A 57,671-nucleotide genomic window follows, 5' to 3' on the forward strand; every position below is an offset into this window, starting at 1 on the left:
AGTCAACGGGGAAGCCCTCGGAATTGAGGATTCAACATCGCTCGAAACTTTCGAAAAACCGAGGACAGGCCCCGTACGCTGGGGGGCGTACGGGGCCGCGGTACGGGTGCTACAGGCCGTACCGGCTCTTCAGATGGCGCCAGAAATCGCGGTACATCCACTTGTCGAACTCGGTGATGCGGTCGGCCGTCCCCGCCTGCATCAGGAAGCCGCCGACACCGGTCGGGGTCCAGTCGTAGAAGTCGTCCAGACCGTAGGTGTGGCCGATCTCGTGGAGCAGGATGTGGATGTTGTCCTGGTTCACCGCACCGACCATGTACTCACTGCCGATGCGCTGGCCCCAGTCGCCGCCCGCGCCGCCGCCGAAGCCCTTGGTGAGCCACAGCGACTGGTCGTAGTGGCGCGCCGCGCCGCCGGGGCACTTGGAGTAGTTGCCGTCCTGGTGGAAGAAGCGGCCGCAGTCGGGGGAACATTGCGGCGCGCCTTCGCTCTCCAGCCCGGTGTAGATGTCGACCGAGTTGTCGGTCCACTGGAGGGTCGAGCGGTTCTTGACGGCCCAGCCGACGATCTTGACCGGGACGTCGTTGTACGGGAAGCCCTCGAAGCCCGCGACGGAGTCGATCCACTTCTTGGACTGCCGCTTGAGGGCGGTGTGGATCTGGTCGCGCAGCGCGGCACTGACGGGCTGGTCGGATTCCCAGCGGACGCAGTAGTTCAGGCTGCCCTTGTTGGCCATCACCTGGTCCCAGCCGTAGTTCTTGAAGCCGTACAGGTTCGGGTAGGTGGACTCGACGTGCTTCCAGACCTCGTTCAGCGGCTGGACGAGGTTGCTCGGCGGGTTCCAGGTGTCGGCCGTCGCCGAGGGGGCGGCCACCGCGGGGGCGGAGAAGCCGATGACGGACAGCGCCCCGGCCGCCACGGCGACCAGGAGCATTCGGAGTTTTCTCAAGAGCGGCATGGCGGCTCGCTTCCGGGTCGGGAAGTGGACGCGGGCGGCACGCCCCCGTGGAGGGGCGGTACGGGTACGTGCCGGCCCGCGACGGTTGGTCGCCGCCGCTCATCGAAACGTTGCTGCCCTGCCCGCCGAAAATCGCCGCCCCTGTTGCCACCGCCGGCGCGATCGCCACCGCCGCTGCTAGCGCCGCCGTCGCCGCTTGCGGCGCTTGCTCCAGAACCAGCCCGCCGGGGGCTCGTCGGCGCGCCACGGCTGAGGCTCGGGCGCGCGGCGCCGCCAGCGGGCGGTCAGCATCCGGGTGCGCGCGGCGGGCTCGGACACCTCCGCGCCCCGTATGAACTCCTCGTCCAGCACGACATCGTCCCAGTCGCCTGGGTCGCCGGGGTCCGCTCCCCGGTCTGTGGAGCCGGTGCTCAAGGCGCACCTCCCGTTCGCCGGTGCCCTCGGGCACAAGACCGTGTTCCTCGGCCGGACAACGTCCGGGCCGTACGGTGAGTTCCACGGCTCGTACGAGGGCCCGTCGAGCGGGTCGTCCGCACAAGCCCTTACACCGGGATCCACACCCGCATCGCGCCGGCCTCGCGGTTGGCCCACGCGTAGTAGGGGATCGCGGTCACCCGGACCGGCTCGGCCGCGGGGGAGCCCGGTCCGCCGGCCGAGCCGGCCGCGCCGGGCGCCTTGGCGTCGGCGTACGGCCACCAGCCCTCGGGCCGGATCCGGGGGCGCAGCGCTCCGGCGGTGATCGCGGTGACCCCGCCGAGCAGCTCCGGCCGATGCCTGGCGGTCGGCGTCGCCGCGGGGTCGAGCCGGACGCGGTCGAGCCGCAGCCCGTCCGGCTGGTCCGGCTCCTCCAGGCAGTACACGAGCGGCCCGCGCTCGATCGCGACGCAGCCGCGCACCGCGTCCACCCGGGGGTCGGGACGGGTGAGCCGGGGGCGCAGCGGCAGGTCGAGCACCACCGTCTCGCCCGGCCGCCAGCGACGCCGCAGCCGCAGCCAGCCGTTCTCGGCGCGCGGGGCCACCGGCTCGCCGTTCACCGTCACGCCGTACTTGTCCGCCCAGTGCGGGACGCGCAGCGACAGGGTCCACTCGCCGTCTCCGGGGACCTCGTCCACCACGACCGCGATCCGGCCCTCCCAGGGGTAGCCGGTGCCCACCCGCACCGCTCCGCCGCCCGCCGCGTACGAGCCCGAGGCGTACTGGTGCAGCTGAAGGCCGTCCGCGTCGCCGCTGGCCACGTAGTGCGGCAGCGAGGCCAGCAGCCGCATCACGTTCGGCGGGCAGCAGGCGCAGCGGAACCACTCCGTGCGGCGCGCCCCCTGGTCGCCGTGCGGGCCGGTGTAGTCCTCGCGGACCTGGAGCGGATTGACGTACAGCCAGCGGTCCCCGTCCAGCGAGACGCCCGACAGGAATCCGTTGTACAGGGTGCGCTCGATCAGATCGCTGTAGCGGGCCTCGCCCGTCAGCAGCGCCATGCGCCAGCCGAACTGGATCGAGGCGATGGCCGCGCAGGTCTCGGCGTACGCCCGGTCCGGCGGCAGTTCGTACGCGTCGCCGAACGCCTCCAGGTCGTGCCGGGAGCCGACGCCGCCGGTCAGATAGGCCTTCGTGGCGGCCATGTCCTCCCACAGCCGCACCAGCGCCTCCCGTAGCCGCGCGTCGCCGGTCTCGGCCGCCAGATCCGCGGCCCCGGCGAGCAGATACAACTGGCGCACGGCGTGCCCGGTGACCTCGGTCGCGTCCCGCACCGGGGCGTGGTCCTGCCAATAGGGGGCGCCGGGGCGGCGGTCGGCCTCCCGGTCCTCGGCGCCGTCGCCGAGGGTGCCCTGTCCCCGCCGGTCCATGAAGTAGGCGGCGAGGTCGAGATGGCGCCGCTCGCCCGTCTCCCGGTACAGCTCGACCAGCGCGGTCTCGATCTCCGGGTGTCCGCACACCGCGTCCACCGGCTTGCCGGGGCCGAAGGTGGCGTCGATGTGATCGGCGAACCGCACCGCCACATCGAGCAGTTCGGCGCCTCCGGTGGCCCGGTGGTGGGCGACCGCGGCCTGGATGAGATGGCCCGCGCAGTACAGCTCATGTCCCCAGTGCAGTTCGGACCAGCGCTGGGCGCCCGGTCTGACCTGGTAGTACGTCTGGAGGTAGCCGTCGGTGTCCTGCGCGGCCGCCACCAGCTCGATCAACCGGCCGACCTCCCGGGCCAGTTCCCCGCCGACCGTCCCTGCCGTCCCGGCCGCGCCCGCCGCCCCGTCGGCCAGCTGCCAGGACGCAGCCTCCAGCCACTTGTGCACATCGGAGTCCTGGAACTGGAAGTCGCCGGTGAACCCCGGTGACTTCGCCCTGGCGGCCGCGCGCAGATTGTCCAGGTTGCCCGCCTCCTCGAGCCTGCGCGGCCCCTGCGCGATGCTCACCTCGGCGTTGACGCGGCGCCTGGCCGCCCAGAAGCCGCCGGTGATACGGGCCGCGGTGGCCGGGCGCAGCGCGGTGTGCGCCCCCTCGGAGAGCCGGATCGGTCCTGCGGTCATCTGCCCACCACTTCTTCCTGGTCACAGCTCTGGAAACCGGTTGTTGCGGCGAGCCTAGGTAAGCCTGGTCTCCGCAACAAGCCTTCAGTCTCGACGAGTGAACTGAGGCCGATCCACAGTGTTTTCGAAAGTTTCGCACCTCCCACAGGGCCTGTCAGAACTCATCAGAAGCCTTAATCTCCGAACAAAATCGATCACGGGGGTCCGTCATCGGGAGACAGACATGAGCCGCAGTGAACAGCAACCCGGCCGCCGGCTGGTCCTCAAAGGCGCCCTCGCCGTGGGCGCCGTCGTGGGCGCGCCCGGCCTGGCCCATGCCGCGGACCGGGACGCCGCGCCGGGCGGGCGCCGGGCGGAGCCGTACCGCAATCCCCTCGTCCTCCAGCGGGCCGACCCGCACATCGTCAGGCACACCGACGGCTACTACTACTTCACCGCCACCGCACCCGAGTACGACCGCATCGTCCTGCGCCGTTCCAGAACCCTGAACGGCCTGGCCACCGCCGCCGAGTCGGTGATCTGGAGGAAGCACGCGAGCGGCGACATGGGCGCCCACATCTGGGCGCCGGAGATCCACTTCATCGACGGCAAGTGGTACGTCTACTTCGCCGCCGCGCCCGCCAACGACGTCTGGAAGATCCGGATGTGGGTGCTGGAGAACGCGAGCGCCAACCCGGTGACCGGCACCTGGACCGAGAAGGGCCGGATCGCCACCCCGCTGGACACCTTCTCCCTCGACGCCTCCACCTTCGTCCACCAGGGCACCCGCCATCTGGTCTGGGCCCAGTCCAACCCGGACGTCGGCAACAACTCCAGCCTCTACATCGCCCGGATGGCGAACCCGTGGACCATCACCGGCCCGCAGGTGGAGATCTCACGCCCGACCTACGACTGGGAGACCCGCGGCTACAAGGTCAACGAAGGCCCTTCGGTCCTCCAGCGGAACGGCCGGGTGTTTCTGACGTACTCCGCGAGCGCCACCGACAGCAACTACTGCATGGGGCTGCTGACCGCCTCCGCGGGCAGTGACCTGCTGGCCCCCGCGTCCTGGGCCAAGAGCCCGACACCGGTCTTCACCAGCAATGACACCACCAAGCAGTACGGCCCTGGACACAACTCCTTCACGGTCGCCGAGGACGGCCGTACCGATGTCCTCGTCTACCACGCGCGCCAGTACAAGGACATCGCCGGCGATCCGCTGCACGACCCCAACCGGCACACCCGCATCCAGACCCTGCCCTGGAAGGCCGACGGCACCCCGGACTTCGGCATACCGGTGGCCGACGCGCCCGCGCGCGGGCAGGGGACGGCGATCCACCCGAAGGAGACTGCGTGATGCCCGCCCCGCGGATGAGGCGCCCCCGCCTCTGGGCGCTCGTGGCCGCCGTGTGCGCGGCCCTGCTGGCCCCGCTGATGGGCGCCTCCCGCGCCCAGGCCGCCCCGGTGACCGTCCTCAACGGAACGCAGTTCGCCACCACCTCGGGCGATCCGGTGCACGCCCACGGCGGCGGAGCCATCAAGGTCGGCGCCTACTACTACTGGTTCGGCGAGAACCGGAACACCGACAACACCTTCCGCTATGTGTCCGCCTACCGCTCGAAGGACCTCAAGAGCTGGGAGTTCCGCCGGCACGTCCTGACGCAGGCGACCGACCCCGAGCTGGCGAAGGCCAATATCGAGCGCCCCAAGGTCCTCTACAACCAGCGGACCAAGCAGTTCGTCATGTGGATGCACAAGGAGAACGGCACCGACTACGGCGAGGCGCGCGCCGCGGTCGCCACCTCCCCGACCGTCGACGGCGACTACACCTGGCGGGGCAGCTTCCGCCCGCTCGACCAGCACATGTCGCGGGATATCACACTGTTCCAGGACAACGACGGCACCGGATACATGGTCTCGGCGGCCCGGGAGAACTACGACCTCCAGATCTACCGGCTGACCGACGACTACACGGGCGTGGCGAGCCTGGTGGCCAACCCGTGGCCCGGCGGCCACCGCGAGGCGCCCGCGCTCTTCAAGCGCGGCAACGTCTACTTCATGCTGACCTCCGGCGCCACCGGCTGGAATCCCAACCAGCAGAAGTACGCCACCGCGACCGACCTGGCCGGGCCGTGGACCGAGATGGCGAACATCGGCGACGCCACCGCCTACGGCTCCCAGACCGCGTACGTCCTGCCGGTACAGGGCGACGGGGCGACGTCCTATCTGTATCTGGGCGACCGCTGGGGCAACTCCTTCGGCGGCAAGGTCAACGACTCCCGCTATGTGTGGCTGCCGCTGTCCTTCCCGACCTCCCGCACCATGACGATGGACTGGTTTCCGCAGCTGGCCGTCGACACCGAGGCGGGCACCGTGACCGGCTCCGGCGGGCCGTACCGCACCCTCGTCGCGCGGCACAGCGGCAAATGCGCCGACATCACCTCCGCCTCGCAGACGGACGGCACCGCGGCTGTGCAGTACACCTGCAACGGCGGCGGCAACCAGCTGTTCTGGTCCAAGGACGCCGGAGGCGGCTATGTCCAGCTGATCGCCCGGCACAGCTCCCAGTGCCTGACCGCCAGCGGCGGCTCCGCCGACGACGGCGCCAAGGTCGTCCAGTCGTCCTGCGGCACGGCGGCCGGCCAGCAATGGCAGGCCACGGACACCGGCGACGGGTATGTCCGGCTGACCTCCCGGAGCAGCGGCAAGTGTCTGGACGTCGCGGACGAGTCCACCGCGGACAAGGCCGCCATCGTGCAGTGGACCTGCACCGGCGGGACCAACCAGCAGTGGAAGCGCGGCTGACCGGTCCGGTGCCCTGGTGCGGCTGGGACTGTTGACTTCCAGGGAGGGGCCGGTAGCGTCACCGTGCGCAACATGTCGGACATTGTTCGTAATTTCGAACCTCTGTGAGGGAAGAACATGAACGAACCAGTCGACAGACGGCACTTCCTCGCCACCACGGCGTCCGGCGCCGCGGCCGTCGCGCTCACGGCAGCGGCCGGTGGCACGGCCCTGGCGGCCGCCCCGGCCGCCCCGGCCGCCTCGGCCGCACCCCGCGGCCGGGCGCGGGCGGTCACCGCCGTCCGGCCCTTCCCGCTCGGCTCCGTCACCCTGCTGCCGGGCCCCTTCAAGGACAACCAGTCCCGCAACACGGCCTATCTGCGGTTCGTCGACATCGACCGGCTGCTCCACACTTTCCGGCTCAACGTCGGCCTGCCCAGCAGCGCCCAGGCCTGCGGCGGCTGGGAGAGCCCGACCACCGAGCTGCGCGGCCACAGCACCGGCCATCTGCTGTCCGGTCTTGCCCTCACCTACGCCAACACGGGCGACACCGCGCTGCTGGACAAGAGCCGCAAGCTGGTGTCCGCGCTCGCCGCCTGCCAGGCGAAATCCCCGGCAGCGGGCTATGGCCAGGGCTATCTCTCGGCCTTCCCGGAGGACTTCTTCGACCGACTGGAGTCCGGCTCCGGGGTGTGGGCGCCGTACTACACCATCCACAAGATCATGGCCGGGCTGGTCGACCAGCACCGGCTGGCGGGCAACGCCGAGGCCCTGGACGTCGTGCTGCGCCAGGCCGCCTGGGTGGACACGCGCACCGGCAGGCTCGGCTACGACCAGATGCAGCGGGTGCTACAGACCGAGTTCGGCGGCATGAACGAGGTGCTGGCCGATCTGCACGCGATCACCGGCGACACCCGGTGGCTGAGGGTCGCCGAGCGCTTCACCCACGCCCGTGTCTTCGACCCGCTCGCCCGCAACGAGGACCAGCTCGCCGGGTTGCACGCCAACACCCAGATCCCCAAGATGGTCGGCGCCCTGCGGCTGTGGGAACAGGGCCTGGCCGGCTGCTACCGCACCATCGGCGAGAACTTCTGGAAGATCGTCACCGACCACCACACCTATGTCATCGGTGGCAACAGCAACGGCGAGGCGTTCCACGAGCCCGACGCCATCGCCGCCCAGCTGTCCAACAACTGCTGCGAGAACTGCAACAGCTACAACATGCTCAAGCTCACCCGGCTGATCCACTTCCACGCGCCCGACCGCACCGACCTGCTCGACTACTACGAGCGCACCCTCCTCAACCAGATGCTGGGCGAGCAGGACCCGGACTCGGCCCACGGCTTCAACATCTACTACACCGGCCTGGCACCCGGCGCCTTCAAACAGCAGCCGTCCTTCATGGGCACCGACCCGAACCAGTACTCCACGGACTACAACAACTTCTCCTGCGACCACGGCAGCGGCATGGAGACCCAGGCCAAGTGCGCCGACACCATCTACACCTACGCGGACCGCAGCCTGCTGGTGAACCTCTTCATCCCCTCCGAGCTGCGCTGGCAGGAGAAGGGCATCATCTGGCGCCAGACCACCGGCTTCCCCGACCAGCAGACCACCACCCTCACCGTGGCCTCCGGCACGGCCTCCCTCGAACTGCGGGTGCGCATCCCCTCCTGGGCCACCGGCGCCCGCGCGGCGCTCAACGGCACCACCCTCCCCGACCAGCCCAAACCCGGCAGCTGGCTGGTCATCGACCGCACCTGGAAGGCCGGCGACCGCGTCGAGGTGACCCTGCCGATGGCGCTGAAGCTCGACCCCACGCCCGATGACCCGGACGTCCAGGCCGTGCTGTACGGGCCGGTCGTGCTCGCCGGGGCGTACGGCAACCGCCCCAATATGACCATGCCGCGGCTGGTGAAGGACTCGGTGCGGCAGCAGTCCGGCGCCACGCTGAAGTTCACCGCCACCGCGAGTGGCGAGACCGTCACCCTGCTCCCGGTCGCCCGTGTCCACCACCAGAACTACAACGTGTACTGGCTGACCGGCGAGCCGCCCACCCCGCCGCCCGCCTTCGCCGCCTGGCATCGCTTCGACGAGACCGGCGGGACCAGCGCCGCCGACGCCACCGGCAACGGCAAGACCGCCACGCTCACCGGCGGCGCCTCCTGGACGGCCGGGCGGACCGGAGGCGCCGTCGCGCTGGGCGGCACCGACGGATACGTCGCCCTCGCCGACGACCTCCTGGCCGGGGCCACCGCGTACAGCGTGGCGCTCTGGGCGCGGCTGGACAGCCAGGACACGGCGTGGACCCGGATCTTCGACATCGGGACGGGCGTGACCGCCAACATGTTCCTCACCCCGCGCGCCGACTCCGGCAAGCTGCGCTTCGCCATCACCGCGGGCGGAGGTGGTGCAGAACAGCGCATCGAGGCCGACCCGCTGCCGACCGGCCAGTGGACCCATGTCGCCGTGACCTACGGAGCGGGCACCGCCGTGCTGTATGTGAACGGACGCGAGGTGGGCCGCAACGCGCAGATCACCGTGGAGCCCCGCCACTTCGGCAACCACATCCGCGCCGCCTACCTCGGCAAGTCCCAGTACCCCGACCCGTACCTCAAGGGCGCGCTCGACGACTGCCGCGTCTACGGCAAGACGCTGACCGCGGCGGAGGTCACGGCCCTGGCACAATGACCACGATTGACACCAAGGTCGAAAACGAGACAAGAACAGAACGGGAACGAGGACGACGCACATGGTCTATCTCGCCGCCGAGAACCGCTACGGAACCATGCAGTACCAGCGCTGTGGGCGCAGCGGGGTGCTGCTGCCGAAGGTTTCCCTCGGTCTGTGGCACAACTTCGGCGACACCCATCCGCTCGAGACCCAGCGCGCGGTCCTGCGCCGCGCCTTCGACCTCGGCGTCACCCACATCGATCTGGCCAACAACTACGGCCCGCCGCCCGGCAGCGCCGAGTCCAACTTCGGCACGATCTTCGCCCAGGACTTCCGCCCGTACCGCGACGAGCTGTTCATCGCGAGCAAGGCCGGCTACCTGATGTGGCCGGGCCCGTACGGCGAATTCGGCTCGCGCAAGTACGTCCTGGCCAGCCTCGACCAGTCCCTGACCCGGATGGGCCTGGACTACGTCGACGTCTTCTACTCCCACCGCTTCGACCCGGACACGCCCCTCGAGGAGACGATGGGCGCGCTGGACACCGCGGTGCGGCAGGGCAAGGCGCTCTACGCGGGCCTGTCCAACTATCCGCCCGAGGCCATCGAGCGGGCCACCGCCATCCTGAAGGAGCTGCGCACCCCGTACCTGATCAACCAGCACCCGTACTCCCTCCTCCACCGCGACGTGGAGGGCGGGGTACTGGAGGCCTCCGAGCGGGCGGGGGTCGGCGTGATCGCCTTCTCGCCGCTCGCCCAGGGACAGCTCACCGACCGCTATCTCAACGGGGTGCCCGCCGACTCCCGCATGGCGGTCGGCCACTTCCTCAAGCGCGAGGTGCTCACCCAGCAGCGGCTCGCCCTGCTGCACGCCCTCAACAAGCTCGCCGAGGGCCGTGGCCAGACCCTCGCCCAGCTGGCGCTGGCCTGGGTGCTGCGCGATCCGCGGGTGGTGTCCGTGCTGATCGGCGCGAGCAGCGTCGCCCAGCTGGAGCAGAACGTGGCGGTGCTCGACTCGCCGGCGTTCACCGACGCCGAACTGGCCGAGATCGACCGGCTCTCGGCCGAGAACGGCGTCGCGATCCCCTGACCGCCCCGCCCCGTCCGGCCGGCGCCCCTCAGCCGCCCGGACGGGGCGCCGGCCGGACCCGCCCGGACAGGGGCTACGCGGCCCCGGGCCCGCCGAGCCCGGCGGTCCACTCCTCGACCAGCTCGATCAACGCCTCCGGTCGGTCCTCGTGCAGATAGTGGCCGCACTCCGGCCATGCCTCGACGCGGGAGTACGGGTGGGCGAGCGCGGCGCGCTCCCAGTCGGCCGCCGCCTCGCTCGAGTACACGCCCAGCACCGGGCAGCGGCGGCGCGCCAGATACGCCCGCGCCGCCGCCCGCGCCCCGAAGGCGTCCGGCGCCAGATACATCCCGTCGCGGCAGCGGGCGAGCACCTCCGGGTCCATGGCCGCCATCAGCCGCTCATGCCGGGCCCGCACCCCGGGCGGGGTGTGCGGCCCGAAAGCCCCGCGGACGAACTTCAGCGCCCACCCGGCCCCCTCGGCGCGCAGCGCCTCCTGCTCGGCGGGCACCCGGGCCAGCTCCGCCTCGTCCGCGCCGTACGCCGGGTCCAGCACCACCACGGCCCGTACCAGCGCGGGGTGCTCGACGGCCAGGGCGGTGACGATCTGCCCGCCCATCGAGTGGCCGACGGCGACGACCGGACCGGTGTCCAGGCGGTGCAGCAGGGCCGCGAGATCGGCGGCGAAGTCCCGCGGCCCGTAGCCCTCGCGGGGCGCGGGGGAGCGACCGTGGCCGCGCAGGTCCGGGGCGAGCACACGGTGCCGGCGCGACCACGCGGCCAGGTGCGGTGCCCACTCCCCGGCGTCGCCGCCCCAGCCGTGCACCAGCAGCAGCGGGGGAGCGCCCGTACCGCCCTGGTCGCAGTGGAGCGGCACGGCGGACGGGCGCGTGGTCATGCTGGCTTCCTTCTGGTCGGGGACGGCTGCGGCAGATCCTGCCAGAAAGCGCTTTCGCCCGCGCTGCCGGCTCAGTGGCCGGTGAAGCGCGGGGCCCGCTTGTCGAGAAACGCCCGCATGCCCTCGGACTGGTCCTCGGTGGCGAACAGGGCGTGGAACGTCCGCCGTTCGAACAGCAGCCCCTCGCGCAGCCCCACCTCCAGGGCCCGCTCCACCGCCTCGCGGGCGGCCCTGACCGCGGTCCTGCCGTACGACGCGATGGCCGCGGCCGCCTCCGCCACCTCCTGCGCGAGGCGTTCGTCCGGCACCACGCGGGAGACCAGTCCGCAGCGCTCGGCCTCCCGGGCGTCCATCGTCCGGCCGGTGAGGATCAGATCCATCGCCTTGGCCTTGCCCACCAGACCGGTCAGCCGCTGAGTGCCGCCGATGCCCGGGATCACGCCCAGCTTGATCTCCGGCTGGCCGAACACCGCGGACTCGCCCGCCAGGATCAGATCGCACATCATGGCCAGCTCGCAGCCGCCGCCCAGGGCATAGCCGCGGACGGCGGCGATCTTCGGGGTGCGCAGCGCGGCGAACCCCTCCCAGCCCGCGAAGAAGTCCTCCTCGGCCATCTCGGCGAAGGACTTGGCCGCCATCTCCTTGATGTCGGCCCCCGCGGCGAAGGCCCGCTCGGACCCGGTGATCACGAAGCAGCCGACGTCCGGGTCGAGGTCCAGCGGTGACAGCGCCGCGACCAGCTCCGTCATCACCTCGCTGTTCAGCGCGTTGAGCACGGTGGGGCGGTGCAGCCGCGCGGTGACCACACGCCCATGCTGTTCGATCTTGATGACATCCATGGTGTCTCCCTACGAGTCCCAGATGGCGCCGTACGCGGGGATCCCACGGCGCTCCATGCCGTGGACGACCTGCCAGGTCAGCTTCTTGTTGGAGATGCAGATCACCGCCTCCGCCCCGAACTCGGCGTACGCGGCGTAGGCCAGCTCGACCATGTCGGGCTTGCCGTGTTCGGAGGTGTCCCAGATCAGGGCGTCGGGCTGGACCGCGAGGATCTCGTCGACCAGCCCGTCGCCGTAGGTCCGGCGCGGATCGCGGGTGGCCCAGACCAGGCGGGCCGGGACCTCGCGGGCCAGCAGATGGGGCAGGCACGGGCCGATGCCGCTGCCGGTGGCCACATAGATCACCTTGGTGAACAGGGTCTCGATGTTGGCCACGCCCGCCGTGGTGATGCCCTTGACCCAGACGTGGGAGGGCAGGTCGTCGATGAACTTCCCGGTCCAGTCCCCGGCGCGGGAGATGGTGAGACGGAACCCCGCCTGGCCGGGGGCGGGCACGTTGGCGAACGAGTGCCACTCCAGCAGCGGGTTGCGGCTGACGGCCGTGGACGACCCGGCGAACGGTGTCACGCCGTGGTCGAAGCGGACGAGCGCCACATGCGAGGAGGGGCGCTCGATGGCCACCGGCACCCGGCGCAGCCGCAGCCACGGCAGGGCCACGCTGAAGGTCAGCACGGCCACGGTCCACAGCTCGGGGGCCGTCAGCAGGGCGTCCGCGGCGGAGCCGCCGCCCCGCTCGTCGAGCGTGGTCAGCACGGTCTGCGCCCACAGCAGCGCGAGCGCCGCCCAGCCGCCGAAGCGGTGTGCCTTCTCGAAGTGGTCGTGGAACCGCGCCCGGAAGGGCGGCAGCGCGGTGGCCACGATGGCCACCAGCAGCCCGAGCAGCGCGTACGAGACGGCGAGCGTGGCGGCCGGCGCCCCGTGCCGGGTGAGGGAGCCGACCAGGGCCAGGAACCACAGGGCGCCGGCGGTGGCCCCGCCGACGTGCAGCCCGCCGAAGTGGTAGACCTTGGCCAGGGCCCAACGGATCCGCAGCGGCCAGCTGGTGGGCGCCGCGGTGGCGAGCCGGAACAGCAGATTGATGACGTACTGCTGGCGGACCACGATCGCCAGCAGGAAGTTCGCCAGCGCGGCGTGGGAGAGGGTCCGCGGCCCGAGGCCCCCGTCCGGGCGGGTGGCGAGAAAGGCCAGGTTGACCGTCCACACCAGCAGGATCAGCCGGTTGTAGTGCATCAGGCGCGGATGCTTGAGGAGCCGTCGCGGCAGCGAGGTCGGCGGCGGCAGCGCCACCTGTGCCCGGTGCGCCGGGGCCGCGGTGCGGGCAGTGGTCACGACGCCACCTCGCCACTCGTCCGGCGCTCGGCGGCCAGCCGCAGCAGCGCCACCTTGTCGACCTTGCCGCGGCTGGTGAGCGGCAGCGCCGCCATCGGGTGCACCGCCCGCGGCACGCAGTAGTAGGGGAGGGCCGTGGCGACGGCCCGCCGCGCCGCCTCGGGGTCGAGGTGGGCGGGCGAGACAAAGGACACCAGGCCGGTGTCGTCCGGCTTCAGCGTCACCGCGCGGGCGCAGCCGGGCAGTGACTCCAGTACCGCCGAGACGGAGTCCAACTCCACGCGGAACCCGCGCACCTTCACCTGGTCATCGGTTCTGCCCAGGTGTTCCAGCTCGCCGTCGGGTGTCCAGCGGCCCAGATCGCGGGTGCGGAACATCATCCGGCCCCCACCCAGGAAGGGGTCGGGCACATAGCGCTCGGCGTTCAGCTCGGGGTTGCGGAGGTACCCGGCGGACACCCCGTCGCCGCCCGCCCACATCTCGCCCGTCTCGCCGATGGCGCAGGGCCGGCGGTCGGGGCCCAGGACGTACACGGTGTTGTTGGGGGTGGGACGGCCGATGGTCAGCCGCAGCGCGGCCGGGTCGTGGCGCTGCATGGTGTTGACGATGGTGGTCTCGGTCGGGCCGCACGCGTTGTAGAAGGCGCAGAAGCGGGCCCACCGGTCGGCGAGCCGGCGCGGGCACGGCTCCCCGGCCACGGCCGCCACCCGCACCTGCCGGCACTGGTCGGGGTCGAGCCGGCTGAGCACGGTCGGGGTGGCGATGACCACGTCCACCCGCCGTACGGTCTCGGCGATGTCCTTGCCGCGGATGACCAGCGTGGCGCCGTGGCTCAGGCAGCCCAGGATCTCCCACGCGGCCATGTCGAACGCCACATTGAGGATCTGGCCCACCCGCGTTCCCGGTCGCATGCCGAGGTCGCCGGGGGCGGTCAGCAGGATGTTGCAGACGTTGCGGTGGGTGACGGTGACCCCGTTGGGCCGTCCGGTGGTGCCGGAGGTGAACAGCACATAGCACCCGTCGTCGCCCCGCGGCGGCCGGGCGGGCCGGAACGCGACGGTGTCCCGGGCGCGGTCCAGCGGCTCCGCCATCACGGTGTCGATCGCGACGAGGACATGGCCCTCGGGCACCGGTATCCGCTCCGCGAAGCCGGACGTCGTGAGGATCACCCGGGCCCGGGAGGTGCGGATGACATGGTCCAGCTGGGGGCGTGGGGTGAGCCCGGCGTCCTGCGGTACGTACGCGGCTCCGGCCTTCAGCACGGCCAGCAGGCCGACCAGCATGGGGATGGAGCGCCGCACGCATAACGCGACATGGTCGCCGGGGCGCACACCGAGCCCGGCCAGATGTGCCGCCAGCCGGTTCGCCTGCCGGTCCAGCTCTCCGTAGGTGATGGTGGCGCCGAGGTGTTCGGCCGCGAGGGCGAACGGATCGGTGGCGGCGTGCCGTTCGAAGGCGTGGTGGACACAGGCGTGGGGCACCGCCGCCACCGGGCCCCGGCCGAATCTCTGGAAGAGGTGGCGGTCGTCCTCGGACAGCTCGTGCAGCGGGTGTGCGGACCAGGCCGGTGCCGCGGCCCGTTCGCTCGGTTCCTGGTGCATGGTGTCGATTCCCTCCGCGGTGATGGGGGCCAACCGCCGGTGTGTGCCGCTTTGTCCGGGCATGGGGGCGCACGTGGCCGGCGTGCCAAGCCAGATGTTCGGTATATCGTGCAGTGTTCGACTTGAAATTCGACTGAACGTGCCGGAGCTCGCCAGGGGCGGCGGGTGTGGGGCAGGCGACGAGCCGTGTGTGTCGAAGAGTCGGCGCTCGGCGCTGATCGTGGTGCGCGGGGCCCGGCCCGGGTCACACGGGCATCGTGTGGCGCAGGTGCATCAGCCGTCTCTCTTGTTGAGAGCTTAAGGACCCGGCGGGTGGCTGCGGAAGACGGCTGACAGGCGCAAGTCGGCCAGGATCCCACTAGAGTCCAGTGGCGCGGAATGGTATGGCTTGCGGAGTTGATGCCGACCTGGCGGTGGAGCGAGCACGGCTGCGGACGAGGAACCGTTCGACCGCCGGGGCGGCGCGCGTGGCCGAGACTGGTCATCGCCCCTGCGGGGGTTACGGTTGCGTCCCATGAGCGGTGAGACGGGCCTGCGGGAACGCAAGAAGCAGCGGACGTACCGGACGATCTCCGAAACGGCGATCTCCCTGTTTCTGCGGCACGGCTTCGACCAGGTGTCCGTCGCCGATGTGGCGGCCGCGGCCGAGGTGTCCAAGCCCACCCTCTTCCGCTACTTCCCGACCAAGGAGGACCTGGTGCTGCACCGGTTCGCCGACCACGAGGACGAGGCGGGCCGGGTGGTGCGGGAGCGCCCGGCGGGGCAGTCGCCTCTGGCCGCGCTGCGGCAGCACTTCCTGACCGGGTTGGAGCGGCGCGACCCGGTCACCGGCCTGAGCGACGCGGAGGGTGTCCTGGCGTACCACCGGCTGCTGTACGGCACGCCCAGCCTGGTGGCCCGGCTGTTCGACTACGTCAGCAGATCGGAGGCGGCGCTGGCCGCGGCGCTGGGCGCGGCGCTGGGCGCGGCGCCGACGGGGGGCGGCGAGCCGGACGACCTGACGCCGCGGCTCGCGGCGGGGCAGATCATCGCGGTCCAGCGGATCCTCGCCCTGGACAACTGGCGCCGGATCGACGCCGGTGCGACCGCGGACGAGGTCCACCCGGGCGCGGTGGCCGCCGCCGACCGGGCCTTCGCCATGCTGCGGTCCGGCCTCGCCCCGTACGCCGGATAGGATGAGCGGCCTCAACCACCCCCCCATGAGTCGCCGCACACGCATCGCTGCAACGGAGTCGCAACCTTGACCACCAGGCGGATCCCGGTCGTTCTCGTCACTGGTTTCCTGGGCTCCGGAAAGACCACCATGCTCAACCACCTGCTGCGCGGCAGCGTGGACACCCGCATCGGGGTCATCGTCAACGACTTCGGGAGCATCAACATCGACGCGATGGCCGTCGCCGGCCAGGTCGACTCCATGATCCCGATCGAGAACGGCTGTCTGTGCTGCGCCGCGGACTCCACCGAGATGGACGAGATGCTGGCCCGGCTCACCGAGCCGTCGCTCGGCATCGAGGTCATCGTGATCGAGGCCAGCGGTCTGGCCGAGCCGCAGAGCATGATCCGTACGCTGCTCTCCAGCGAGAACGAGCACATCCTGTACGGCGGGCTGATCGAGGTCGTCGACGCCGCGGAGTTCGAGAACACCCGCGAGCGCCACCCGGAGCTCGACCGCCATGTGCGCGCCGCCGACGCGGTGGTGCTCAACAAGGCCGACCGCGTTTCGGAGCAGGAGCGCGCCCGGGTGCTGGAGACGCTGGCCCGCATCGCCCCGGGCGCCCCCGTGGTCACCGCCGAACACGGGCGCGTGGACCCCGGCTTCCTCTTCGACCGCGGCCCCGGCGCACCGGGCGGGGAGCGCTACCGCCAGCTCTCCTTCGCCGAGGTGTGCACGGACGAGCACGACTGGCACGAACACCTCCACCACGCGTACCAGAGCGTGGAATTCACCGCCGACCGGCCGCTCGACCCACGCCGGTTCCTGGAGTTCCTCGACGGCCGGCCCGCCGGGCTCTACCGGATGAAGGGGTTCATCCACTTCGCCGCCCCGGGCCACGACCGGAAGTTCGCCTTGCACGCGGTCGGCTCCTACCTCCGCTTCCATCCCTCGGAGTGGGCGCCCGGCGAGGCGCGGATGACCCAACTGGTGATGATCGGCGCCGGAATCGACGCCGAGGCCCTCACCAAGGAGCTGACGGACTGTGTGGCCGCCGCCCCGGGGACCATCGCCGACCAGCACATGATGGGCATCCTGCGGTACGTCCAGGAGCGGACGGACGAGCTGGACACGGATGAGCCGGACGTCGAGGAGCCCGTGCCGGCCGACGCGTCACACACAGATTGATCGCGCCCGGCGCACAACCGTCGCCGCCGATCGGCAGTCCTCCAGGGTGTACCCGAGATGAAACCTGTACCAACAGCAGGAGGACTTGTGCGTCATCGCTCCATTGCCACCGCCGTGCGCTGCGCGATGGTGGCCGCACTTGTGACCACCCCGGCCTTACTGTCCGCTTCGGCCGCGGGCGCCGCCGAGCGGGGCGCCACCGGCACCTCCCTCGCCGGGGCCGCGCCGCGGGCCGACTTCAACAAGGACGGCCACCCGGACCTCGTCGTCTCGGCCCCCGCCGCCACGGTCGGCGGCAAGACCCGCGCCGGCTATGTCGCGGTGGTCTACGGCTCGGCCACCGGGGCGGACACCACCCACCGTCAGATCATCAGCCGGGCGACCGCGGGTGTCCCCGGCGACCCGGCGGACGGGGCCTGGTTCGGCTACCGCACGGTCGCCCGGGACCTGGACGGCGACGGCTACACCGACCTGGCCGTGCAGTCCCAGGGCGACTCGCCCGTCACCGTCCTGTGGGGCTCGGCGGGCGGGCTGACGGGCGGCACCGCGCTGTCCGACCAGACCAGCACAGACGGCCCTGGCCTGACCGGAGGCGACTTCAACGGCGACGGCCACGCCGACCTGGTCGCGGAGGGCACCGGCGAGGGCGAACTGCGCGTCCTGTACGGCCCGTTCACCCGCCAGGGCGCCGCGGCCACCGCGAACACCCTGAACACGGGCCGCACCTTCGGCCCGACCGAGATGGTCGCGGGCGACATCAACGGCGACGGCTCCGACGACCTGGTCACCAACCACGCCTTCGAGGAGATGTCCGAGGCGAGCCTGTACTGGAAGGGCGGCGCGAGTGGCCTGGGCTCGGCACCGACCCGGATCGACCACGCCGCCTCGGGCACCATCGGCGACGTCGACAAGGACGGCTACGCCGACCTGATCATCCGGACCGTCCCCGGCAACGTGGTGGAGAACCTGCCGTACGACCACGGCACCATCAAGGTCCTCTACGGCTCCGCGAGCGGCCCCGGCGCCACCCGCACCAAGGTCATCGACCAGAACACCGCGGGCGTGCCCGGGGTGAACGAGGACGGCGACCAGTTCGGCTACTCGCTGAGCGCCGGTGACGTCAACGGCGACGGATACGCGGACGTCGCGGTCGGCATCCCGTACGAGGACCTGGACGGCGGCGTGGACGCGGGCAGCGTCGTACAGCTCTACGGCGGCGCGGGCGGTGTCAGCGGCACCGGCGCCCAGGCGTTCACCCAGGACACCGCAGGCGTCCCGGGCGCGGCGGAGGCCGGGGACCACTTCGGCGCGGCCGTGCGGCTCGGGGACACCGACGGCGACGGCAAGGACGACCTGGCCGTGGGCGCGCCCGACGAGGACGGCACCTACACCTCGAGCGGCGCGGCCTGGGTGCTGCGCGGCGGCACGGGCGGGCTGACCACCACCGGAGTCGTCTCCTTCGGGCCGAACGCGCTGGGCGGCCCCGAGTCGGGCGCGCAGCTGGGCCGCGGCTTCGCGCGGTAGCGCGCCGCCACACGGCCGCACAGCGGGAGGGGGCGCGGGCGCCGCGGCACACACGGCGCCCGCGCCTCGGCGCCTCAGGCCGATTCCCGGATCACGAGTTCGGTGGGGAGGATGACCCCGGACGGCTTCTCGCCGCCGATCTGCGCCAGCAGCACCCGCACCATCTCGGCGGTGATCCGCTCCCACGGCTGGCGGATCGTGGTCAGACCGGGGCTGGCGGCCAGCGCGGCGGGGGAGTCGTCGAACCCGGCCACGGCGACGTCCTGGGGCACCCGCCGCCCGGTCCGCCGCAGCGCGGCCAGCACGCCCTGGGCCATCAGGTCCGAGGCGACGAAGACGGCGTCCAGGCCGGGCGCCCGCTCCAGCAGCTCGGCCGCCGCCCGCTCGCCGCCGGCGCGGCTGTAGTCGCCGGAGACCACCAGCTCCTCGTCCGCCGCCAGGCCCGCCGCCGCGAGCTCCTCGCGGTATCCGGCGAGCCGGTCGACGCCGCCGGGGGTGTCCAGCGGGCCGGTGACGGTCGCGATGCGGCGGCGCCCGCTGTCCAGCAGATGGCGCACCATGTCGCGGGCCCCGGCCCGGTCGTCGGCGGCGACGTAGGCGATCTCCGGGCTGGGGACCAGCGGTTTGCCGCAGGCCACCAGCGGCACCCCGGCCTTCCGCAGCCGGGTGGCGAGCGGGTCGCCGGAGTGGCTGGAGACCAGCAGCACCCCGTCGACATGGCCGCCGGTGAGAAAGCGCATGATCCGCCGTCGCTCCGGCTCGTCGCTCGCGCTCATCAGCAGCAGCGTGATGTCGTGTGCGGCCAGCGCCTGGGTGCAGCCGCGCAGCAGCACACTGAAGTTGGGGTCCTCGAAGAACCGCTCCTGTGGCTCGGTGAGCAGGAAGGCCACCGAGTCCGACCGGCCGGTGATCAGCGAACGGGCGTGCCGGTTGACGACATAGCCGGTCCTGCGGATGGCGGCGTTGACCGCCTCCAGCGCCGCCGGGCTCACATAGTGCCCGCCGTTGAGGACGCGCGAGACGGTGCCGCGCGAGACCCCGGCCTCGCGCGCCACGTCATGGATGGTCGGCGGCCGTCGTCGGCCGGGGGTGCTGTTGCCGGTGCGGCTCATGCGCGTTCTTATCTCTCCAGACATCGCTTCGTCGGTCAGGACTTTACGGCCCCGGAGAGCAGATCCAGACTCCAGAACCGCTGGATGACCAGGAACAGCGCGATGAGCGGGATGATCGCCAGCAGCGCTCCGGTGATGACGAGGGTGTACAGGGCCGGGGTGGCGGCGCCCTGCCTCAGCAGGGTGAACAGCCCCAGGGTGACCGGGAACTTCTCGTCGTCGCCCAGCATGATGTACGGCAGCAGGAAGTTGTTCCAGATGGTCACGAACTGGAAGAGGAAGACCGTGACCAGGCCGGGCCGCATCATCGGCAGCGCCACCGAGCGGAAGATCCGCCACTCTCCCGCGCCGTCCATCCGCCCCGCCTCGACCATCTCGGCGGGGACGGCCGCGGACGCGTAGATCCGCGCCAGATAGATCCCGTACGGCGACAGGATGTTCGGCAGCAGCACCGACAGATAGGTGTCGGCCATGTCGGCCCTGGCCAGCAGCAGGTACTGCGGCACGGCGAGGATCACCGGGGGCATCAGCACACCGGTCAGCAGGATGTTGAAGATGGCCTCGCGGCCACGGAACCGGTAGCGCGCCAGGGCGTAGCCGGACAGGGCCGAGACGGCGCAGGACAGCAGCGCGCCGAGCCCCGCGTACAGCAGCGAGTTGGCCATCCACTTCCAGTACACGCCGTCGCGGTACGCGGACAGGTCGGCGATGTTGTCCGCGAATCCGCTGCCCGGCAGGAAGGTGAACGTGGAGAAGAGCTCGGGTCCGCTCTTGGTGGAGGCGATCACGACCCAGGCGACCGGCAGCAGACAGTAGACGGCGCCGAGCAGCAACAGGGCGGTGGGGATCCAGGAGGGGCGGGCGCGGACGGCCGTGGTGGTGCTCATCGGGAGCCTCCCTGGCGGGTGCGGGCGCCCGCGACCCTCAGGAAACCGAAGGACAGGACCAGGGTGACGACCGCGATGATCAACGAGGTCGCGGCGGCCGCGTACACATCGCCCTCGACGAAGGCCTTCTGATGGACCACCATCAGGGGGCTCCAGGTGGTGGAGACCGAGTTGGTGAGCGGTTTGAGGGTGGTCGGCTCGTTGAACACCTGCATGGTGGCGATGATCGAGAAGAAGAAGGTGAGCACCAGGGACGGGGTCACCATGGGGATCTTGATGCGCAGCGCGATCTGGAGCTGGGAGCACCCGTCGAGCCGGGCCGCCTCGTAGACCTCGGCGGGTATGGAGCGCAGCGAGGTGTAGATCACGATCATGTTGAAGCCGCTGCCGCCCCACACCGCGATATTGGACATGGACGCATAGAGTCCGCCGCCGTCCAGCAGCTCGGGCCGCGGCAGCCCCGCCTTGCCGAGCAGATAGTGGAACGGGCTCACATCGGGCAGGTAGAGGAACCCCCACAGCAGCGCGGCGACCACACCGGGGATCGCGTACGGAAGGAAGATCGCCAGCCGTGAGAAGCCGCGCAGCAGGGTGTCCTTGCGGCCCCGCCGGTCGGCGTCGAGCAGCAGCGCGAACAGCAGGGCCAGGCCCAGCATCGTGGGCACGACGATCAGGCCGTAGCCGAGGACGCGCCGGGCGCCGTCGAGCAGTTCCGGGTCGTGCAGCGCGTCGGTGTAGTTGGAGAGACCGGCCCACACCTCCTCACGGGAGCCCTTGCCGAGGCCCAGGCCCTTGACGTCGATCTTGCGGAGGCTGAGGTAGAGGGCGTAGCCGATGGGCAGCGCGAACAGGCATGCGAAGAGCAGGATCGCGGGGAGGAGGAAGACATAGGGGGCGCGGCGCGGACCGTGCCCCAGAGGGCGCAGGGTCACTCGGCGACCTCGAAGCCGTGCTTCTTCAGATCGGCGACGGTGGCCTGCTGCATGGCCGCCAGCGCGGCGCCGAAATCGGACTTGTTCTTGGCGGCCTTGCCGAAGTTGTCGTTGAAGGACGCGTACGCGACGTTGACGTTCGGCCCCCAGGCGGCGGGCGCGATGCCCTCGGTGATCTTGGCGACCTCGGCGTAGAAGTCGGGCTGGCCGGGGAAGAAGTCAGGCGCCTTCTTCAGCGCGTCGCCGGTCTGCGCGGCGGTGGCGGCCGGGTAGACGTCGCTCTCCTTCACCAGCGCTGCGACCGCCTTCGGGTCGGTGTTGAGCCACTTCGCGAACTTCGCGGCGGCGTCCTTGTGCGCGCTGTCGTTGGTGACGGCGGTGGAGGAGCCGCCCCAGCTGCCGGTCCAGTTCGAGCCCTCGCTCCACTGGGGGAGGGGTGCCATGGCCCATGTGCCCTGGGTGTCGGGGGCCGCGGTCTTGAGGGTGCCGGGGGCCCACACCGCGCTGACCCAGGCGATCTGCTTGCCGGTGTTGAGCGCCTTGTTCCAGGCCGGGGTGTACATCGGCTGGTTGTCGATGGCCCCCTCCTTGACCAGGCCGCCCCAGAAGTTCGCGACCTTGCGGGTGGCGGCGCCGTCGATGGCCACCTTCCACTTGTCGCCCTGGGTGGTCCACCAACTGGCGCCGGCCTGCTGGGCGAGGCCCGCGAAGAGCCCGGAGTCATTGGCGGAGAAGGTGGTGAGGGCCTTGTCGGGGGCCTTCTCCTTGAGCTTGCGGGCGGTGGCCGCGAACTCCTCCCAGGTGGTGGGGACCTGGAGGCCGTACTGCCGGAACAGGTCCTTGCGGTAGTACAGCATCATCGGCCCGGAGTCCTGGGGCAGGGCGTAGACCGCGTCCGAGCCGAGGGTGACCTGGCGCCAGACGCCCGCGGGGAACTCGCCCTCGGCGTCGCCCACCTGACCGGATATGTCGGCCAGGACGTCGTTGCTGACCAGGGTGGGCAGCGCCTGGTACTCGGCCTGCACCAGGTCCGGGGCCTTGTGTGCCTTGGCGGCTGTGATGATCTTGGTGACGAGGTCGTCGCCGGACGCCTGCTTCTTGACCGTCACCTTGATGTCCGGGTGGTCCTGGTTCCAGATCGCCGCGACCTTGTCGAGGTCGGGTGCCCAGGCCCAGTAGGTCAGCTCGACCGGACCGTTCGAATCGGCCGAGTCACCGGACGAACCGCAGCCGGTGAGCAGGCCGGTGGCCGACAAGGCGGCCGCGACCGATACCGCGACGAAGCGAAGGTTGACGGGGTGATGGTTCACGAATGCCTCCTTGGGCGATCTGTGAGCGTTCACAGTAGAGAAACATGGTTGACGCTTGTCAATGCTCGTTGCCATGCGGTTATCTGGGGGCGGCCGCTGCTCTGTGGTCTGTGCACGTTCCCAGTGATTCCCAGGAGTGGAGGTCTGATGGTCGGCCTCGCCTATGGCGGCGACTACAACCCCGAGCAGTGGCCCGAATCCCTCTGGCCCGAGGACATCCGGCTGATGCGCGAGGCCGGGGTCACCATGGTCAGCGTCGGCATCTTCTCCTGGGCGCTGCTGGAACCCGAGCCCGGACGCCACGACTTCGGCTGGCTGGACCGGCTGCTGGCCCTGCTCCACGAGGCCGGCATCGCCGTCGACCTCGGCACGCCCACCGTGGCCCCGCCCGCCTGGTTCTACCGCGCCCACCCCGAGGCCCTGCCGGTCAGCCGGGAGGGCGTGCGCTACGAGTTCGGCTCACGCGGCGCCATCTGCCACAGCTCGCCCGCCTACCGCCGGGCCGCGGCCGCCATCACCGAACAGCTCGCCCGGCGCTATGGCGACCACCCCGCGCTCGCCCTGTGGCACGTGCACAACGAGTACGGAGTGCCGGTGGGCGCCTGCTACTGCGACACCTGCGCGGACGGCTTCCGCCACTGGCTGCGCGAGCGTTACGGCACCCTGGACGCGCTCAACGACGCCTGGGGTACCGCCTTCTGGGGCCAGCGCTACGGCGCGTTCGAGGAGATCAACCCGCCGCGCGCCACCCCCACCGTCGCCAACCCCGCCCAGCGGCTCGACTACGCCCGCTTCGCCGACGCCACCATGCGCGCCAACTTCACCGCCGAGCGCGACATCCTGCGCCGGCTGTCCCCGGGCATCCCGGTCACCACCAACTTCATGACCGCGCTCAGCCAGTGCGACTCGGCCGACTACTGGGCCTGGGGCCGGGAGGTCGACCTGGTCACCAACGACCACTATCTGATCACCGACGGCCGCCGCACCCACGTCAACCTCGCCATGGCCGCCGACCTGACCCGCTCCGTCGCCGGCGGCGCGCCCTGGCTGCTGCTCGAACACTCCACCAGCGGCGTCAGCTGGCAGCCGCGCAACCCCGCCAAGCGGCCCGGGGAGATGGCCCGCAACAGCCTGGGGCACGTGGCCCGCGGCTCCGAGGGCGCCCTGTTCTTCCAGTGGCGCCAGTCACGGCGCGGCGCGGAGAAGTTCCACTCGGCGATGCTCCCGCACGCCGGCACCGACAGCCGCGTATGGCGCGAGGTCGTGGCGCTCGGGGCGGACCTCGCCAAGCTGGGCGAGGTGCGGGGCAGCCGCACGGTGGCCGACGCGGCGATGGTCTGGGACTGGCAGTCCTGGTGGGCGCAGCGGCTGGAGTGGCGGCCGAGCGAGGACCTGGACGCGCGCGAACGCGCCGACAGCTTCTACGAGACCCTCTACGACCGCCACCTCACCGTCGACTTCGCCCACCCCGAGGCCGACCTGAGCGGCTATCCGCTCGTCGTCGTGCCCGCCCTCTACCTCGCCACCGCACGCGCCGGGGACAACCTGCGCGCGTATGTCGAGGGCGGCGGCACCCTGATCGTCTCCTGTTTCTCCGGCATCGTCGACGAACACGACGCCGTGCACCCCGGCCCCTACCCCGGCGCGCTGCGCGACGTCCTGGGCCTGGTGGTCGAGGAGTTCTCCCCGCTCGCCGAGGGCGGGCGGGTGCGCCTGACCGGTCCAGGCGGGGCCGAACTCACCGGCGATGTCTGGACCGAGATCGTGGTGGAGCGCGGTGCCGAGACCGTGTGGACCTACGCCGACGGCTTCGCCGCCGGCCACCCCGCCGTCACCCGCCACCGGCTCGGCCGGGGCACCGCCTGGTACCTCTCCACCCGGCTCGCCCCTCACGACCTGGCGACCCTGCTCGCCCCCGTCTGCGCCGACGCGGGCCTCGCGGACCGCCCCGACCTGCCCCGCGACGTGGAGGTGGTGCACCGCACCGGCGACAGCGGCAGCTACCTCTTCGCGATCAACCACGGCGACACCGACGCCAAGGTGCCCCACCCCACGCCCGGCACCGAACTGCTCACCGGCGAGCGCAGCGCTGGACACCTCGCGGTGCCCGCGGGCACCGTCCGCGTGCTGCGCCTGGACGGCTGAACCGCCCATACCCCCACTCGCTCATTGTCGAAGGGACTCGACGATGCACGACATACGGAGCACCACCCGCACCCTGCTGCGAACCGCCGCGCTCCCCGCCCTCGGCGCGCTGCTGCTGACCGCGCTCCCCGCGCCGGCCGCACACGCCGCGAGCACCCTGGCCAATACCGGATTCGAGGCCGACGGCACCGGCACCGCCACCCCGTCCGGCTGGAGCACCTACTCCGCCACCGGCAACAACAACGCCTCCTACTCCGAGGCCGGCGGTCACAGCGGCGGCTACCGGCTGTCCCACTGGTCCCCCTCGGCGTACAAGGTGCAGACCTACCAGTATCTTTCCGGCCTCGCGAACGGCACGTACACCCTCACCGCCTGGGTGCGCTCCAGCGGCGGACAGAACGCCGCGTACCTCGCCCTGCGCGACTGCGGCGGCGCCGAGCAGCGTACCGATCTGCCGCCTACCCCGAACGGCAGGTGGATCCGCCTGGTCACCTCGGTCACGGTCACCAGTGGCCAGTGCACCATCAGCCTCAACTCCGACGCCCACGCGGGGGAGTGGGCCAACCTGGACGACCTCACCTTCACCAAAGGCGGCACGGGGCTCGCGATCAAGGGCGGGGACGTGTCCACCCTCGCGAAGAACGAGGCCTTCGGCGCCACTTACCGGTCCGCCAACGGCACGAGCGGCGACGCCCTGGCCATCCTGCGCGCCTCCGGTATGAACTACGCGCGGCTGAAGGTGTGGGTGAACCCGGCCGACGGCTACAACACCAAGGCCAGGGTGGCGGCCATGGCCAAGCGTGCCAAGGCCCAGGGCATGAAGCTGCTGATCGACTTGCACTACTCCGACAGCTGGGCCGACCCCGGCAAGCAGACCAAGCCCGCCGCCTGGGCCGGGCACGACTACAGCCGGCTCAAGCAGGACGTGTACGACCACACGTACGACGTGCTCAGCGCGCTCAAGGCGCAGGGCACCACGGCCGACATGGTCCAGATCGGCAACGAGATCAACGGCGGCATGCTCTGGCCCGAGGGCTCCACGAGCAACTTCTCGCAACTCGCCGGGTTGCTCACCTCCGGTGCCAACGCCGCCAAGGCCGTCTCGTCCGGCACCAGGGTCGCGCTGCACCTGGCCAAGGGCGGGGACAACGGGGGCACGAGGTGGTGGTTCGACCAGGCGGTCGCGCAGAAGGTGCCGTTCGACGTCATCGCCCTGTCGTACTACGGCTACTGGCACGGCCCGCTGTCCGATCTCCAGGCCAACCTGGACGATGTGGCGGCCCGCTACGGCAAGCCGGTGCTGGTCGCCGAGACCGCCTACGCCCACACCCTCGCGAACGACGACGGCCTGGCGAACAACGTCGCCACCGCCGACCAGCTCGTCGACGGCTACCCCGCCACCCCCGCGGGGCAGGCCGCCAACCTGCGCGATGTGATGAACGTGGTGGAGGCGGTGCCGGGTGGCCGGGGGCTCGGCGTCGTCTACTGGGAGCCGGCCTGGACCGCGGTCAAGGGCAGCGGCTGGGACCCCACCGACCCGGGCTCCGGTAACGCCTGGGAGAACCAGGCGCTGTTCGACTACGGCGACAAGGCCCTGCCCGCGATGGACTGGTTCGGCCACCGCTGACCGGGTGAGCGTGTTTCGGAGCGCTGCGCGGGCTGGACTGAGGAGCCGCGCAGCGACGAAGGAGCGAGCAGTGACGAGGGAAGCCCGTGCGTAGAAGCGCTCCGGGACTGAGCGGGAGGAGGGGCTCATCCGCCTTCGTGCGCCAGATATGTTGACGGACGCTCATGTTTACCCGACGGTAGGTTCATGGCGACCACAGTGACGCACGGGATGAGAGTTCGTCTCCGAACGGGCCGCGCACGACTGCTCGGGGCGGCCGCCCTGCTGCTGATGGCGGCGGTCACCGCCCCGGGCGGCACGGCGGCCGCGGCCGAGCCGCCCTGGTCCGACGGCCCGGCCGCGGACCGGATCTCCGTACAGAGCGGCCGGTTCACCGACGGCCACGGGCGCGAGGTCGTCCTGCGCGGATTCAATGTCTCCGGCGAGGTCAAGCTGGCGGAGAACGACGGCCTGCCGTTCGCGGACGCCGCCGACGCCCGGAAGTCCGCCCAGGCCATGCGCGGCCTCACCGGCGCCAACTCCGTCCGTTTCCTGCTGTCCTGGGCCCACGCCGAGCCCGAGCCCGGCAAGGTCGACGAGGAGTATCTGCGCAGGGCCACCGAGCAGATGCGGGCCTTCCTGGACGCCGGGATCCGGATCTACCCCGACTTCCACCAGGACCTCTACTCCCGCCACCTGTTCGACAAGGACAGCTGGTACTCGGGCGACGGCGCGCCCCAGTGGGTCGTCAAGGCCGGCGGCTACGCCAAGGAGTCCTGCGGCATCTGTGTCCACTGGGGCCAGAACATCACCCAGAACCCGGCCGTCCAGGACGCCACCCGCGACTTCTGGAAGAACCGCACCCTCGAGACCTCCGCCGGGCCCGTCCGGGTCCAGGACGCCTTCCTGGCCACCGCCGAGAAGACGATGGCCTACCTCGCCGGCCATCTGACCGCGGACGAGTTCGCCCGCGTCGTCGGCTTCGATCCGTACAACGAGCCGTACGCGGGCCGCTACGACAGCGGCCAGTCCAGCCGCGCCTGGGAGAAGGACGTCCTGTGGCCGTTCTATGAGAAGTTCCGGGCGCGCATGGACGCCGCCGGCTGGACCGACAAGCCCGCCTTCGTCGAGCCCAACCTGTTCTGGAACTCCAACATCGACTTCCAGCGCCACGAGGGCGGACTGCTCGACGCCGGCGCCATCGGCTCCCGCTATGTGTTCAACACGCACTTCTACGACCAGAAGGCCATCTCCGGCGTCTTCATGCCCGGCAAGGCCCAGGACGGCCAGTACTCCACCGACTTCGCCACCGTGCGCGACCGCGCCTCCGCGCTCGGCACCACCGCCGTCGTCAGCGAGTACGGACACCCGCTGACCGGCTTCACCTCCGACAAGGCGCCGACCGTGGTCAAGGGCCTGTACCAGGCGCTGGACTCCCGGCTCGGCGGCGCCACCTGGTGGAGCAAGGCCGCCGCCTCCGGCCCGGTCCTGTCCGCCAACCAGTGGCAGTGGGACCTGTACAACGGGCGCCACCACGAGGCGATGAACGGCAACCCCGACAAGATCCTCACCGACGGCGACGCCTGGAACGACGAGGACCTGTCGGCCGTCCGCCTCGACGACACGGGGGCGGCCGTGCTCCGCCAGGACGCCCGGCTCCTGGACCGCGTCTACCCGACCGCGGTCGCGGGCCGCACCCTCGCCTTCACCTTCGAGGACCGCTCGCGCGACGGCTCCACCACCCTGAGCTGGGACCGCGTCCCGAGCAGCCTGCCCAATGTGGCACGGCTGGTCGGCTCCGGCCGCTACGGGATGCTGGTGTGGCGCCAGAACAGCGCCACCGAGGCCCCCACCGAACTGCATCTGCCCCGCCACTTCGACCCCGCCACCACCACCGTGGTCTCCGACCTGGGCACCGTCACCGGCCCGCCCGCCTACACCGCGCACGGACACACCGCCGACCACCCCGTGGCCACCGCGGCGGAGAGCGGCGGCACCGACGCCCGGCGGCTGCTGCTCTCCGCGCCGCCCGGCGCCGGAACCCTCCACTACGCGCTGGTCGCCGACGGCACCGCCGCCCCCTCGGCCGAGCTGCGCGCCGCGGCGCAGCGCGAGCTCAGCGGGTGGGCGCAGGCCGCCGGCTTCCCGAACTGACCCGCCGGCATCACCAGCGGTGGTGCACCTGGGCGCGGATCCGCCGGTCGTACAGCTCGCGGACCGCGTCCAGCGTGCCCGGCTCCAGCGCGGGCAGCGCCGCCGCCGCGCCGTTCGCCCGCGCCTGCTCGGGCGAGCGCGCCCCCGGGATGACCGAGGTCACCCCGGGCTGCTGGACGACCCACCGCAGCGCGGTCTGCGCGGGCGTCGCACCCTCGGGGGCCAGCTCGCCGAACTCCACCGCCGCCTCGACACCCTCCGCGAAGTCCACGCCCGAGAAGGTCTCGCCCTGGTCGAACATCTCGCCATGGCGGTTGTACGTGCGGTGGTCGTTCTCTGCGAACACCGTGTCCTTGGTGTACCGGCCGGACAGCAGACCCGACGCCAGCGGCACCCGCGCGATGATCCCCACCCCGGCCGCGGCGGCCGCGGGCAGCACCCGCTCCAGCGGCTTGAGCCGGAACGGATTGAGAATGATCTGCACGCTCGCCGTCCCCGGGCGCTCGATCGCCGCCAGCGCCTCCTCGCAGGTCTCCACGCTCACCCCGTACGCCGCGACACGCCCCCGGTCCACCAGCGTGTCCAGCGCGTCGAAGACGGCGGCGGAGGAGTGTACCGACGACGGCGGGCAGTGCAGCTGCACCAGATCCAGCGTGTCCACCCCGAGGTTGGCGCGCGAACGGTCCGTCCAGGCCAGGAAGTTGTCCAGCGTGTAGTTCTCCGCCACCTGCGGCAGCCGCCGCCCCATCTTGGTCGCCACGAAGATCCGCGCGTCCGGGCGGCTTCGCAGATAGCGCCCGATGAGCTGCTCGCTGCGCCCGTCCCCGTACACATCGGCGGTGTCGAAGAAGGTCACCCCCGACTCGACGGCCGCGTCCAGCACGGCCAGCGCGTCGTCCTCGCGGACCTCGCCCCAGTCCGCGCCCAGCTGCCAGGTGCCCAGCCCGACGACGGACACCGTCCGGCCGATCCGGGCGAACTCACGCTGCTCCATGGTCCCTCTCTCTCCTGTGGTCCGGCTCACCGTATCCGCACCCCGCGCCAAACCCTCCCGCAACCTTGTCAAGTACCTACAAAAACAATATTTGACCTGCGGCGATTGCTGTCGGGGTACCTGGCAAGTAGGCTGGGAGCATGTCAGCTCTCAACGTGGAATTCAGCGATCGGGAACTTGAGGACCTCCGCCAGATCGCCAAGGAGCGTGGCACCACGATGAAGGCCCTCGTCCGGGAGGCGACCGTCGCCGACATCGCCCGCCATCGGGCGCTCCAGGAGGGCGCCGAGGTCTTCCGGCGCTTCTTCGCGGACAACGCGCAGGCGTTCGCCGACGCGTTCCCCGACGATGAACACCGCCCCCACGACCCGGGACAGGCCGCCTGACCATGGCCCCGCTACTGCATATCGACGTCCCCTGGCTGCTCCAGCGCCACGAGGAGGTCATGCCGGAACAGCCGACCATCTCCGACTTCTCCGGCCTGGTCGCCGCCGTGGCCCGGCATCGCGTCGACCCGCCACGCCTGGGGGTCGACCCGGACCCCGCGTGGCGGGCCGCGGCGCTGCTGCACACCATCGCGCTGCTGCGCCCGCTCCCGGGGAGCAACGCGCGGTTCGCCAGCGCCACGGCCGTCGCCTATATGCACGCCTCCGGCGAGGGCATCGATCCGCCGTACGGCGCGCTGATCGACCTGGTCCGCGACATCCTGTCCGGCAAGGCCGATGTCTTCGACGCGGCGGGCCGCATCCGCTCCTGGCGGATCTGAGCCGCCCCCGCCGTCAGCCGAGGTCATCGTTGCCAGGTCCATGTCCGTACATAGTCCCCGGCGAGGAAGAGGTTGGCCACGGCGGTGGCCGCGGTGGGGCGGTTGTACCAGGTGCCCGCCGGGTGGATCAGCAACGACGGGCATCGGCTACGGGCAGCAGTCGGCGCAGCTGAGGGAGATCCGGGCGTTCGACCCGGAGCGGCAGGGCTGCTGGTCCTTCAGCTCGCAGCAGGCCACGCTTCGCCGTCTGGACAGGGCGTTTCAGGCGTTCTTCCGCCGGGTCAGGGGCGGGGAGAAGCCCGGATACCCGCGTTTCCGGGGGGTGAACTGGTTCGACACCGTGGACTTCCCGAAGGACGGGGACGGCTGCCGGTGGGACTCGACCCCGCACGACCTGGTGACCCGTGTCCGCTTCCAGGGTGTCGGGCACGTCCGTGTGCACCAGCACCGTGCGGTCAAGGGCCGGGTCAAGACCGTCAGCGTGAAGCGCGAGGGGCGGCAGTGGTACGTCATCCTCGCCTGCGACAGCGTGCCTGCCGAACCATTGCCCGCCACTGGCGCCGTGACCGGCATCGATATGGGTGTCACTCACTTCCTCACCACCTCCCAGGGCGCCCACGTCGAAAACCCCGGACACGGGAAGCGCAGCGCCGATGCCCTGGCCGAGGCTCAGCGGGCACTCAAGGGGTTCCCGCGCAACCGACGCCGCGACCAGCGCGGCGCCAGGCACCGCCGGGCGGTGGAGAAGGTTGCCGGCCTGCACCGCAAGGTGCGCCGTCAGCGCACCGACCACGCGCACAAGACCGCGCTTGCGATGGTCCGCGGGTACGACCGGATAGGTCACGAGCGCCTGAACATCGCGAACATGGTTCGTGCGCCCAAACCGAAGTCCGACCCCGAAGCGCCCGGCGGATTCCTGCCGAACGGCGCTTCCTCAAAGGCCGGGCGGCGTCGCGCAGCACCGTCCGCCCGGTGCCGTACAGCGCGGCGCTCAGCCCTGAGCTGCCGCCGGCGGTCCACCGGCTCGCACTGCCACCGCCGCGGCCGGGCCGCCGGCCCCGAGAGCCCCCTCCCGCGGTCGGCGCCCCGCGGCGTAGGATCGCGCCCGGCAACGGACGGAGCACCCGGAGAAGGCGGCCGGGGCACCGGGAGAAAAGGGGCGGCATTGCGGTTCGGACTGCTGGGCACCGGCCACTGGGCGGCCGAGACACAGGGCGCGGCCCTCGCCGCGCACCCCGAGGCGGAGCTGGCGGGCGTCTGGGGCCGTGACCCGGCCAAGGCGCGGGCGCTGGCCGAGCGGTACGGCACCCGGGCCTACGACCGGGCCGATGAGCTGATCGCCGACGTCGACGCGGTCGCCGTGGCCCTGCCGCCGGACATCCAGAGCGACCTGGCGCTGCGCGCCGCCCGCGCCGGGTGCCATCTGCTGCTCGACAAGCCGCTCGCGTTCACCACCGAGGAAGCCGACCGCGTGGTGCGCGCCGTCGAGGAGCGCGAGCTGGCCTCCGTGGTGTTCTTCACCCGCCGCTTCGCGCCACCCGTCGAGGAGTTCCTGACCGGGGCCGCGGCCGCCGGAGGCTGGGACGGCGGCCGGGCGACGGCCTTCGCCGCCATCTTCCGGCCCGGCAACCCCTACGGGGACTCCCCGTGGCGGAAGGAACGCGGCGGCCTGTGGGACGTCGGCCCGCACGCCCTGTCCGTCCTGCTGCCCGTCCTGGGCCCGGTCGCCGAGGTCACCGCGGTCGGCGGGCCGCGCGGCGCGGCGCATGTGCTGCTGCGGCACCGCTCCGGCGCGGTCGGCACGCTCGCGCTCACCCTCGACGCCCGGCCCGCCGCCGTCGCGCACAGCTGCGACTTCTACGGCGAGCTGGGCGTGGCGGAGGTGCCCGACACCGGGATCACCGCCGTCGAGGCGTTCACCGCGGCCACGGACCGGCTGCTGCGCAGCGCCGGCACCGGGACCGGCGACCCCTGTGACGTGCGGTTCGGCCGTGAGGTGGTGGCCGTCCTGGAGGCCGCCGACGCCTCGCGCCGCACCGGCCGCACCGTCGCTCCGCGCTGACCCGCCTCAGGTCCGCCGCCCGCCCGCGGCCGTCGTGCGCCCGCACCCCGCTCGCCGCATACTTCGGCGGCTGCTGGGGAACCGGGAGCCATGACCGAGCTGCGCCTACCGCAAACCGTCCGGGCCTGCCTGTTCGACCTCGACGGGGTGCTGACCCGCACCGCCGTGATCCACGCGGCGGCGTGGAAGGAGATGTTCGACGACTTCCTCCGCCGCCGCGAGGGCCCTGACTTCCGCCCCTTCGACAAGGTCGGCGACTACGACGAGTACGTCGACGGGCGGCCCCGCGCCGACGGGGTGCGCACCTTCCTCGCCTCCCGGGGCATCGAGCTCCCCGAGGGGACGGACCAGGACCCGCCCGGCCTGGACACGGTGCACGGCCTGGGCACCCGCAAGAACGCCCTGGTCCTGGAGAAGATCCGGAAAGAGGGGGTCGAGGCGTATCCGGGGTCGGTGCGCTTCGTCGAGGCGGTCCGCGCCGCGGGCCTGCGCACCGCGGTCGTCTCCTCGAGCGCCAACTGCCGCGATGTCCTGATCTCCGCGAAAATAGAGCACCTCTTCGAGGTTCGTGTCGACGGCGTGGTCGCCGCCGAGCGCGGGCTGGCGGGCAAGCCGCACCCGGACACCTTCCTCGCGGCCGCCCGTGAACTGGACGTCGCCCCCGCGGCCGCCGCGGTCTTCGAGGACGCGCTGGCGGGCATGGAGGCCGGCCGCGCCGGACACTTCGGCCGGGTCGTGGGCGTCGACCGGGTCGGCCAGGCCGAGGCGCTGCGCGCCCACGGCGCGGACATCGTGGTGCGGGACCTCGCCGAGCTGCTGGAGGAGGGCGCCTCGTGATCACCGATTCCTCGTACGCCGTCGACCCGTGGGTGCTGCGCGAGACCGAGCTCCACCTCGATGTGCTGCCGCAGAGCGAGTCCCTCTTCGCGCTCTCCAACGGGCACGTCGGCTGGCGCGGCAATCTGGACGAGGGCGAGCCGCACGGCCTGCCCGGCTCCTATCTCAACGGCGTGCACGAGCTGCGCCCGCTGCCGTACGCCGAGGCCGGATACGGCTACCCCGAGTCCGGCCAGACCATGATCAACGTCACCAATGGCAAGATCATCAGGCTGCTGGTGGACGACGAGCCCTTCGACCTGCGCTACGGGCGGCTGCGCTCCCACGAGCGCGTGCTCGACCTGCGCGGCGGGCTGCTGCACCGCACCTGCGAATGGACCTCCCCCTCCGGCGTCACCGTGAAGCTGCGCTCCACCCGGCTGGTCTCCCTCACCCAGCGGGCGATCGCCGCCGTCGCCTACCAGGTGGAGGCCGTGGACGCCGAGATCCGGGTGGTCGTCCAGTCGGAGCTGGTCGCCAACGAGCAACTGCCGCAGCGGGCCGGCGACCCCCGGGCCGCCGCCGCCCTGGAGTCCCCCCTGCGGCCCGAGGAGCACGCCGCCTGGGACCTGCGGCTGCGCCTGATCCACTGCACCGAGGCCAGCCGGCTGCGGGTAGCCTCCGCCGCCGACCACTTCATCAGCGGACCGCCGCCCACCCGCAGCTCGGGCGAGAGCAGCGAGGACGTCGCCCGCCTCACCGTCACCTCGGTGCTCCAGCCGGGCGAGGTGCTGCGGCTGGAGAAGCTGGTCGCCTACGGCTGGTCCGGCGCCCGCTCGCTGCCCGCCGTCCGGGACCAGGTGGAGGCCGCGCTGGCCGGCGCCGCGAGCACCGGCTGGGACGGTCTGGTGGACCAGCAGCGGGGCTGGCTCGAGGACTTCTGGAACCGCGCGGACGTCGAGGTCGAGGGCGACGCCGAGATCCAGCAGGCCGTGCGCTTCGGCCTTTTCCATGTGCTCCAGGCCGGGGCCCGCGCGGAGGAGCGGGCCATCCCCGCCAAGGGCCTCACCGGGGCGGGCTACGACGGACACTCCTTCTGGGACACCGACACCTTCGTGCTGCCGCTGCTCACCTACACCTTCCCCGAATCCGTCGCCGAGGCCCTGCGCTGGCGGCAGTCCACGCTGCCCGCCGCCCGGGAGCGGGCCCGCCAGCTCGGCCACCACGGCGCCGCCTTCCCTTGGCGCACCATCGACGGCTCCGAGTGCTCCGGGTACTGGCCGGCCGGCACGGCGGCCTTCCACGTCAACGCCGATGTGGCCGACGCCGTGGTGCGCTATGTCTCGGCCACCGGCGACGAGGAGTTCGAACGCGACAGCGCGGTGGAACTGCTGGTGGAGACGGCCCGGCTGTGGCGCTCGCTGGGCCACCACGACCACCACGGCCGCTTCCACATCGACGGGGTGACCGGTCCCGACGAGTACAGCGCGCTCGGCGACGACAACGTCTACACCAACCTCATGGCCCAGTCGAACCTGCGCGCCGCCGCGGACATCGTCGAACGCCACCGGGACCAGGGCGCCTCGCTGGGGGTGGACGACGAGGAGGCCGCGGCCTGGCGGGACGCCGCCGAGGCCATGACGATCCCGTACAACAAAACCCTGGGCGTCCATGAGCAGTCGGCCGACTTCACCGACCACCAGGTGTGGGACTTCGAGGGCACACACCCCGACCAGTACCCGCTGATGATGCACTTCCCCTACTTCGACCTGTACCGCAAGCAGGTCGTCAAACAGGCCGACCTGGTACTGGCGATGTATCTGCGCGGCGACGCCTTCACCGTGGAGGAGAAGGCGCGCAACTTCGCCTACTACGAGGGGCTGAACGTCCGCGACTCCTCCCTGTCCGCCTGCGCCCAGGCCGTCATGGCCGCGGAGGTGGGCCATCTGCGCCTGGCCTACGACTACTTGGGCGAGGCCGCCCTGATGGACCTCAGGGACCTGGAGCACAACACCCGTGACGGACTGCACATCGCCTCGCTGGCCGGCACCTGGATCGCGCTGGTGGCCGGGTTCGGCGGCATGCGCCACTGCGAGGGCACCCTCGACTTCTCCCCCAAGCTGCCGGCGGAGAAGCTGGCCCGGCTGGCCTTCACCGTTCAATGGCTGGGCAGAAGTGTGCGGGTGGAGATCACCGAGACCGCCGCCGTCTACACCATGGTGCGCGGCGCCCCGCTGGAGATCCGCCACTACGGGCGGCCGCTCACCGTCACCGAGAAGTCGTCGCAGAGGCGCAAGATCCCCGAGCCCACCACCCGCCCCGAGCCGCGCCAGCCCCCCGGCCGCCGCCCCGACCGCCGCGCCTGAGGCCGCGGGGCGGGCGTCCCGCTCTGCCGGAGCCCTTGATCTGCCGGAGCCCTCGATCTTCCGGGTCCCTCGATCTTCCGGGGCCTTCGCTCTTCCGGGCGGGCGGCGGCGGGTGCCAGACTTCTCGGGTGCCCGACTTTGACATGCTCGTGATCGGATCCGGCCCGGGTGGCCAGAAAGCCGCCATCGCCGCGGCCAAACTGGGCCGCCGCGTGGCCGTGGTCGACCGGCCCGACATGGTCGGCGGTGTCTCCATACACACCGGGACCGTGCCCTCCAAGACCCTACGGGAGGCGGTGCTCTACCTCACCGGCCTGACCCAGCGCGATCTGTACGGCCAGAGCTACCGGCTCAAGGACGAGATCACCGTCGCCGACCTGACCGCCCGTACCCAGCACGTGGTCAGCCGCGAAGTGGACGTCATCCGCAGCCAGTTGTCCCGCAACCGGGTCGCGCTCTTCGCGGGGACCGGACGCTTCGTGGACGACCACACCGTGGCCGTCCGCGACGCCGACGGCCACGAACAGCTGCTGACCGCGCAGCACATCGTGATCGCCACCGGCACCCGGCCGGCGCGCCCGGCGACCGTGGCGTTCGACGAACGGACGATCATGGACTCCGACAGCGTCCTGAACATGGAGCGGGTGCCGCGCTCCATGGTCATCGTGGGCGCCGGGGTGATCGGCATCGAGTACGCCTCCATGTTCGCCGCCCTGGGCAGCAAGGTCACGGTGGTCGAGCAGCGCGAGGGCATGCTGGACTTCTGCGATGTCGAGGTGGTCGAGGCGCTGAAGTACCGGCTGCGGGACCTGGCCGTCACCTTCCGCTTCGGCGAGACGGTCGCCGCGGTCGAGCGCCACGCCCGCGGCGCCCTGACCGTGCTGGAGAGCGGGAAGAAGATCCCCGCCGACGCGGTCATGTACTCCGCCGGACGCCAGGGGCTGACCGACGAACTCGACCTCGGCCGGGCCGGTCTCACCGCCGACAAGCGGGGCCGGATCACGGTGGACGAGCACTACCGCACGGCCGTGCCCCACATCTACGCCGTCGGCGACGTCATCGGCTTCCCCGCGCTCGCCGCCACCTCGATGGAGCAGGGCCGCAGCGCCGCGTACCACGCCTGCGACGAGCCGGTGAACCCCATCCACGACCTCCAGCCCATCGGCATCTACACCATCCCCGAGATCAGCTTCATCGGCCGCACCGAGGACCAGCTCACCGACGCGTGCGTGCCCTTCGAGGTCGGCGTCTCGCGCTACCGCGAGCTGGCCCGCGGCCAGATCGTCGGCGACTCGCACGGCATGCTCAAGCTGCTGGTGTCCCCGGAGGACCGGCGGCTGCTGGGGGTGCACTGCTTCGGCACCGGCGCCACCGAGCTCATCCACATCGGCCAGGCGGTGATGGGCTGCGGCGGCACCGTCGACTACCTGGTCGACGCGGTGTTCAACTACCCGACCTTCGCCGAGTCCTACAAGGTCGCGGCCCTGGACGCGACCAACAAGATGCGGGAGATCGACCACCTCGGGGACTGAAGCCCCCGTTGTCAGTGCCGGGGCGCACACTGGAGGCATGTGCCGCAGCATCAAGACACTCCGCCCGCCCATGACGCCCGAGCTCCACGACGAGGACATCAGGGCGGCCGCCCTCCAGTACGTCCGCAAGGTGTCCGGGTTCCGCGCGCCCGCCGCCCACAACCGCGAGGCGTTCGACCAGGCCGTCGAGGCGGTGGCCGAGGCCACCCGCAGGCTTCTCGACGGCATCGAGGTGCGCGGCGGCGGTGGCCGCGCGAGCTGAGCGCCCCCTCGCCGCCCCCGCCCGCCGCGGCGGGCGGGGGCGCGTACCGTGCTTCCGGCTCAGGAGGCGGGCCGGTCGCAGCTGGTGCGGCCGGGCTGCGGGTGGCAGGCGATGGCCGCGAAGCCGCCGTCCGCGACGACCGGTACGGACAGGGTGTCCCCGCCGCGCACCACCCGAGACTCACGGACCAGGCCGCCCAGCCCGTCCGGGCCGTCGAGGACCAGATCGACCCGCCAGGTGCCCGGCCCCAGCCGCAGCGGCACCTCGGCGGTGCGGGCGGCACCGGCGAAGGTGCCGCCGATGAACCACCGCCCGCCGCTCTCCCGGGCCAGCACCGCGCTGTCGCCCGGCCGCCCGGCGAGCAGCCGGGTGCGGTCCCAGGCCGCGGGGAGCTGTTCGAGGAAGCCCAGGGCGAGCGGGCGCGCGTCGTACGACTCGGGGGTGCCCGCGAGGTTCTGGATGCCCGACTCGTACAGCACGGACAGCCCCAGCTCCCCGGCGTCCGAGGCCGCGTTCGGGCGCTGCGGGCGGTGGAAGGCCCCGGGGGTGAAGTCCATGGAGCCGATGACATTGCGGGTGAAGGGGAGGATGGCCAGGTGCTGCGCGGTGTTGACGCGCTTCTCCTCGCCGTTGACCCCCTCCATCGTCATCACCTGCGGCCAGGTGCGCTGGATGCCCTTGGGGATCGTGGAGCCGTGGAAGTTGACGAGCAGGTGGTGGGCGGCGGTGGCCGGGAGGATCTCGTCGTACCAGCGCAGCGTGGCCTGGGACTCGGAGTCCATGAAGTCGATCTTCACGCCCTTCACGCCCCAGCGCTCCAGGGCGGGCAGCCACTGCGCGCGCTCCTCGGCCGTGTCCAGGTCGCGCTGGTGCATCCAGACCTGGATGCCGACGCCGCGCTCCCGCGCGTACCCGACGAGCTCCGGCATCCAGCTGTTCGTCTGCCAGTCGGGGTCGGTCACGTCCCACTGGTCCGGGTCGAAGTACCAGCCCGCGTCGACCACGACATACGGCCAGCCGCGCTGGGCCGCGTAGTCCACATACTCCTTCTGCATGGCCAGGCTCTGCCCGGCCGGGCGCCCCCCGGCCAGCCAGGTCCACAGGGCGGGCCCCGGCCGGATCCACGAGGTGTCGGCGACCCGCGAGGCGGGCGCGAGGTCGTCGGTGAAAGTGGACTCCGTGACGGTCGCGAGGTCGCCCACGACCAGCGCCCGCCACGGTGTGCTCAGCCCGCCGTCGGACTCCACGCGCTCGTCCCACAGCCCGATGCGATAGGTGGGTTGGCCCGACTCGTGCACCAGGCGGGCGGCGGAGTAGCGGCCGGTCAGGTCGGACTCGGCGATCAGGGCGTAGCCGCCCCGCGTCTCGAACAGCGCCTGTGCCATGTACTCGCCGGTCGGCGCGGTGGCCGCCGGGTACTCGTTGAACAGGTTCTCGTTGTCGCGCCGGTAGGCGCCCAGCCACGCGGTCGCGTCCGCCGGCAGGGTGAAGGCCGAGGTCTCGCCGAGGACGTCCCCGCTGCCCTTCGGCAGGACATAGCGGTAGGCGACGCCGTCGTCCGAGACCCGGACCACGAGGTCGAGCCGGGTGCCCTCGCCGCCGCGGAACCGGAACCTCGTCTCCGTCATGCGTACGTCGCGCGAGCGGTCCTTGCCGGCGGTGGTCCGGTAGCGCTCCGCGACCACATGGCGCTCGCGCCCCAGGAAACGCAGTCCCCGCGACAGATCCGCCCTCTCGGTGCGGATGCCGACGGGCGAGGGTTCGAGCACGGTACGGCCGCCCCGCGACACCTGGAGCGTCAGGGCGCCCGCGGCCGAGTCGAGTTGCAGCCGGGCCTGCGGGCCGGAGCGCGCCGAGGGGCCGCTCACGGTCCACGCGGAGTCCTGGGCATGTGCGGGTGCCGAGACGAACAGCGTCATCGAGAGCACGCCGCTGAGCAGAAGAGCCAGGGTGGTGCGTCTGACAGATCTCGCCATGATTGCCTCCCGAGCCCGATACGTTACCCAGTCATCCGATAACTGGGGAGGGGTTGGGCGCCGTTGAGGGGAAAGAAGGGGAGAGATGGCGCAATAGATCGGATCTATAGTGGCCGATAGTCATGCGTATGCGCCGTCGCAGGCATCCCTGCAATCGTTCCCACACGTTTCATCCCATGGCCGCGGCAGACGCCCCGTCACTTCCCCCATGACCATTGACGGGTCTGCAAACGAATGCAACTCTTCCCTGGATCTTCAATCAGCCCAGCAGCGGGAGAGGAATCGCATGGCCGCCACCACCCCAGCCAGGCGCGTCGCCATCGTCGGCACCGGCCACCGAGCACAGACCTTCACCGAAGCCTTCTCCCGCCGCCCGCAACTGCATGTCGCCGCCCTGTGCGACCCCAACCCGGTGCGGATCGCCCACCACAACGACCTGCTCGCCGCCGCGGGCCGCCCGGCGGCCACCGCGTACGGCGCTGAGGACTTCGAACGGCTGCTGCGCACCGAGGACATCGACGAGGTGCTGGTCACCACCGTGGACGCGCTCCACGACCACTACATCGTCCCCGCCCTGGAGCACGGCGCGCGCGTCGTCACCGAGAAGCCCATGACCGTCGACGCCGAGCGCTGCGCCCGCATCCTGGAGGCGGTGCGCCGCACCGGCAACAGCCTCTCCGTGGCCTTCAACTACCGCTTCAACCCCGTCCATGAGCGGGTGCGCGGGCTGCTGGCCGAAGGCGCCGTCGGTGATGTGCTGTCCGTGCACTTCGAGTGGCTGCTCGACGTGCGCCACGGCGCCGACTACTTCCGCCGCTGGCACCGCGAGAAGGCCAAGAGCGGCGGCCTGATGGTGCACAAGTCCAGCCACCACTTCGACCTCGTCAACTGGTGGCTCGGCGCCCGCCCCGAGCAGGTCTTCGGCTACGGGCGGCTCGCCTTCTACGGCCGGGAGGCGGGGGAGCGCACCGGCTACCGGCGCGACTACGACCGGGCCCATGGGGCGCAGGCCGCGGCCGACGACCCCTTCGCCGTCCACCTGGAGGACAACGAGGCGCTGAACTCCCTGTATCTGCGGGCGGAGGCCGAGGACGGCTATCTGCGCGACCGCAACGTCTTCGGCGACGACATCACCATCGAGGACGACATGGCGCTCCTCGTGCGCTACTCCACCGGCGCCACCATGACGTACCACCTCACCGCCTACTCGCCGTGGGAGGGCTACCGGGTGATGTTCAACGGCACCCGCGGCCGCCTCGAGCTTCAGGTCGAGGAGAGCCTGTGGCAGCCGCCCCGGGCCCGTCTCGCCTCCGCCAAGGGTGCGGTCCACGGCGACACCGCCCTCGCCAACGCGGGCGGCCACCGCATCACCGTTCACCCGCTGTGGGAGCCCCCGCACGAGGTGGCCGTCACGGACTTCGACCACGCCGGACACGGCGGCGGCGACGCCCGCATGCTGGACGCCCTCTACGGGTCCGCCGACCCCGAGGCCGCGCCCGACACCGGCGACGCGGCCGGGCTGCGGGCGAACGAGGTGGACGGGGCGCTCGCCCTGGCCGCGGGCCTGGCGGCCAACCGGTCCTTCGCCACCGGGCTCCCCATGGACATCGCGGACGTGGTGCGGGTGTGACCCGATAGCCGACAGTGGGAGGCGGGCCGGACACGGCCCGCCTCCCACGTCTGCCCTCAGGCGCTCGGCACTCAGGCGGTGTGCAGCCGCAGTCCGTACACCGACAGGATCTCGTTCACCGGCTGGAACCAGGTCTCGCCGCCGCTGGAGCAGTTGCCCCAGCCGCCGGAGGTCACGCCCTGGGCCTGGTCGCCGCTGATGAACGAACCGCCCGAGTCACCGCCCTCGGCGCACACATTGGTCTTGGTCATCTGGTACACCGCGCCCTGGCTGTAGTTCACCGTCTCGTTCTTGGCCAGCACCGTGCCGCAGCGCCAGTGGGTGGTGGACCCGGAGCGGCAGATCGAGGCGCCCACCGGGGCCTCCGCGGAGCCGCGGACCAGCGCGTCGGGCACCGTGCCCCAGCCGAGCACCACCGGGACGGTCCACCAGCCGCTGCCGACGCTGACCCACGCGTAGTCGTTGCCGGGGAAGGACGAGCCCTGGAAGTTGCCGATGTACGAGCCGTCCCAGCCGTTGACGGAGGCGCCGGCCCCGCTACAGTGTCCGGCCGTGACGAAGCCGCCCTGCACCGAGAAGCCGATGGAGCAGCGGACGTTGCCGGTGTAGTACGGGTCGCCGCCGACCGTGCCCGCGGCCAGGGTGGCCGGCGCCTGCGCGGCGGCCTTCTCGACCGCGACCGGGACCGAACCCGCCCGCGCGGCCTGGTTCTTCGCCTCGTCGACGAACGCGCGTACGGCGGCGTCGCCCTCGGACCCCCGGCGTACGGAGATCACCACGCTGCCCGCCTTCGGGTCGACGCGCCAGCTGCTCACCCCGGCCGGGGCGGCCTTCTTCCCGGCCTTGTCGTCGAGTCTCGCCTTCACCGCGTCGAGCTCCTTCGCGGTGTGCCGGACGGTCCGGGCGGTGGCGCCGGTCGCCCGCACGGCCTCGGCCTGCTTCTCGCCGGTGACGCCGACGACCAGCTTTCCGGTGTCCGCGTCGAACCAGGAACCGCCGAACGCCTTGCCCGCGGCGCGCTCGGCCTTCGGTGCCAGCTTCATGGCCGTCGCTTCCTGGCTCAGCCGGGTCCGCGCCTGGCCCTCCGTCAGCCCCAGATCGCGGCCGAGGGCGCTGACGAGCTTCGTGGAGGGCGCGGACGAGTCGGAGCTCGGAGCCGCCGTGGCGGTGGAGAGCGCGGCTCCGGCCCCCGAGAGGGAGCCGAGGACGAGTAGGGCGGACAGGCCGACACGGACGGCGGTCGTGCGTCGCATGGCAGTTCTCCTTCTGTCGCACTGCGGGACGAGGGCAGAACAGGGGGAGACCTGAGAGCGCTCTCATGGCCGATCGCGGAGGAGCCTAGAGTGCGCGGACTTGATATGTCCATACCAATGGCGGGCGGTGGGGCCGCTCGGGGGAAACCTCTAGGGGTTCTCCCAGGCGCCATGCGCTCCGGCCCGTCCCGGCCGGTGCCTCCGTCGGCTCAGCGGCCACCGGGGACGACCAGGCCGGACTCATAGGCCAGGATCACGGCCTGGGTGCGGTTCTGGGCGCCCAGCTTGGTCAGCAGATTGCTCACATGCGTCTTGACGGTCTCCAGACTGACCGTCAGGTGGCCCGCGATATCCGGGTTGGACAGGCCGGTCGCCATGAGCCGCAGGATCTCGGTCTCACGGACGGTCAGCGGCGCCTGGCCGGCGGGCGGGCCGGCCGGGGGCAGCGGACGGGCCGCCACCAGCCTGCGCACGGCGTCGGGGAAGAGCACCGAGTCACCCGTGGCCACCAGCCGTATCGCGTGGGCGATCGCCTGCGCCGGGGTGCGCTTGAGGAGGAAGCCGTCGGCGCCCGCCCGCAGTGCGTCATAGACGTGGTCATCGCTCTCGAAGGTCGTGATCACCACGACCTTCGGCGGGTCGGCCAGGGCCGACCGCAGCCGCCGGGTCGCCTCGATGCCGTCCATCCCGGGCATCCGCACATCCATCAGCACCACATCCGGGCGGGTGGCCCGGACCAGGGGCAGCACCTCCCCGCCGTCCGCCGCCTCGCCCACCACCTCCAGGTCCGGCTTGGCCGACAGCAGCGCCCGCAGCCCGGTGCGGGTCAGCTCCTCGTCGTCGGCGATGAGCACGGTCACAGGCGCGTCGTTCAGGGGCGCGTCGTTCATGGCGCCGACCGTAGCGGTATCCGGGCCAGCAGCCGCCACCGGCCGTCCGGCGCGGGCCCGGTGGTGACCTCGCCGCGCAGCAGCCGCACCCGCTCGGCGATCCCGGCCAGGCCCTGCCCCCGCCGCCCGGGCCGGGTGAGCCCGAGCGCGCGGGCGCCCGCCATCGGGTTGCTGAGCTCCGCCTCCAGCCAGTCGTCCGTCACCGCCACGCGCAGCGTCACCGGCGCCCGGTGGGCATGGCGCAGGGCGTTCGTCAGCCCTTCCTGGACGATGCGGTAGGCCTCCCGGGACACGGCCGCCGGGACCCGCGCCCAGTCGCCGTCGATGTCGGCGCGCACCTCGGTGCCGGTCAGCCGCACCCGCTCCAGCAGGGCGTGCAGATCGCCCAGGGTGTGCTGCGGGGCCGCCGGGGCCTTGCCCTCCCGCAGCACACCGAGCACATGGTCCAGGTCGTCCATCGCGCTCCTGGAGGACTCCTCGATGCTGCTGAGCGCGCGCCGGGCCGCCTCCGGCTCCCGCTCCATCAACTCCGCCGCCACGGCGGCCTGGATGGTGGCGGCCGTGAGGGTGTGCCCGATGGAGTCGTGCAACTCCTGGGCCAGCCGGTTGCGCCCGGCCAGCAGGCGCGTCCGCTCCTCGAGCGCGGCCAGCCGCTCGGCCGGCCGGGGGCCGAGCAGGGCCGGGGCCGCCGACCGCAGGACGGCCACCGCGCCCGCGCAGACCCACGCCGCCACCGCGAGGCAGCCGACCGCGGCGAACGGGGCCCACCCGCCCCGCCAGCCGCCCGCCACCCGCACCGACAGACCGAGCAGGGCGATCCGCTCGCCACCGCCGAGCCAGACCGCGGGCAGCACCGCCGCCGCCATCACCAGCAGACCCGTCACGGCCACCACCGCCCAGCCCACCGCCATGTGCAGCGCCAGCCACGCCGGGGTGCGCAGCACATCGGGCCGGCCGGCGCCGGGGGACGCGACGGGCGCGGGCAGGCCGGCGCGAAGCAGCCGGTTGGCCAGGCGGACACACCTCGCGCGCACCGCGCGCAGGCGGCCGGCGGCCGCGAGCAGCGCCGCGAACACGGCGCCGAAACACACCCAGCGAAGCCCCGCCGGCCACGACCGCGCCGCCCCCGCCGCCACGGCGAGCGCCACCGCGATCGGCGGCAGGCTCCAGGCCGCGCCGGTCAGCGCGTACGCCCAGCCCCGCACGGTGTCCGCACAGCCGATCGCCTGCCACCAGGGCCATTTCCAGTCGGGCGCTCTCCACACGGGCACAAGTATCGTGGCCACCCCACACGATCCGCCTCCCCCCTGAGAGCCAGAGACGCCTTCCCCCGACCGGGGGAAGCGGAATTCCCTCCCCGCCGGGAAGCGCCCGCACACCCAGCCCGGCGACAGTGGCCCCATGCTCGAACTGATCGATGTCAGCAAGGTCTACCGGGGCGGAAAACGCGCCGTCGACCACATGACGCTCCGTCTGGGCCCCGGCCTGCTGGGTCTGCTGGGCCCCAACGGCGCAGGAAAGTCCTCTCTGATGCGGATGGCCGCCACCATCACCCGCCCCACCGCCGGAAGAGTCCTGTACGACGGGGTGGACGCGGTGGCGCGGCCGGACGTCCTGCGCCGGGCGCTCGGCTATCTGCCGCAGGACTTCGGCGTCTACCCCCACCTGACCGCGCGGGAATTCCTCTCCTACCTCGCCGCGGCGAAGGGCATCGCGGCCCGCGCCGCGCGCGCCCGCATCGACGAACTGCTCGAACTCGTCAACCTCACCGAGGCGGCCGGACGCCCCCTGGGCGGATACTCCGGCGGGATGCTGCGCCGGGTGGGCATCGCGCAGACCCTGCTCGGCGACCCGCGGGTGATCGTCGTCGACGAGCCGACCGCCGGCCTCGACCCGCAGGAGCGGGTGCGCTTCCGCAACCTGCTCAGCGAACTGGCCGCCGACCGGGTGGTGATGCTGTCCACACACATCGTCTCCGACGTCGAATCGGTGGCGTCCGACATCGCGGTGGTCGCCCACGGGCGGCTGCGGCGCCGCGGCACCCCCGAGGAGCTGCTGGGCGAGGTGGCCGGGCAGGTGTGGGAGGCGCTGGTCGGCCCCGAGCAGGCCGCCGCCGCACAGACGCGCTACCCGGTCAGCCGCGCCGTGCGCACGGCCGCCGGGGTACGGCTGCGGCTGCTGGCCCCCGAGGCGCCGTACCGGGACGCGGAACCGGTGGCCCCGGATCTGGAGGACGCCTACCTCGCCGTCATCCATCAGCCGGACGTCCAACCGGACGTCCCCCTCGCCGACCCGCGGTGGGAGGCGCGGCGATGACGGCCGGCCGGCTCGGCAGGCTCGCCCTCGCCGACTTCCGGGAGCGGGCCCGGCGCCCCGCCTACGCGCTGACCCTGGCGGCCGCGGTCGGCCTCGGCTACCTGGCCGTGCCGGACCCCGGCACCCGCTGGGTCATCATGCAGCTCGGCGACTACCGCGGCGTCTACAACAGCGCCTACACCGGCATGGCGACCGCGCTGGCCGGGGCGCTGTGGCTGACGCTCGGCGGCTTCTACGTCGTACGCGGCACCGTCGCCCGGGACGAGGCCACCGGCGTGGGCCGGCTCCTCGCCGCGACACCGCTGCGCGGCTCCGGCTACCTCGCGGCGAAATTCCTCAGCAACGCGATGGTGCTCGGCTCCATGGCGGCGGTGCTCGCGCTCACCGCGCCGGTGATGCAACTGGCCCGCGGCGAGTCCGACACCGTCGAACCCGGCCCGCTGCTGTTGCCCTTCGCACTGATCACCCTCCCCCTGGTGGCGGCGACGGCCGCGGCCGCGCTGCTGTTCGACGCCACGCCCCTGCTGCGCAAGGGGCTCGGAAACGTCATCTGGTTCTTCGTGTGGCTGGCCGTTGCGTTCGGCGGCCAGGGGCCCGGCGCACCGCTCGGCGGCCTCGGGGTGCACGGCGTCGTCGCCTCGATGCACGGCGACATGACGGCCCGTGGCCTCGATCTGTCCGGCCAGGAGTTCAGCCTGGGCCTGACCTACATCGACCGGCCACTGCGGACCTTTGAATGGCAGGGGTTCACCCCGGGCACGGAGTTCGTGGCCGCGCGGCTGACCCTGGTCCTGGCGGGGGCTCTGGTGGCGCTCCTCCCCGCCCTCTGGTTCGGCCGGTTCGACCCCGCCCGCGCCGGCGCGGCACCGCCGCCCCGGCGGGCCCGGCCGGACGGCACACCCCCGCCCGCGCCCGCGGCGGACCCGACGGCGCCGGTGTTCACCGGGCCGCCGCGCACCGCGGTGCGCCCGGGCGGCGCCCTCGGGCGGCTGCTGGCCGGCGAGCTCCGCATCCTCCTTCAGGGCACCCCGCCGTGGTGGTGGGCGGTCGCCGCGGCCATCACGGTCGCCGGTCTGGTGGCGCCGCTCTCGGCGATACCCCGGTTCGTCCTCCCGGCGGCCTGGATCTGGCCCGTCCTCATCTGGTCGCGCCTGGGCACCCAGCGCCACGAGTACGGCGTGGAGTCGCTGCTCGGCGCCTACCCGGCACGGCGCCGCGGAACGCTCGCCGAATGGCTGTCCGGGCTCGCGGTCACGGCGCTGGCCGCACTCGCCCCGCTGGTGCGGTTCGTCGCGGCGGCCGACTGGGCCGGGGCCGGCGCCTGGGCCGGTGGCGCGCTCTTCGTCCCGTCGCTGGCTCTGGCCCTGGGCACGCTCAGCCGCACCCACCGGCTCTTCCAGGCCGTCTATCTGCCGCTGTGGTACGCGACCGCCAACGGACTGCCGCTGCTCGACTTCATGGGCGCGGTCCGGTCCGGCGGCCACCCGGCCGGACCGCCCGCGGCGGCCGTCGCCGCCCTGTCCGCGCTGCTGCTCGGCGCCGTCTTCGCGGCCGGTGCCGCGCGGCGCGGCAAGGGCTGAGCCGCCGTCAGGGCTCGGAGCGCAGCGTGCGCACCACGGACCAGACGACCGACACCAGCGGCACGGCCACGATCGCGCCGATCACCCCGGCGACGAGGCTGCCGGCGATGACCGAGATCGCCACGACCACCGGGTGCAGCTGCACCGCCCAGCTCATCACCAGCGGGTGCAGCACATGGCCCTCGATCTGGCCGACGACGACGATGAGCACCAGCACGATCGCGGCGATGACCGGGCCCCGCCCGGCCAGCGCCACCACGGTCGCCACGGCCAGCGCGATGGGCGCGCCGATCAGCGGGATGAAGGTGGCGATGAACACCAGCACCGTCAGCGGCAGCGCCAGCGGCACCCGCAGCAGGAACAGGGCGATGCCCACCATGGTCGCGTTGGCGGCCGCCACGATGATGATGCCGCGCGTATAGCCCGCGAACGTGGTCCACGCAGCCCGGGCCCCCCGGTCCCACACCGACCGGGCGGACTCGGGCAGCTGGGCGTGGAACCACAGCCACATCCGGTCGCCGCCGTAGATGAAGAACACCGAGCAGAACAGGGCCAGGGCCGCGCCGGTGAGCGCTTCCACGGCCCGGTTGGCGCCGCTGACCGCCCGGCTGATCAGCGCTCCCCGGTGGGCGGAGACGAAGGTGCTGATCCGCTCGTGCAGCCCCTGAAGCGTGCCGTGCCTGATCCGGAACGGCGGCTGCTCCAGCCAGCGGCTGATCCGGCCCACCCCGCCGCGGAACTCGCCCACCAGCTTGCCCGCCTCCGCGGCCGCCACGCTGCCCACCAGCGCCAGCAGACCGAGCACCACGACGATGCTGCCGATCAGCGCCACCGCCACCGCGAGCGGCCGGGGGAGCGCCCGCGCGCACAGATCGGCCAGCGGCCGCAGCAGCGCGGTCACCACCAGCCCCAGGAACACCGCGACCGCGACGAGTTCGAAGCGCCCCAGCACCTTGAACGCCGCGTAGACGAGCGCCCCGACCACCAGCAGCCGCCACGCGTACCCGGCCGCGAGGCGCAGCGCGGGGTGTACGCGTTCGCCCCCGCCCTGCCCGGCCGCCCTCCGGTCCGGCGCGGCGGCGCGCGCCCGGGCCACCGCCCCCGGGGTCGTTCCGCCGGGGCGGCTGCCCCGCACCACGCGCCGCGCGCGTCGGCCGTCCGGTGGGCGAGATGTGCTGCTCACCTGGGCGCCACCGCCTCCTGCGTCCCGGTCCCGCGCGGCCGGCACGGATCTGAATCATGCCGGTATGTGCCGATGTGTACGCCAATTCAATCAGGGACGTGTCGCCCCATGACGGCAATCGGCCGCGGCGTGGCGGAGCGGGCGGGCCGGGCGCGCCGGGTTACGCCTCGGTCCTGCGCAGGATCAGATGGACGAAGCCGAAGGAGTCCCGGTAGTGGCGCAGCCACTCGGTGCGGTGTTCGGCGGCCGTCTCGAGCGCCTGGGCGCTGCTGGGGTCCTCGGGGTGGTCCAGCGCCCAGGCGGCCAGCGACCCCGTCCAGGCCCATTCGTACGCGTCCAGCTCCCCGCGCGTGCTGACGTGCCCGTGGACGGGGGTCCATCCGTCGGCGACGACCCGGTCCACGGTGGTCGCCAGGTCGTCGAACTCGCCCAGCATCTCGACGGCCTCCGGGGACGGCTCGCGCTCCCAGTACCCGTCACCGATCAGGACGCGCCCACCGGGGGCCAGATGGCGGCGTGCCGCCTCGAGCGTGGGGAGCAGCCCGCCGAAGGCGTGGGCGGCACCGACGCTGAGCACGAGGTCGAAGGAGTGCGGGGAGGTGAACCCGTCGGCCTCCTGCTGGTGGAGGACGAGCCGGTCCGCGACCCCGAGGCGCTCGGCCGCCGCGCGGGCGTCGTTCAGGGCGGGTTCCGAGACATCGACGCCCTCGGCCCGCACCTTGGGGTTCGCGGCCAACGCGCGCAGCAGCCACTCCCCGCCGCCGCAGCCGAGGTCGAGCACCCGTTCGTCGCCGCGCGGCAGGCCCACTTCGAGCAGCCGGCGCACCGCGTCGTCGGCGACGGGGGAAGCGATCGGGTGGTCGGCGTGGGCGAGTCTGGAGATCTTTTCACGATTCACCGCGGCAGACTGCCAGCCCTCACGCCCGGCCCGCATCTGGTTTTCCTCACGGGCGCGACGACCCGCCGGGCACCCTCTAGCCCGGGATCATCCGGGTGCTGATCGCGATGCGGTTGTACGCGTTGATGACGACGGCGGCCCAGATGATCGCCGCCACCTGCGGCTCGTCCCACACCTCGCACGCGGCCCGGTGGACATCGTCCGGCACATGCCCGTCCTGGACCGAGGTGACCGCCTCGGTCAGCGCGAGGGCGGCCCGCTCCCGCTCGGTGAAGAACGGCGTCTCGCGCCAGGCGCTCAGCGTGTGGAGCCGCTGGTCGCTCTCGCCGTGGGCGCGGGCGTCCTTGGTGTGCAGGTCAAGGCAGAAGGCGCAGCCGTTGAGCTGCGAGGCCCGGATCCTGATCAGTTCCAGCAGCTCGGGCTCGACCCCCGCCTCGGCTGCCGCCAGCGCCGCCGCCGCGTGCAGTTCGCCCATCGCCGACGAGACCTTGGGCGTCAGCTGCTTCAGATTCATCCGGGGAGTCGGTGCCGTACCGGGAGCCATCGTCATCGGAAATCTCCATTCGTCGTGGGCAGCGGTTCCGCCGCCGTGTCGAGCCAGGACTGCCAGGAGGCCGCGTACCGGGCCGGCCCCGCACGCAGGGGGCTGCCGAGCCACTCGGTGACCGGCCGGATGCCGTGCAGGGCGTTGACGAACCACACCTCACGGCCGTCCAGGTCCGCCGCGGTGGGCCGGCGGTGCTCCACCGCCACCTCCAGCCGCGTGGCCCGCTCCTCGATCAGGGCCGTTGTCACGCCCGCGAGCAACGGCAGCTCGGGGGAGGGACGGCACAGGACGTCCCCCTCCCACCACAGGACGTTCGCCGTCGTCCCCTCCAGCACCAGCCCGTCCGGCGTGGTGAGCATCAGCTCCTGCGCCGCGTGCCGGGTGGCCCGCCCGCGCAGCTCGGCCAGGAGGGACAGGTCGGGCCCCTTGCGGCGGGGAAGGGTCCGCGGGTCGGCCTCCTCGTCCACCCACACGGCCACGCTCCCGGTACGCGGCGGCGCGGGCCGTATCCGCAGAAACAGCCGGGCCGGTTCGGGGCCGGCGAGTTCCACCCGCGGAAACCACGCACCGGAGCGCGGCAGCGCGCCGATCGCCTCCTGCCAGAACCTCTCGATCCGCGCCGGGGAGTCGCCGGTGGCCTCCGCGCAGGCCGCGACGAACCGGTGGCGATGCCGCTCCAGGCCACGCACCCGCCCCTCGTCGACCAGCCATGAATCGGCGGCCAGCAGCGCGGTGTCCGGGACAGGCCGGCACGGCGTCAGGCCGCGGTCCTCGCACCACATCAGCGCCCGGATGTCCGGCTCGCTCCCCACGTCCTGGCCGACTTGCCACACCACGGCCATCTCCATCCTCACGTGCTCCTTCATGATCCGAGCCGGGTTCAGTATCTACCGGCCGAGGGGCTGCCGGGCAGTGCGCCCGGCGGTCCGTGGCGCGGCCCGTAGGGGGCGTGCTCCAGCCACGATCCGCAGCGGGGCACCACGGGGGCCAGCGCCGCCGCGGCGCGCTGTCTGACCCGTCCCCAGCGCCGGGGCCGCAGGTGCGCCAGCGCCGTCCCGGCGGCCGCGCTGTTGAACACCGCCGCGGCGCGCCGCGCCGCGGCGAACTCGCCGACGGCCGCCGTCGCCCGCGACGGATCGCGGCGCGCAGCCGCCACCGCCTCGGCCGCCGCCACGGCGTCCGCCATCCCGCTGTTCATCCCCCGCGCACCGAAGGGCGGGAACAGATGGGCCGCCTCTCCGATCAGCAGCACCCGGCCTTTCGGGTCGGCGAACGACGCGGCCACCTTGCGCAGGAAGTGATACCGCGACACCCACAGGACCTGGTCCCCGTACCGCTCGCCGACCAGCGGCGGCAGCCACCGGCGCACCGCCTCCTCGCTGCCGAAGGACTCCGGCGGGTCGTCGGCGCGGCACTGGATATCCACCTGGAAACCGCCGGTGAACGGCACCCGCAGCACACTGCGGCCGCCGACGCCCGGATGCTCGTAGTGGAAGACCCGCTCGACCGGCAGCCCGTCGTCGCCCGGCTCCGCCACGTCCACCACCACGTGGTATCCCTCGGACCGGTCGCCCTCCAGCGGGATGTACAGCGCCCGGCGCACCGCGGACCGCGCGCCGTCGGCGGCCACCACATGGCCCGACGTCCAGCGCCGCCCGTCGGCCGCGGACACCACCACCTCATCCCCGGCCACCCGGGCGTCGCTCACCTCCGCGTCCCAGCAGAACTCCACGCCCGCCGAGACACACGCCTCGAACAGAAACCGCTCGGTGTCCACCTGGCGGAGGCTGGCGAAGGCGGGCAGTTCCCCGCCGTCGGCGGCCGGGGAGTTGGTCCGCGCGAACACCTCGCGGCCGCGGTAGAGCGTGCGCCGGGTGCGCCAGGTCGTCCCGTACGCCGCGATGCGCGCGCCCAGTCCCGGCCGCCCCCGCTCCAGCAACCGCAGCGACTGCCGGTGCACGAACAGCGCCCGGCTGCCGGGCCGCACCCGCCCTCGTGGCCCGGCCTCCAGTACGGTGACCGGCACTCCGCGGGCGGTGAGGGCCAGCGCGGCCGTCATCCCCACCGGCCCGGCGCCCACCACCAGGACCGGCCGCCGCTCCGGCACGTCAGGCCCCGGTCCGCGCCGGGGAGAGCGTGGGCAGCTCACCGGAGGCGAGCAGCCGGGCGATCTCCAGTCGCTTGATCTTCCAGGTGCCGGTTCTCGGCAGGTCCTGGAACCGGCAGTGCACCGGCGCGGACAGCCGCGGCAGGTCCCCGGTGGCCTGCTGCCACCGGCCGTCCTCCAGCGGCTTGTCCCCGCGTGTGCACACCAGCGGCACGGGCCGCTCGTCCGGCCCGGGCACGATGATCACCTCGCGCAACTCGCCGAGCCGCGACAGCAGCGCGTCCTCGATCTCCAGGTTGCTGCCCAGCTCGGGGATCTGGTCGACCTCCCGGTCGATCAGATACAGCCCGCCCCACCGGTCCCGGTAGCCCATGTCGCCCATCCGCCACCACCCCCGGTCGACTTGCCGGGCGTACTGCTCGGGTGCGCCGAGGTAGGTGAGGATACGGCCCCGGGTGCGCGCCTCGATGGCCCCGGGAGTGCCGGGCGGACACGTGCGCCCGCGCTCGTCCACCACCCGGATCCGGGTGAACCCGGGGATCGCGTTGCCGACCCGCCGCCCGCTCGCGTGTTCCACGCCGCGGCGGGTGTGCCGGCGGAACACCACCGGCCCCGTCTCGCTCTGCCCGTACAGCTGCACCAGACGCGGCGCGCGGCGCCGGGACGCGCCCAGCAGCCGCCGTACGGTGCGCGGATGGATCGCGTCGAAGGTGGAGCCGTAGGCCCGGACGTTGGACAGCGGCGCGCCGGGAGCCGTGGCCAGGTCCTCCCACAGCACAAAGGTGTTGGGATGGGTCTCGACGATGCCGGGGCGGTGCGCCGCGAGCAGCGGGCCGGCCTGCTCCGGGTCCGGGTCGACGAGCAGCAGCAGCGGGCTGCCGAAGTGCAGCAGCACACCCAGCAGATGGTAGAAGCGGGAGTGCACATACGACATATGGAGCGCGGCGGGCTCGCCACGGGTCGGCCTGCCCAGCGCCTTCTGCGGCACCAGCCGGTTCCACATGGTGTACGGGCAGTGCACCGCCAGCTTCGGGATCCCGGTGGTCCCCGAGCTGTGGGTGATCAGGGAGGGTTCCCTGGGGTGGAGGCGTACGGCGGGCCGCCGCGGCGCCCCGCCGAACTTCGCGAGCGCGACGGCGTGTCCCGGGCCGTCCGGTGCCTCGTCCACCGTCAGCACACCGCGCGCCAGCCCGGTGTCCAGCCCGCTCAGGGGACCCTCGAGCGTCGCGCGGTCGGTGATCAGCCACGGCGCGTGCAGCCGGTCGAGCAGCACCCCGGTGACCGCACCGTCCAGCGAGGGCGACAACAGCGCGGGCACCGCGCCGATCCGCGAGACCGCGCAGGCCAGCAGCGCGATGTCGACGTTGTCCGACTTGTGGACCGCCACATGCTCGGTCGGCCGCACGCCGGCCGACCACAGCCGCCCGGCCATGTCATCGACCAGGTCCGCGAGTTCGGCGTAGCCCAGCTCCGTACCGGCCCCGGGGGCGATGTCCAGGGGGCGGTCCAGGGTCACCGGCACATTGCCGTGCCGGGCCGCTGCCTCCCGGAACATCAGCCCGATGTAGAAACCGTGTTCGGGAATCAGCTGTCGCAACATTTCCGGTTCCTTACGCGTTCGATGTACGTCACGAAGGCGGGCCCAGGCGCGGGGCGCCCGCCGTTCACCAGGACCCCTGCCGCACCAGATGGCGGCGGAGCTTGCCCGACGGCGTGCGCGGCAGCGAAGGCACCAGATGCACCGCGCGGGGAGCCTTGAAGGAGGCGAGCCGCTGCCGGGCCAGGGCGATCAGATCCGCGCTGAGCGCCCGCCCGTCGATCCCCGGGCCCTTCCCCGCGGGCAGGGCGGGGACCACGAACGCGTGCAGCCGCGTGGCCCCGCGGTCGTCGGGCACAGCGGCCACCGCGACCTCCCGCACCGACGGGTGATGCCGCAGCACGTTCTCGACCTCCAGCGGCGAGACCGTGATCCCGCCGACCATCTCCAGGTCGTCGACCCGCCCCAGATGGCGGTAGCTGCCGTCCGGCTCACGGCGCACCCGGTCCCGGGTGCCCAGCCAGCCGCCGACCAGCCGGGCCCTGGACTCCTCCGGCAGCCCCAGATAGCCGGGGGTCACCGTCGGGCCGCGCACCCACAGTTCGCCGTCCGCGCCGTCCGGCACGGTGGCGCCGGTGCCGTCGCGCACCTCCAGTTCGAACCGGGGCACCGGACGGCCCACGGTGCCGGGGGAGTTGTCCCAGACCGTGTTGGCGCAGAAGGCGTGCCCGGCCTCGGTCGAGCCGATCTGCTCCAGGACGGGCGCGCCGAGCAGTTCGCCGACCCGTTCCCCCAGCGTCATGGGCAGCCCCTCACCGGCGCTGACGGCCGCGCGCACCGAGGAGAAGCAGGCCGTGTGCCCGGCGCCCCGCTCGTCCACCAGCGCCGCGTAGGCGGACGGCACGGAGTACAGGACGGTCACCCGGTGGCGGGCGACGAGGTCGTCGGTGAGGGCCGGTCCCGGACGGCCCCCGGTCAGCACCGCGGACGACCCGGAGAAGAGGGGGAAGACGAAGGCGTTGCCGAACCCGTAGGCGTAGAACAGCTTGGACACGGAGAACGTCACGTCCTGCGGGCCGATGTCCAGGACGTCCTGGCCGATCAGCTCCCAGTACGCGGCCGGGTCGCCGTGGCAGTGCACCACACCCTTGGGCGGCCCGGTGGTCCCCGAGGTGTACTGGATGTACAGCGGGGCGCGGGCGGTCACCGGCTGCGCGGCGGTGGCCGGGGGAGCGGTGCAGGCCTGCGCCGACAGGTGGTCCGCCCCCAGCCAGCGATCCGCCTCGAAGTGGTCCTCGATGCCGGGCCCGGAGACACAGAGCACCGCCTTGGAGTTCTCGGCCATGAAGCGGTGCTCGTCGGCCGTGAGCGCGGGGTTGACCAGGACCGCGATCGCGCCCAGGCGCGCCGTGGCCAGGAAAGTGCTCACCCAGGGGACCCCGTCGGGCAGGGCGAGCAGGATCCGGTCGCCCGCCGCCACTCCCCGCCGTGCCAGCACGGTGGCGACGCGTGCGGCCAGGTCATGGATCTCGCCGTGGGTCCACACACGGTGGCCCTCCACGAAGGCGGGCCGGGCCGACCAACCCGCCCGCTCGGCGCGCACCGCGAGGTACTCGGCCAGATTGGCGGGCGCGGGTGCGGGCGCCGGCACGGGCCTGGGCGTGGGCGCGGCTGGGGCGGTCACCGGTCCGCCTCCTCGGCGGGGGTGCGGCCGCCGGGCGCGGCGGCGGCCAGGAGCGCCGGGCCGGGCTCCGCGGGGGGCAGGGCGCCCGCGGCGTGGTAGGCGCGCATCGTCGCGGCCGTCTTCACCAGCATCTCCTGGTACTCCTCCGCCGGGTCGGACGCCAGGACGACGGCTCCGCCCGCGCCGATGTGCATCCGGCCGTCGGTGAACACGGCGGTGCGGATGACGATGTTGAGGTCTGCCGCGCCGTTGCAGCTGAGGAAGCCGAGCGCCCCGGAGTAGACACCGCGCGCCTCGGTCTCCAGGTGGTCGATGATCTCCAGGGTCCGCGTCTTGGGCGCGCCGGTCATGGAGCCGCCGGGGAAGCAGGCCCGCACACAGTCGACGGCGTCCCGGCCCTCGTGGAGCCGGCCGCGCACGGTGGACACCAACTGGTGCACGGTGGCGTAGCTCTCGGTGTGCATCAGATCGGGGACGCGCACGGTCCCCGGCTTGCAGACGCGCCCCAGGTCGTTGCGGAGCAGATCGACGATCATCAGGTTCTCGGCGCGGGTCTTCGGGCTGGTGGCCAGGGTGGCCCGGGCCCGGGCGTCCTCGTCGGCGTTCCGGCCCCGCGGCGCCGTTCCCTTGATCGGCCTGGCCTCGGCCGTCCTGTCGGGCTTGATGCGCAGAAAGCGCTCGGGGGAGGCGCACGCCACATCCGCCTCGCCGAACCGCAGAAAGGCCGCGTAGGGTGCCGGGTTGACGCGGCGCAGGGCGCGGTAGAAGGCGTACGAGTCGTCCGGAGCGGGCAGCCAGGCCGAGTCGGTGAGACAGATCTCGTAGCTCGTCCCGGCCCGCAGCTCCCGCAGACAGGCCTCGATGTCGGCCAGGTAGCGCTCCCGGTCCCGCACCAGCCAGGGCTCGACGGCGGCGGTGTCGCCCGCGGACGGCGTCGGGGGCGGGGCGAGCTCGCCGCCCACCGGTATGCCGGTGAGCGTGGTGATGGTGTCGTCCAGCCACTCGGCGGCCTCGCGCCGGCCCTCGGCGGTGTCCTCGGTCAGACACAGGGCGTAGGTGACGCCCTCCTGGTGGTCGACCGCGAGGAACCGGTCGGCGAACAGCCAGCAGGCGTCGGGGGTCTTCGCCCGGTGCCGGTTGGGGGAGCCGCAGTCGGCCTTGAGCTCGTAGCCGAAGTACCCGATGTAGCCGCCGGCGAAGTCGAACGGGAGGGTGGGGGCGTCGACGTGGCGGCGCGCCAGCTCCTTCTTGAGGTAGTCGAAGACGCTGCCGGGCACCCGGGTCGCGGGCTCCCCGGCCCGCTCGACCTCGCACTCGCCCCGGTCCACGTCGTAGCGGACGAACTCGGACAGCGGGCCCCGTCCGTCGCCCAGGAAGGAGAAGCGGGCCTCGCCGGACCGCGTCCGCGCGCTGTCCAGCCAGAATGCGCGCGGCGCGTCCGCGTACAGGCGGGTGAAGGCGGCCTCCGCGTCGATGGGGACGGCCAGCCACCGGGAGTGCAGCCGGTAGCCGACGCCGTCCTCGGCGGCCACCGGCTGCCCGGTGGTCTCGGATGCGGCAGCGGTGGTGGCCGTGGCGGCCGTGCCTGAGAACGCCGGGTGTTTCACCGGGCCGGCTGCGGGGCGGGCGCGCGGGGGCGAGGACGAATCGTCCGCGGTCATCGCCGCGTATTCGCGGGTCAGATCGCGGAAGTTGGCCAGGATGCGGTGGCCGTATCCGGTGAGGACGGACTCCGGATGGAACTGCACACCCCACAGCGGCCGGGTGCGGTGCCGCAGCGCCATCAGCACACCGTCCTCGGACCAGGCGATGGCCTGGAGGGGCAGCGGCAGCGGCTCCGCCACGCACAGCGAGTGGTAGCGCACCGCCGTGAAGTCCTGGGGGAGTCCGCGGAACAGCCCGCGCTCACCGTGCCGGATCCGGGAGAGATGTCCATGGCGGGGCTCGGGGGCCGGCAGCACCCGGGCCTGGGCGCCGAGCGCGATGCCCTGGTGGCCCAGACACACCCCCAGGACCGGGATCGGGGACCGGTCGATCACCTGGGCGGTGGCCCCGAAGTCGCGCGGGTCGGCCGGATGGCCGGGGCCGGGCGACACCACGATGTTGTCGAACGTGGACAGGGCTGAACGGTCGACCAGGTCCAGGAGCTCCGGCGCGTCGTGGAGGACCACCGTCGGCTCCTCGCCGTTCACCTCCGTGAGCAGCTGGAAGAGGTTGTAGGTGTAAGAGTCGTGATGGTCGATCAGGAGCGTCTTCAGCGCGTCCATCTGTATTGCCTCCTCGCTTTACGACCGGCCGGGCCATCGCCTCGGCCAGGGCCCCCGTGGTCCGCGCGCTTTACCGGCGCGAACGTGGGCCGTTCGCCGCCACCCGCTTGTGACGCCCCCGAATCGACTGAAGCGGCGGATAGAGCCACTTCTTCAGGAGCATTTGCAGGCGCGGCATAACAAGCCAGGTCACCATCGCGGTCACGCCAAGACAGAGTGCAAGGGTCCGCAGCAGGAAATTGGTGTCGGCCAGAAATGGGATCACCAACACATTGAACATGAGGACGGGAGGGAAAACCGCACTCAAATTCACGAGCCAGAGCTTCCATTTGGGGGGCGGCGGCAGTG

At 72.3% G+C, this 57,671-nt stretch carries 45 protein-coding genes and 1 pseudogene (1 of these 46 cut by a window edge); 21 read left to right on the forward strand and 25 right to left on the reverse strand.

The features are described 5' to 3' along the window. Positions 1 to 109 precede the first annotated feature (109 nt). The 3 genes from ACZ4WQ_RS32995 to ACZ4WQ_RS33005 all read right to left on the reverse strand — a co-directional run bounded on the left by ACZ4WQ_RS32995 (position 110) and on the right by ACZ4WQ_RS33005 (position 3,477). A complete protein-coding gene (locus ACZ4WQ_RS32995; RefSeq protein ID WP_385349463.1) occupies positions 110 to 934 on the reverse strand; it encodes a hypothetical protein in 825 nt (274 codons plus the stop codon). Between the two features lie 201 nt (positions 935 to 1,135). Continuing rightward, positions 1,136 to 1,372, reverse strand: coding sequence for an SGM_3592 family protein (locus ACZ4WQ_RS33000; protein ID WP_311728710.1), 237 nt, complete (start codon positions 1,370 to 1,372; stop codon positions 1,136 to 1,138). 128 nt (positions 1,373 to 1,500) lie between these two features. After that, positions 1,501 to 3,477: a glycoside hydrolase family 127 protein gene (locus ACZ4WQ_RS33005; protein ID WP_468022650.1), complete on the reverse strand. Its 1,977-nt coding sequence runs from the start codon at positions 3,475 to 3,477 to the stop codon at positions 1,501 to 1,503. A 223-nt stretch (positions 3,478 to 3,700) separates the two neighbouring features. Between ACZ4WQ_RS33005 and ACZ4WQ_RS33010 the strand changes: the two genes are divergently transcribed. The 4 genes from ACZ4WQ_RS33010 to ACZ4WQ_RS33025 all read left to right on the forward strand — a co-directional run bounded on the left by ACZ4WQ_RS33010 (position 3,701) and on the right by ACZ4WQ_RS33025 (position 10,000). After that, positions 3,701 to 4,813 (forward strand): glycoside hydrolase family 43 protein, encoded by a 1,113-nt coding sequence (locus ACZ4WQ_RS33010; RefSeq protein WP_385349425.1) that lies wholly within the window; start codon positions 3,701 to 3,703, stop codon positions 4,811 to 4,813. Then, the gene (locus ACZ4WQ_RS33015) at positions 4,813 to 6,261 is read left to right on the forward strand and encodes an RICIN domain-containing protein (protein WP_468022651.1); all 1,449 of its coding nucleotides are present in this window, start codon (positions 4,813 to 4,815) and stop codon (positions 6,259 to 6,261) included. Before ACZ4WQ_RS33010 ends, ACZ4WQ_RS33015 begins: the two co-directional genes overlap by 1 nt. 117 nt (positions 6,262 to 6,378) lie before the next feature. Continuing rightward, entirely contained in the window at positions 6,379 to 8,931 is a 2,553-nt protein-coding gene (locus ACZ4WQ_RS33020) for a glycoside hydrolase family 127 protein (protein ID WP_468022652.1), read from the forward strand. A 61-nt stretch (positions 8,932 to 8,992) separates the two neighbouring features. Then, positions 8,993 to 10,000, forward strand: coding sequence for an aldo/keto reductase (locus tag ACZ4WQ_RS33025; protein ID WP_398373609.1), 1,008 nt, complete (start codon positions 8,993 to 8,995; stop codon positions 9,998 to 10,000). A gap of 73 nt (positions 10,001 to 10,073) precedes the next feature. On the opposite strand, the gene ACZ4WQ_RS33030 is transcribed toward ACZ4WQ_RS33025, so the two are convergent. From ACZ4WQ_RS33030 to ACZ4WQ_RS33045, 4 genes are all read right to left on the reverse strand, one after another. Beyond that, a complete protein-coding gene (locus tag ACZ4WQ_RS33030) occupies positions 10,074 to 10,877 on the reverse strand; it encodes an alpha/beta fold hydrolase (RefSeq protein ID WP_358842423.1) in 804 nt (267 codons plus the stop codon). Between the two features lie 71 nt (positions 10,878 to 10,948). After that, a complete protein-coding gene (locus tag ACZ4WQ_RS33035; RefSeq protein ID WP_311728704.1) occupies positions 10,949 to 11,716 on the reverse strand; it encodes an enoyl-CoA hydratase-related protein in 768 nt (255 codons plus the stop codon). A 9-nt stretch (positions 11,717 to 11,725) separates the two neighbouring features. Then, positions 11,726 to 13,045: a ferredoxin reductase domain-containing protein gene (locus ACZ4WQ_RS33040; RefSeq protein WP_468022653.1), complete on the reverse strand. Its 1,320-nt coding sequence runs from the start codon at positions 13,043 to 13,045 to the stop codon at positions 11,726 to 11,728. After that, positions 13,042 to 14,646, reverse strand: a complete 1,605-nt coding sequence (locus ACZ4WQ_RS33045) for an amino acid adenylation domain-containing protein (protein WP_398373612.1) — start codon at positions 14,644 to 14,646, stop codon at positions 13,042 to 13,044. Before ACZ4WQ_RS33045 ends, ACZ4WQ_RS33040 begins: the two co-directional genes overlap by 4 nt. A 514-nt stretch (positions 14,647 to 15,160) precedes the next feature. Between ACZ4WQ_RS33045 and ACZ4WQ_RS33050 the strand changes: the two genes are divergently transcribed. From ACZ4WQ_RS33050 to ACZ4WQ_RS33060, 3 genes are all read left to right on the forward strand, one after another. Then, complete coding sequence (locus ACZ4WQ_RS33050) at positions 15,161 to 15,820, forward strand: TetR/AcrR family transcriptional regulator (protein WP_468022654.1); 660 nt, start codon at positions 15,161 to 15,163, stop codon at positions 15,818 to 15,820. A gap of 66 nt (positions 15,821 to 15,886) precedes the next feature. Then, a complete protein-coding gene (locus ACZ4WQ_RS33055; RefSeq protein ID WP_468022655.1) occupies positions 15,887 to 16,987 on the forward strand; it encodes a CobW family GTP-binding protein in 1,101 nt (366 codons plus the stop codon). Between the two features lie 87 nt (positions 16,988 to 17,074). Next, complete coding sequence (locus ACZ4WQ_RS33060) at positions 17,075 to 18,511, forward strand: FG-GAP-like repeat-containing protein (RefSeq protein ID WP_468022656.1); 1,437 nt, start codon at positions 17,075 to 17,077, stop codon at positions 18,509 to 18,511. 74 nt (positions 18,512 to 18,585) lie between these two features. Here the strand turns inward: ACZ4WQ_RS33060 and ACZ4WQ_RS33065 are convergent, their stop codons facing one another. From ACZ4WQ_RS33065 to ACZ4WQ_RS33080, 4 genes are read right to left on the reverse strand one after another with little or no spacing between them, the layout of a single operon-like run. After that, positions 18,586 to 19,623: a LacI family DNA-binding transcriptional regulator gene (locus ACZ4WQ_RS33065; RefSeq protein WP_361185548.1), complete on the reverse strand. Its 1,038-nt coding sequence runs from the start codon at positions 19,621 to 19,623 to the stop codon at positions 18,586 to 18,588. A 35-nt stretch (positions 19,624 to 19,658) separates the two neighbouring features. After that, positions 19,659 to 20,510, reverse strand: a complete 852-nt coding sequence (locus ACZ4WQ_RS33070) for a carbohydrate ABC transporter permease (protein ID WP_311728697.1) — start codon at positions 20,508 to 20,510, stop codon at positions 19,659 to 19,661. Then, on the reverse strand, positions 20,507 to 21,442 hold the full coding sequence (locus tag ACZ4WQ_RS33075) for a carbohydrate ABC transporter permease (RefSeq protein WP_468022657.1): 936 nt from the start codon (positions 21,440 to 21,442) through the stop codon (positions 20,507 to 20,509). Before ACZ4WQ_RS33075 ends, ACZ4WQ_RS33070 begins: the two co-directional genes overlap by 4 nt. Continuing rightward, a complete protein-coding gene (locus tag ACZ4WQ_RS33080) occupies positions 21,439 to 22,752 on the reverse strand; it encodes an ABC transporter substrate-binding protein (RefSeq protein ID WP_311728695.1) in 1,314 nt (437 codons plus the stop codon). The genes ACZ4WQ_RS33075 and ACZ4WQ_RS33080 overlap by 4 nt, the downstream gene beginning before the upstream one ends. A 147-nt stretch (positions 22,753 to 22,899) precedes the next feature. Here ACZ4WQ_RS33080 and ACZ4WQ_RS33085 point away from each other — a divergent pair, with 147 nt between their 5' ends. The 3 genes from ACZ4WQ_RS33085 (at position 22,900) to ACZ4WQ_RS33095 (ending at position 28,657) form a co-directional block, all read left to right on the forward strand. Then, entirely contained in the window at positions 22,900 to 24,897 is a 1,998-nt protein-coding gene (locus ACZ4WQ_RS33085) for a beta-galactosidase (protein WP_468022658.1), read from the forward strand. Positions 24,898 to 24,940: 43 nt separating this feature from the next. Next, positions 24,941 to 26,524, forward strand: a complete 1,584-nt coding sequence (locus ACZ4WQ_RS33090; protein ID WP_468022659.1) for a glycosyl hydrolase 53 family protein — start codon at positions 24,941 to 24,943, stop codon at positions 26,522 to 26,524. 210 nt (positions 26,525 to 26,734) lie between these two features. Further along, positions 26,735 to 28,657, forward strand: coding sequence for a cellulase family glycosylhydrolase (locus ACZ4WQ_RS33095; protein WP_468022660.1), 1,923 nt, complete (start codon positions 26,735 to 26,737; stop codon positions 28,655 to 28,657). Positions 28,658 to 28,667: 10 nt separating this feature from the next. Here the strand turns inward: ACZ4WQ_RS33095 and ACZ4WQ_RS33100 are convergent, their stop codons facing one another. Next, on the reverse strand, positions 28,668 to 29,651 hold the full coding sequence (locus ACZ4WQ_RS33100; protein WP_385345953.1) for an aldo/keto reductase: 984 nt from the start codon (positions 29,649 to 29,651) through the stop codon (positions 28,668 to 28,670). Positions 29,652 to 29,791: 140 nt separating this feature from the next. On the opposite strand from ACZ4WQ_RS33100, the gene ACZ4WQ_RS33105 reads away from it, so the two are divergent. The 8 genes and pseudogenes from ACZ4WQ_RS33105 (at position 29,792) to ACZ4WQ_RS33140 (ending at position 37,455) form a co-directional block, all read left to right on the forward strand. Further along, on the forward strand, positions 29,792 to 30,037 hold the full coding sequence (locus tag ACZ4WQ_RS33105; RefSeq protein ID WP_014174261.1) for a hypothetical protein: 246 nt from the start codon (positions 29,792 to 29,794) through the stop codon (positions 30,035 to 30,037). A 2-nt stretch (positions 30,038 to 30,039) separates the two neighbouring features. Beyond that, positions 30,040 to 30,417 (forward strand): toxin Doc, encoded by a 378-nt coding sequence (locus ACZ4WQ_RS33110; RefSeq protein ID WP_311728691.1) that lies wholly within the window; start codon positions 30,040 to 30,042, stop codon positions 30,415 to 30,417. Positions 30,418 to 30,559: 142 nt separating this feature from the next. Continuing rightward, positions 30,560 to 31,373, forward strand: a pseudogene (locus ACZ4WQ_RS33115) (RNA-guided endonuclease InsQ/TnpB family protein); the annotation flags it as partial. Positions 31,374 to 31,582: 209 nt separating this feature from the next. After that, positions 31,583 to 32,479, forward strand: coding sequence for a Gfo/Idh/MocA family protein (locus ACZ4WQ_RS33120; RefSeq protein WP_468022680.1), 897 nt, complete (start codon positions 31,583 to 31,585; stop codon positions 32,477 to 32,479). A gap of 90 nt (positions 32,480 to 32,569) precedes the next feature. Beyond that, the gene (locus tag ACZ4WQ_RS33125) at positions 32,570 to 33,316 is read left to right on the forward strand and encodes an HAD family hydrolase (RefSeq protein ID WP_311728689.1); all 747 of its coding nucleotides are present in this window, start codon (positions 32,570 to 32,572) and stop codon (positions 33,314 to 33,316) included. Further along, positions 33,313 to 35,661 (forward strand): glycoside hydrolase family 65 protein, encoded by a 2,349-nt coding sequence (locus ACZ4WQ_RS33130; RefSeq protein ID WP_468022661.1) that lies wholly within the window; start codon positions 33,313 to 33,315, stop codon positions 35,659 to 35,661. Before ACZ4WQ_RS33125 ends, ACZ4WQ_RS33130 begins: the two co-directional genes overlap by 4 nt. A gap of 128 nt (positions 35,662 to 35,789) precedes the next feature. Further along, positions 35,790 to 37,193: a Si-specific NAD(P)(+) transhydrogenase gene (gene sthA / locus ACZ4WQ_RS33135; RefSeq protein ID WP_358842406.1), complete on the forward strand. Its 1,404-nt coding sequence runs from the start codon at positions 35,790 to 35,792 to the stop codon at positions 37,191 to 37,193. 37 nt (positions 37,194 to 37,230) lie between these two features. Further along, a complete protein-coding gene (locus ACZ4WQ_RS33140) occupies positions 37,231 to 37,455 on the forward strand; it encodes a DUF2277 domain-containing protein (RefSeq protein WP_311728686.1) in 225 nt (74 codons plus the stop codon). A gap of 59 nt (positions 37,456 to 37,514) precedes the next feature. Here the strand turns inward: ACZ4WQ_RS33140 and ACZ4WQ_RS33145 are convergent, their stop codons facing one another. Continuing rightward, the gene (locus ACZ4WQ_RS33145; protein WP_468022662.1) at positions 37,515 to 39,431 is read right to left on the reverse strand and encodes a glycoside hydrolase family 97 protein; all 1,917 of its coding nucleotides are present in this window, start codon (positions 39,429 to 39,431) and stop codon (positions 37,515 to 37,517) included. A 286-nt stretch (positions 39,432 to 39,717) separates the two neighbouring features. Between ACZ4WQ_RS33145 and ACZ4WQ_RS33150 the strand changes: the two genes are divergently transcribed. Next, the gene (locus ACZ4WQ_RS33150) at positions 39,718 to 41,061 is read left to right on the forward strand and encodes a Gfo/Idh/MocA family protein (protein ID WP_468022663.1); all 1,344 of its coding nucleotides are present in this window, start codon (positions 39,718 to 39,720) and stop codon (positions 41,059 to 41,061) included. Between the two features lie 71 nt (positions 41,062 to 41,132). On the opposite strand, the gene ACZ4WQ_RS33155 is transcribed toward ACZ4WQ_RS33150, so the two are convergent. The 3 genes from ACZ4WQ_RS33155 to ACZ4WQ_RS33165 all read right to left on the reverse strand — a co-directional run bounded on the left by ACZ4WQ_RS33155 (position 41,133) and on the right by ACZ4WQ_RS33165 (position 44,469). Beyond that, positions 41,133 to 42,314 (reverse strand): S1 family peptidase, encoded by a 1,182-nt coding sequence (locus tag ACZ4WQ_RS33155; RefSeq protein ID WP_468022664.1) that lies wholly within the window; start codon positions 42,312 to 42,314, stop codon positions 41,133 to 41,135. A 209-nt stretch (positions 42,315 to 42,523) separates the two neighbouring features. Further along, positions 42,524 to 43,204, reverse strand: coding sequence for a response regulator transcription factor (locus ACZ4WQ_RS33160; protein WP_468022665.1), 681 nt, complete (start codon positions 43,202 to 43,204; stop codon positions 42,524 to 42,526). Next, positions 43,201 to 44,469: a sensor histidine kinase gene (locus tag ACZ4WQ_RS33165; RefSeq protein ID WP_468022666.1), complete on the reverse strand. Its 1,269-nt coding sequence runs from the start codon at positions 44,467 to 44,469 to the stop codon at positions 43,201 to 43,203. The genes ACZ4WQ_RS33160 and ACZ4WQ_RS33165 overlap by 4 nt, the downstream gene beginning before the upstream one ends. Positions 44,470 to 44,605: 136 nt before the next feature. Here ACZ4WQ_RS33165 and ACZ4WQ_RS33170 point away from each other — a divergent pair, with 136 nt between their 5' ends. Further along, a complete protein-coding gene (locus ACZ4WQ_RS33170) occupies positions 44,606 to 45,520 on the forward strand; it encodes an ATP-binding cassette domain-containing protein (protein ID WP_468022667.1) in 915 nt (304 codons plus the stop codon). Next, positions 45,517 to 47,100 carry a hypothetical protein gene (locus tag ACZ4WQ_RS33175; protein ID WP_468022668.1) on the forward strand — a complete coding sequence of 528 codons (1,584 nt, stop codon included), beginning with the start codon at positions 45,517 to 45,519 and terminating at the stop codon, positions 47,098 to 47,100. Before ACZ4WQ_RS33170 ends, ACZ4WQ_RS33175 begins: the two co-directional genes overlap by 4 nt. A gap of 7 nt (positions 47,101 to 47,107) precedes the next feature. On the opposite strand, the gene ACZ4WQ_RS33180 is transcribed toward ACZ4WQ_RS33175, so the two are convergent. From ACZ4WQ_RS33180 to ACZ4WQ_RS33220, 9 genes are all read right to left on the reverse strand, one after another. Continuing rightward, positions 47,108 to 48,283, reverse strand: a complete 1,176-nt coding sequence (locus ACZ4WQ_RS33180) for an AI-2E family transporter (RefSeq protein WP_385345968.1) — start codon at positions 48,281 to 48,283, stop codon at positions 47,108 to 47,110. Between the two features lie 160 nt (positions 48,284 to 48,443). After that, entirely contained in the window at positions 48,444 to 49,181 is a 738-nt protein-coding gene (locus ACZ4WQ_RS33185) for an SAM-dependent methyltransferase (RefSeq protein ID WP_468022669.1), read from the reverse strand. 76 nt (positions 49,182 to 49,257) lie between these two features. Beyond that, a complete protein-coding gene (locus tag ACZ4WQ_RS33190; RefSeq protein WP_311728676.1) occupies positions 49,258 to 49,695 on the reverse strand; it encodes a carboxymuconolactone decarboxylase family protein in 438 nt (145 codons plus the stop codon). 32 nt (positions 49,696 to 49,727) lie between these two features. Beyond that, a complete protein-coding gene (locus ACZ4WQ_RS33195) occupies positions 49,728 to 50,594 on the reverse strand; it encodes an aminotransferase class IV (RefSeq protein ID WP_385345971.1) in 867 nt (288 codons plus the stop codon). A gap of 14 nt (positions 50,595 to 50,608) precedes the next feature. Next, on the reverse strand, positions 50,609 to 51,835 hold the full coding sequence (locus ACZ4WQ_RS33200; RefSeq protein ID WP_311728674.1) for an FAD-dependent monooxygenase: 1,227 nt from the start codon (positions 51,833 to 51,835) through the stop codon (positions 50,609 to 50,611). Between the two features lies 1 nt (position 51,836). Beyond that, positions 51,837 to 53,435, reverse strand: coding sequence for a class I adenylate-forming enzyme family protein (locus ACZ4WQ_RS33205; RefSeq protein WP_468022670.1), 1,599 nt, complete (start codon positions 53,433 to 53,435; stop codon positions 51,837 to 51,839). Between the two features lie 64 nt (positions 53,436 to 53,499). Continuing rightward, complete coding sequence (locus tag ACZ4WQ_RS33210) at positions 53,500 to 55,056, reverse strand: AMP-binding protein (RefSeq protein ID WP_468022671.1); 1,557 nt, start codon at positions 55,054 to 55,056, stop codon at positions 53,500 to 53,502. Then, positions 55,053 to 57,323: an aminodeoxychorismate synthase component I gene (gene pabB / locus ACZ4WQ_RS33215; RefSeq protein WP_468022672.1), complete on the reverse strand. Its 2,271-nt coding sequence runs from the start codon at positions 57,321 to 57,323 to the stop codon at positions 55,053 to 55,055. The genes ACZ4WQ_RS33210 and pabB overlap by 4 nt, the downstream gene beginning before the upstream one ends. Before the next feature lie 70 nt (positions 57,324 to 57,393). Further along, positions 57,394 to 57,671: the 3' end of an antibiotic biosynthesis monooxygenase gene (locus tag ACZ4WQ_RS33220; protein ID WP_311728670.1), read on the reverse strand. The gene runs 319 nt beyond the window's last position; only the last 278 of its 597 coding nucleotides appear in the window; its start codon lies beyond the right edge, outside the window — the gene reads right to left on this strand; the stop codon is at positions 57,394 to 57,396.

The organism is Streptomyces sp. NPDC028305 (genome assembly GCF_055569495.1).

Excerpts from the sequence above, each read along its gene's own strand:
- ACZ4WQ_RS32995 (WP_385349463.1), bottom strand. The coding sequence starts at position 934 with ATGCTCCTGGTCGCCGTGGCGGCCGGGGCGCTGTCCGTCATCGGCTTC.
- ACZ4WQ_RS33005 (WP_468022650.1), bottom strand. The coding sequence starts at position 3,477 with ATGACCGCAGGACCGATCCGGCTCTCCGAGGGGGCGCACACCGCGCTG.
- ACZ4WQ_RS33010 (WP_385349425.1), top strand. The coding sequence starts at position 3,701 with ATGAGCCGCAGTGAACAGCAACCCGGCCGCCGGCTGGTCCTCAAAGGC.
- ACZ4WQ_RS33015 (WP_468022651.1), top strand. The coding sequence starts at position 4,813 with ATGCCCGCCCCGCGGATGAGGCGCCCCCGCCTCTGGGCGCTCGTGGCC.
- ACZ4WQ_RS33020 (WP_468022652.1), top strand. The coding sequence starts at position 6,379 with ATGAACGAACCAGTCGACAGACGGCACTTCCTCGCCACCACGGCGTCC.
- ACZ4WQ_RS33025 (WP_398373609.1), top strand. The coding sequence starts at position 8,993 with ATGGTCTATCTCGCCGCCGAGAACCGCTACGGAACCATGCAGTACCAG.
- ACZ4WQ_RS33030 (WP_358842423.1), bottom strand. The coding sequence starts at position 10,877 with ATGACCACGCGCCCGTCCGCCGTGCCGCTCCACTGCGACCAGGGCGGT.
- ACZ4WQ_RS33035 (WP_311728704.1), bottom strand. The coding sequence starts at position 11,716 with ATGGATGTCATCAAGATCGAACAGCATGGGCGTGTGGTCACCGCGCGG.
- ACZ4WQ_RS33045 (WP_398373612.1), bottom strand. The coding sequence starts at position 14,646 with ATGCACCAGGAACCGAGCGAACGGGCCGCGGCACCGGCCTGGTCCGCA.
- ACZ4WQ_RS33050 (WP_468022654.1), top strand. The coding sequence starts at position 15,161 with ATGAGCGGTGAGACGGGCCTGCGGGAACGCAAGAAGCAGCGGACGTAC.
- ACZ4WQ_RS33065 (WP_361185548.1), bottom strand. The coding sequence starts at position 19,623 with ATGAGCCGCACCGGCAACAGCACCCCCGGCCGACGACGGCCGCCGACC.
- ACZ4WQ_RS33070 (WP_311728697.1), bottom strand. The coding sequence starts at position 20,510 with ATGAGCACCACCACGGCCGTCCGCGCCCGCCCCTCCTGGATCCCCACC.
- ACZ4WQ_RS33085 (WP_468022658.1), top strand. The coding sequence starts at position 22,900 with ATGGTCGGCCTCGCCTATGGCGGCGACTACAACCCCGAGCAGTGGCCC.
- ACZ4WQ_RS33090 (WP_468022659.1), top strand. The coding sequence starts at position 24,941 with ATGCACGACATACGGAGCACCACCCGCACCCTGCTGCGAACCGCCGCG.
- ACZ4WQ_RS33095 (WP_468022660.1), top strand. The coding sequence starts at position 26,735 with ATGAGAGTTCGTCTCCGAACGGGCCGCGCACGACTGCTCGGGGCGGCC.
- ACZ4WQ_RS33100 (WP_385345953.1), bottom strand. The coding sequence starts at position 29,651 with ATGGAGCAGCGTGAGTTCGCCCGGATCGGCCGGACGGTGTCCGTCGTC.
- ACZ4WQ_RS33105 (WP_014174261.1), top strand. The coding sequence starts at position 29,792 with ATGTCAGCTCTCAACGTGGAATTCAGCGATCGGGAACTTGAGGACCTC.
- ACZ4WQ_RS33110 (WP_311728691.1), top strand. The coding sequence starts at position 30,040 with ATGGCCCCGCTACTGCATATCGACGTCCCCTGGCTGCTCCAGCGCCAC.
- ACZ4WQ_RS33125 (WP_311728689.1), top strand. The coding sequence starts at position 32,570 with ATGACCGAGCTGCGCCTACCGCAAACCGTCCGGGCCTGCCTGTTCGAC.
- ACZ4WQ_RS33140 (WP_311728686.1), top strand. The coding sequence starts at position 37,231 with ATGTGCCGCAGCATCAAGACACTCCGCCCGCCCATGACGCCCGAGCTC.
- ACZ4WQ_RS33145 (WP_468022662.1), bottom strand. The coding sequence starts at position 39,431 with ATGGCGAGATCTGTCAGACGCACCACCCTGGCTCTTCTGCTCAGCGGC.
- ACZ4WQ_RS33150 (WP_468022663.1), top strand. The coding sequence starts at position 39,718 with ATGGCCGCCACCACCCCAGCCAGGCGCGTCGCCATCGTCGGCACCGGC.
- ACZ4WQ_RS33155 (WP_468022664.1), bottom strand. The coding sequence starts at position 42,314 with ATGCGACGCACGACCGCCGTCCGTGTCGGCCTGTCCGCCCTACTCGTC.
- ACZ4WQ_RS33160 (WP_468022665.1), bottom strand. The coding sequence starts at position 43,204 with ATGAACGACGCGCCCCTGAACGACGCGCCTGTGACCGTGCTCATCGCC.
- ACZ4WQ_RS33170 (WP_468022667.1), top strand. The coding sequence starts at position 44,606 with ATGCTCGAACTGATCGATGTCAGCAAGGTCTACCGGGGCGGAAAACGC.
- ACZ4WQ_RS33175 (WP_468022668.1), top strand. The coding sequence starts at position 45,517 with ATGACGGCCGGCCGGCTCGGCAGGCTCGCCCTCGCCGACTTCCGGGAG.
- ACZ4WQ_RS33190 (WP_311728676.1), bottom strand. The coding sequence starts at position 49,695 with ATGAATCTGAAGCAGCTGACGCCCAAGGTCTCGTCGGCGATGGGCGAA.
- ACZ4WQ_RS33195 (WP_385345971.1), bottom strand. The coding sequence starts at position 50,594 with ATGAAGGAGCACGTGAGGATGGAGATGGCCGTGGTGTGGCAAGTCGGC.
- ACZ4WQ_RS33205 (WP_468022670.1), bottom strand. The coding sequence starts at position 53,435 with ATGTTGCGACAGCTGATTCCCGAACACGGTTTCTACATCGGGCTGATG.
- pabB (WP_468022672.1), bottom strand. The coding sequence starts at position 57,323 with ATGGACGCGCTGAAGACGCTCCTGATCGACCATCACGACTCTTACACC.